Source organism: Pseudomonadota bacterium (assembly GCA_039815145.1).
Classification (GTDB): domain Bacteria; phylum Pseudomonadota; class Gammaproteobacteria; order Steroidobacterales; family JBCBZW01; genus JBCBZW01.
In genome coordinates this window covers 1-57,671 of sequence record JBCBZW010000017.1, presented here as the reverse complement: position 1 = coordinate 57,671, position 57,671 = coordinate 1, and the positions used below count along the sequence as shown (strand labels likewise).

Sequence of the window (57,671 nt, the reverse complement as noted above, 5' to 3'; positions counted from 1 at the left end):
CCAGGCGCACGGCGTAGTCGTAGCCGTCGGCTTGCGCCGTCTTCACGAAGTCCTTCTTGTGCAAGGACTTGTCGCTCGCTGCGAGGCGCCCTTTGAAGAAGAGCTTCTGCCACTGCTTGACCATGCCGTCGCCAAAGTTGTTCAGCACAACCACCTTCACGGGCAGGTTGTAGGTGGTCACCGTCTCCAGATCGCCGAGGTTCATGCGGATGCTGGCATCGCCGTCGATGTCGATGACGAGGCGCTCAGGAGCGGCGAACTGGGCGCCGATCGCCGCCGGTAGGCCGAAGCCCATGGTGCCCATGCTGCCCGAGGTGAGCCACAGGCGCGGCTCGCAGAAATCGAAGTACTGGGCCGCCCACATCTGGTGCTGGCCGACGCCGGTGGCGATGATCGCCTTGCCCTTGGTGTGGCGGTTGATCTCCTCGATCACGTGGTAGGGCTGAATGAGCTGCGCGTCGCGATCGTAGTTCATCGCATGGCGCGACTTCAGGCCCTGCACGTGTTCATGCCAGCGAGCGAAGGACTTGCGGAAGCCCGTGGTGCGGGCATGGGCGATGAGCGCGCGCAGGGCATCGCCGAGCACGCCCACGTGATGCCAATCGACGGCCTTCACCTTGTTGATCTCGGACACGTCGATATCGAAGTGGGCGATGTGCCGGGTCTTCGGCGCGAACTGGGACGGTACGCCTGCCACGCGATCGTCGAAGCGCGAGCCCACCGCGATAAGAAAGTCACAGTCCTCCACGGCGTAGTTGGCGAAGGCGGTGCCGTGCATGCCGAGCATGTGCAGGGAGAGATCGTCCGTGGTGTCGAAGGCGCCGATGCCCATGAGGGTGGTGACCACGGGAATGCCGCACTCGCGGGCCAGGGCGCTCACGGCCTCACTGGCCTCGCCGTTGATGGCGCCACCGCCCACGTAGAGCAGGGGCGCCTCGCACTCGCGCAGCATGTCGAAGAAGCGCTCGATCTGCTCCGGCCGCAGGACGTTGCGCTCCATGCGGGCCATGCGCTGGCGGTAGCCGGGGATGGGCAGGGTGCCGGCGCCGGCAAAGGTCAGCTCCGCGGTCTGCACGTTCTTTGGAATATCCACCACCACGGGCCCGGGCCGCCCGCTGCGCGCCAGCTCGAAGGCCGTGCGCAGGGTGGCTTCCAGCCGATCCGCCTCGGTAACCAGGAACACGTGCTTACAGGCGGCACCCATGATGCTGCTGACGGGCGCCTCTTGGAATGCATCGGTACCGATCGCCGTGGTCGGCACCTGACCACACAGCACGACGATGGGGGTGGAGTCCGCCATACAGTCGCGCACGGAGGTGACCGTATTGGTGGCGCCGGGCCCGGAGGTCACCATGACCACGCCGACCTCACCGCTCGCACGGGCGTAGCCGGAGGCCATGAAGGCCGCGCCCTGCTCGTTCGCGGGCACCACCATCTCGATGCCATCCGCCTGGCCCTCGCCCGCCTCTTCGCACTTGGCGTTGTAGCGAAAGACGGCATCGAAGGTGGGCAGGATCGCTCCGCCGCTGTAGCCAAAGATGTGCCGTACACGCTCCTGCGCCAAGACCTCGACAATGATCTCGGCACCGGTGAGCGTCTCACCCGCACGGGGGTGCGCGGACTGCTCGGCGCTAACATCAGCACTGTGTTCCAGCATTGGGGTAGCCACTACGGATTTAGAAACGGTATCTTCCAGATTAACGCTTTGCAGCAATCGGAAATCAAGGGCTCCGGCCATATGCGCCACATCATCTCCATCATCCTGCAGAACGAGGCCGGTGCCCTGACCCGCGTGGCCGGACTGTTCTCCACCCGCGGCTACAACATCGAGACCCTCAACGTGGCGCCCACGGCGGATCAACGCGTGTCCCGCATCTCATTGGTCACCAAGGGTCCGGACGCGGTGATCGGACAGATCTGCAGCCAGTTGCTCAAGCTGGTGGACGTGGTGGACCTGGTGGATCTCACGGACGGCCCGCACTTCGAACGTGAACTGCTGCTGCTGAAGATGCGGGTGGCGACGGAGCGCCGCGAGACGCTGGAGGAGTTGGTCAACCATCGAGGCGGGCGCGTGCTCGACGAGCGGGCCGAGACCTTCACGCTGGAATACAGCGCCTCGGGTGCGGACGTCGACCGTTTCATCGAGGTGGCCGCGCGCCACGGTGAGGTGCTCACCCTCGCCCGCAGCGGCCCCGTCGCGGCGTCCGTGGGCGAGCCGCGCACCTCCTGGGCACCCTACGGGCTCACCTCGGAGTAGGAAGCGCCTTAGCTAGCGCCGCCCTCCGCCGCCTGGCCGCCCTGGGGGGTGCGGACGCGAATCGACAGTTCTCGCAACTGCCGGTCGGACACCACGCCGGGCGCGTCGGTCAGCGGGTCATGCGCCGTCTGGGTCTTGGGGAAGGCGATGACGTCGCGGATGTTGTCCGTGCCCGCCATGAGCATCACGATCCGGTCCAGGCCGAAGGCGATGCCGCCGTGGGGCGGGCAACCGTACTTGAGGGCATCGAGCAGGAAGCCGAACTTCTCCCGCGCCTCCTCGTCCTCGATGCCGAGGGTGCGGAACACCACCTGCTGAATGTCTTCGCGGTGGATACGCACGGAGCCACCGCCGATCTCGTAGCCGTTCAGCACCATGTCGTAGGCCATGGAGTTGGCGGCGCCGGGATCCGCGGCCAACGCCTCGGGGTCGCTCGTCGCGGGGGCGGTGAAGGGATGGTGAAGCGCCACCCAGCGATTCTCTTTGTTGTCGTGCTCGAACATCGGAAAGTCGACCACCCACAGGGGCGCCCACTCGCCGTTGACCATGCCGAGGTCGCGGCCGATCTTGGCCCGCAACGCGCCCATGGCGTCGCTCACCACCGTCGCCTTGTCCGCACCGAAGAAGACGACGTCGCCATCGACGCAGGCCGTACGTTCCACGATCTTGGCCACCGCCTCGTCATCGAGGAACTTGAGGATCGGCGACTGCAGCCCCTCGCGCCCCTTGGCGACATCGTTGACCTTGATGTAGGCGAGGCCACGCGCGCCGTAGCGGCTGACGAACTCGGTATAGCCGTCGATGTCCTTGCGGCTGATCTTGGCGCCGCCCGGCACGCGAAGCGCCGCCACGCGGCCCTTCGGATCCTTGGCTGGCCCCGAGAAGACTTTGAAGTCGACGCTCGCCATCACGTCGCCCAGCTCGATGAGCTCGAGGGGGATGCGCAGGTCGGGCTTGTCGCTGCCGTAGCGCTCGATGGCCTCGGCGTAGCTCATGCGTGGGAACGGCGAGGGCAACTCCACGTCCATCACCTCGCGGAAAAGCTCGCGGATCATCTGCTCCATCAACCCGGTGATCTCCTCCTGATTCATGAAGGAGGTCTCGATATCGAGCTGGGTGAACTCGGGCTGACGATCGGCGCGCAGATCCTCGTCCCGGAAGCACTTTACGATCTGATAGTAGCGATCGAAGCCGCTCATCATGAGCAGCTGCTTGAACAGCTGGGGCGACTGGGGCAGCGCGAAGAACTTGCCGCCGTGGGTGCGGCTCGGCACCAGGTAGTCGCGAGCGCCCTCGGGCGTGGCCCGCGTGAGCACGGGGGTCTCGACGTCGATGAAACCCTGCGAATCGAGGTGGGCACGCAAGCTCTGCGTGACCCTGTGGCGCAGCTTCAGGCGCTCGAGCATCTCCTCGCGACGCAGGTCGAGGTAGCGGTAGCGCAGGCGCAGCTCTTCGCTCACCGTCTCATCGTGCTGGAAGGGCGGTGTCTGGGCGGTGTTCAACACCTCCAGCTCCTTGGCCAGCAGCTCCACTGCGCCGCTGCGCATGTTCGGGTTCTCACCCCCTTCAGGCCGCGCGCGCAGGCGGCCGCGGATGCGCAAGACGTACTCGGATCGCACGCGCTCCGCCGAGGCGAAGGCTTCCTCCGTATCCGGGTCTACCACCACCTGCAGGATGCCTTGAACGTCGCGCAGGTCGATGAAAATCACGCCGCCGTGGTCACGACGCCGGTGGACCCAACCGGCCACCTCGATCTCCTGCCCGATGAGCGTTTCGTCGACGAGGCCGCAGTAGTGCGTACGCATGGCTTAGGGGTATCCGCTTGGCTTTTGGCCGCGGCAGCCGAGCCCGCGGCGGGTAACTATCAGGATCAGTCGCCTCAGCGGCGGCTGCCGGCGTTTCAGGTTGGGTAACCTGCCGATCCGGAAGGACCGGCGATGTTAAGAGTTGGACTGCGGCGGTGCAAGATCGGTGGTTCCCGGCAGGCTGGCCGGGTCGACGCCCGCTGCCCCCGTGACGGTCACCGGACGCGGTTCGACGAGGCCCTTGGCACGGCCATCGTTCGGAAACGGCGGCACCACGGAGCCCATCGAGATCACCATCTTCATCGCGTCATCCACCTTCATGTCCAGAAGACGAATGTCTGCCCGCGGGGCCAGGATCAGGAAACCGGAGGTGGGGTTGGGGGTGGTCGGCACGAACACGCTGATCAGCTCCGGCTCTTCGGAGCGCACCTGCACCTCGCCCTGGCGCTCGGAGGTCAGGAAGCCGAGGCTCCAGGCCCCGCGGCGCGGGTACTCCACCAGCACCACCTGCTTGAAGGGCTTGCCGCCTTCGTCGAGCAGTTGCTCGGCCACCTGCTTCACGCCCGAGTAGAGGGTGCGGATCAGGGGGATGCGCCCGAGCAGGGACTCCCAGAAGTCGACCATCGCGCGGCCGACGAAGTTGGCGGCGAACATCCCGGTGCCCAACAGGACGATCAACGTCAGGATGATGCCGAGACCGGGGATGGTGAAGCCGAGCCACACCTCGGGCCGGGCGTGCGCGGGCAGGAGCAGAAGCGTGCGGTCGGCCAGATTAACCAAGGCGCGCAGCACGAAGATGGTCACGGCGGCGGGCACCCACACGAGCAGGCCCGCCACCAGGTAGCGCCGAAGGCGCTTCATGCTGGACTCAGTTCGCTGCGGAGGATTTCTTCGGCGAGGCATCGTTTTTCACGGAGGAGGATTTCTTGGGGCTGGCATCGCCGGAGCCACTGCTGCCGCTGGCAGCGGGCTTCGACTCGCTAGATTTGGCGCCGTCGTCGCCCTTCGGCGCGTCAGCGCTGGGCGCATTGTCCGCCTTGCCATCGCCGCCGTCTGCGAGATTGCGCTTATTCTCGGACTTGAAGTCTGTCTCGTACCAACCGCTGCCTTTGAGGCGGAAGCGCGGGGCGGACATGAGCTTCTTCAGGGCGGGCTGGCCGCAGGCGGCGCAATCTACGAGGGGGTCGTCAGACATGCGCTGCAGCGCGTCTTGGCGATGTCCGCACGACTCGCATTGGTACTCGTAGATGGGCATGGTGGAGTCCTCTCAACAACAGACTGGGCCCTGCGGGCGACAGGACACTAGCATGATCGTACGACAGATCTGGACCGCGAACGCCTATCGCAATTTCAACTATCTCGTGGCCTGCGAGGAGACCGGCGAAGCCCTCGCCATCGATCCCCTTGATTACCGACAGTGCCTAAAAGTCGCGCGCGCGGAAGGCTTCGAGATCACCCAGATCCTGAATACCCATGAACATGGGGATCATGTGGGCGGAAACAAGGGCCTCGTGAGCGCCACCCGCGCCCGCGTGCTGGCCCACGCCGGTGCCGCCGATCGGATCCCCGGCGGCATCGACCGCGGACTCAGCGCCGGCGATGTGATTCGCGTCGGCAAGACCGTGGATCTGGAGTGCCTGGATACGCCGGGCCACACCATGAGCCACATCTGCCTCTTGTCCCGCACGGACTCACCGGCCCTGTTCAGCGGCGACACCCTGTTCAACGCCGGCGCCGGCAATTGCCACAACGGCGGACACCCGGTGCAGCTCTACGACACCTTCGCCACCCTCCTCGCGCAGCTCGGCGACGACACCCGCGTCTTCCCAGGTCACGACTACCTGGCCAACAACCTGCGCTTCACCCTGGACCGGGAACCGGACAACGAGGCCGCCCGCGATCTCCTCGCCGCCCAGGGCGAGCACGATCCCCAGCACGCCTACGTCACCACCTTCGGCGAAGAACGACGCGTCAATACTTTCTTCCGGCTGCAGCAACCGACGGTGATCGCGGAGCTGCGCAAGCGCTTTGCAGACCTCGGCGAGCAGCCGAGCGCGCGCGAGGTATTCCTGCGCCTTCGGGAACTGCGCAACGACTGGTAGGGCGAGGGCGGAGGCTTACGCCGGCGGGCTAGTTGGCCGTGGGCTCGAAGGGAAGATCGCGCAGCTGCTCGTCGATGGCGGCGATCACCTCGTCCGCCGTGGCGAAGCGCTCCGCCTTGTCCTTCGCCATCATGCGATCGATCAATCCCTGCATAGAACCGACCTCACCGGGCAGATCCGGCACCGGGGCGCGCACGTGCATGTCGATCACGCGAACCGCGGAATCGGCCAGATAGGGTCGTCTGCCCGCCAACATCTCGAACAGGACGCAACCGAGGCTGTAGATGTCGCTGGCGCCGTCCACCTTGGCACCGGTGCCCTGCTCGGGGCTGAGGTAGGACGGCGTGCCGAGCACGCGTCCGGCCTGGGCAAGGGTCTGGCCTGCGGGCAACTTGGCCAGCCCGAAGTCGATCAACGCGACCGAGCCGTCCTCGCGCAGCATGACGTTGCCGGGCTTGAGGTCGCGGTGGTAGATGCCGTGCGAGTGGATGAGCTTGAGTGCCTGGGCGATGCCGCGGGCGTAGTGCAGGGCCGCGTGGGCGGTCATGGCCCGCCGCATGCGCCGACCGAGATCGCCACCGGCGAAGTACTCGACCACCAGATAGGCGCCGTCTTCGCGCACGCCGCTATCGAAAACCTTCACCACCCGGCGATCGTTGAGGCTCGCAATCACCTCGTACTCGCGCTTGAACACGCGCACGTTGTCGAGATTGCCCAGCTTCTGCACGTAGGGCATGAACTTGATCACCACGTGACGCTGGCGACGTTCGTCGAGCGCCAGGTAGGTGGTGGCCGTGCCGCCCTCGCCGACCAGGCGCACGATCCGGTAGCCGGGGATGTCAGGTGCGTTGGCCAACCCCTCGCGAGTGAAGTCCCGTTCGCTCGGCGAGGCTTTCACGGACTGCAGACGCTTCGGCTCGCTCGCCGGCGCCGACACCTTCGGCGCGGAGGGATCGCGCGGGGCCGACTCCTCGTCGGTACGGTCGTTGCCGCTCGCGGTCGGGTCTGATGCGCCACGACGTTTGGCCTTGTGCTTGGTCGGCAGACGGCCGCCGGCCAGGCACTCCTTGATCGCCCGAATCAGCACGTGATCCTCGAGGCGGGGAAGGGGCAGGTAGTCGCTGGCGCCGTACTTGATGGCCGCCGCGGCGAGCCATTCGTTGCCCTCGAGGGCAAGGTAGAGCAAGGGGACCCGCGGGGCCGTGGCGCGTAGGTTGACCAGCGGCGCCAGCACCGCGTCCCAGTCTTCGTCGGGACTCACGTCGGCGCCGTCCTGGGCCACGATCACGATATCGTAGTGGCGAGACTCCACGGCGGCTAGGATCGCCTCGTCCACCCGCTGGGCCTGCACGATGTCCAGGCCCGGCACCTTGGACTGCAGGCGCGGCAGGAATGCGTCTATCGCCGCCTGACTATCATCGTTGTCGCGCTCGACGATCGGCTGTCGCTGCAAAAGCAGGATGCGCATTCAGGCAGGACTCCTGGCTCGCTCCCTGAGCGGGATGGGGTACGAAGGGGGTCGCTAGGTGTCATTGCTAGCGATGGGCTGGCGGCCGGGCTGGCACACCGGCTCAACGCACGGTAGGGACGACACCTTACCGACCCCTGAGTTTAGCGACATGGTACCGATCTGCCAGTGAACCGGCGCACATGATTCGGTGATTATGCCCCGATCCTAGCCGTTCGGCGCCTGAGCCTCGCGCGAAAACACCAGTGTTTTCGCATCCTGATCCACATCGACGCGCACGTGGTCATTTGGTCCCAAACGCCCGGAGAGGATCTCCTGGGCCAGGGGATTCTCCACCTGACTCTGAATTGCGCGCTTCAGGGGCCTCGCGCCGTACACGGGATCGAAGCCAGCCTCGGCCAGGCGCACCACCGCCTCGTCGCTCAGGCTCAAGGTCATGTCCCGCTCCGCCAGGCGCGCCTGCAGGTACGCCAGCTGGATGGACACGATGCGTCGGATCTCCTCCACTCCCAGGGGATGGAAGACGACGATGTCGTCCACACGGTTCAGAAACTCAGGCCGGAAATGCTGGCCGACCACGCCCATGACCGCGCTCTTCATCTGCTGATAATTGTCTTCGCCGGCCAGTTCCTGGATCAGCTCCGAGCCCAAATTCGAGGTCATCACGATGACCGTGTTGCGGAAGTCCACGGTACGGCCCTGGCCATCGGTCAGGCGGCCGTCGTCCAGCACCTGGAGCAGTACATTGAACACATCCGGGTGTGCCTTCTCCACCTCGTCGAGGAGGATCACCGAGTAGGGGCGCCGTCGCACGGCTTCGGTCAGGTAGCCACCCTCCTCGTAGCCCACGTAGCCCGGTGGCGCGCCGATGAGGCGGGCCACGGAGTGCTTCTCCATGAACTCCGACATGTCGATGCGCACCATCGCTTCCTCGGCGTCGAAGAGGAAGCTCGCGAGGGCCTTGGTCAACTCGGTCTTACCCACGCCCGTCGGCCCTAGGAACAGGAACGAGCCGTTCGGACGACGTGGATCGGACAGGCCGGCTCGCGAGCGGCGAATGGCGTTGCTGACCGCCACCACGGCCTCCTGCTGACCGACCACGCGCTCACCGAGCACCTGCTCCATGCGCAGAAGCTTGTCCCTCTCGCTCTCGAGCATCCGCGAGACCGGAATACCGGTCCATCGAGAGACCACCTCGGCGATCTCCTCCTCGGTTACCTTGTTGCGCAACAGGGTGGTGCTCGCCTCGGTGCTTTCCGCGTCCGCGAGCTGCCTCTCGAGCGCGGGAATGCGCCCGTACTGCAGCTCCGACATGCGGGTCAGGTCACTGGCGCGACGCGCGTTGTCGAGCTCCTGCCGGGCCTGCTCCAGAGCCTCCTTGAGGTGGGTCGAGCCCTGCACGGCCGCCTTCTCGGCAAGCCACACCTCCTCGAGATCGGCGTACTCGCGCTCGCCTTCGGCGATGTTGCCCTCCAGCTCCTCCAGACGACGACGCGAGGCGTCGTCCTTCTCCCGGCGCAGGGCCTCGCGTTCGATCTTCCATTGGATGAGGCGCCGTTCGAGCTTGTCCAGGGACTCGGGCTTGGAGTCGATCTCCATGCGGATGCGCGAGGCGGCCTCGTCGATCAGGTCGATGGCCTTGTCGGGCAGCTGGCGATCGGCGATGTAGCGGTGCGACAGGGTCGCCGCCGCCACCACCGCGGGGTCGGTGATGTCCACGCTGTGGTGGACCTCGTAGCGCTCCTGCAAGCCGCGCAGGATCGCGATCGTGTCCTCCACGGTGGGTTCGCCGACGAGCACCTTCTGGAAGCGACGCTCGAGGGCCGCGTCCTTCTCCACGTACTGGCGATACTCGTCCAGCGTCGTCGCGCCCACGCAGTGCAGCTCGCCGCGCGCCAGGGCGGGCTTGAGCATGTTGCCCGCGTCCATCGCGCCCTCGGCCTTACCGGCGCCGACCATGGTGTGCAGCTCGTCGATGAACAGGATCACCTGCCCTTCCTGCTTACTGAGTTCGTTAAGTACCGCCTTGAGGCGCTCTTCGAACTCGCCACGGAACTTCGCCCCGGCCAGCAGCGAACCCATGTCCAGGGCCAGGATACGCTTGCCCCGCAGGCCCTCGGGCACTTCGCCGTTCACGATGCGCTGGGCAAGACCCTCGACGATCGCCGTCTTGCCCACGCCGGGCTCGCCGATGAGGACGGGGTTGTTCTTGGTGCGCCGCTGCAGCACCTGGATCGTGCGCCGAATCTCCTCGTCGCGACCGATCACCGGATCCAGCTTGCCCTGCTCGGCGCGCTCGGTGAGGTCCTGCGTGAAGCGGCTGAGCGCCTGGCGCGTATCTTCGGCGTTCGGATCATCCACGGACTCGCCACCACGGGCCGCATCGATGGCGCGCTCCAGGGCGCCGCGCACGAGGCCGGCATCGCGCAGGATGGTGCCGAGGTTGCCCTTGTCTTCGCCGGCGGCGAGCACGAACAGCTCGCTGGAGAGGTACTGATCCTTACGCTCCTGCGCCAACTTGTCGGTGACGTTGAGGAGCTTGCCGAGATCATTCGATAGGTGCACCTCGCCGCCCGTGCCCTGCACCTGCGGCAAGCGATCGAGGGCTTCCCCGAGCTTCGAGCGCAGCATGGCCACGTTGGCGCCCGCGCTCACCAGCAGGGGTCGGATCGCGCCACCCTCGCTATCGAGGAGCGCTCCCATCAGGTGGACGGGTTCGATGAACTGGTGATCGCGGCCGACGGCGAGCGATTGGGCGTCGGCCAGGGCCGCCTGGAAACGGGCGGTGAGCTTGTCCATCCGCATGTGTGAGCACCTCCCTCGTAGGAATTCTGATGGCAGGAGGTATCGGGGCGCGAAGGCGCCAATTCAAGTCGCAGCGAAGGGTTTGACGACTTCTCAGTGGCTGTGACCGACCCAGCTTTGCATGAGGAGGACGGCACCGACGCCTATACCGATCATCAGAACTTGCTGCACGCTGGCCGCAAGCCCCAAACGCTGATGCAAGCCCGGGATGAGGTCGGCCACGGCGACGTACAAGAAGCTGGCGGCGGCCACCGTGAGGGCGTAAGGCAACAGGTCAGTCATGGTGGCGAGGAGCACGTAACCGACGATGCCCCCGACCACCGACGCCAACCCCACCAGCACGTTCAACAGCAGCACGCGCGCCCGAGACATCCCCGCGTTGAGCAACACCGCGACATCTCCCAACTCCTGGGGAATCTCGTGGGCGGTCACCGCCAGCGCCGTGACCACGCCCAACTCGACATCGGTGAGGAAGGCGGCCGCGATCAGGACCCCGTCGAGGAAGTTGTGGATCGCATCGCCGACGAGCACGAGGGTGGCGGAGGCGGCGTCACGGTCGTGCTGGGTCGGGGTGTGCGCTTCACAGTGATCGTGATGGCAGTGACGCCAGAGCACAGCCTTTTCGAGGATGAAGAACAGCAGCAAGCCGCCCAGCAACACGAGGGCGACGAGACGTGAATGCTCCGCGCCGGCCGCCTCCAGCGCTTGCGGGAGCTGCGCCACCAACGCCGCGGCGAGCAAGGCGCCGGTGGCGAAGCTGATCATGTGCGGCATCGCCGCCACGCGATAGGCCTCGCGCAAGCACAGGAATGCCCCGGCCACGGCCACGCTCAGTAGACCCGCTGCCAACGTGGCGACGATGATCCACAGCAAGCTCGTCATAGGGGCAGGATGGTAGCAGCGATCCGATCAGGCCGTCGTGCGCCAGATGAGGCTGGCCATGCGCCCGCAGGTGCCGTCCCGTCGATAGGAATAGAACCGTCCATGCTCGCCATAGGTGCACCCCCGCGACCGGTAGATGGCGTGCGGATCCAGTCCGAGACGAAGCAACCGGCGCTCAGCGAGCAAGGGTAGGTCGGCGTACCACCGATCTCCCTCACCGGGGCGAAAGGCATCGGCGGCGCCCTGCGAATCATCGGCAGCGAAGGCGGCACGCACCTCCGGCCCCACCTCGAAGGCGTCTCGGGAGATGCAGGGTCCCAACCAGGCGGTGAGTTGCGAAGGGGACACTCCCATCGCCTCGACCGTCGCCTCCAGCACGCCACTTGCCAGACCGCGCCACCCGGCGTGGGCGGCGCCGACCACCGCACCGGAGGTATCACACAGCAGAACCGGCAGGCAGTCCGCGGTCAGCAGAGCGCAGGCCGTGTGCCGCTCGCGCACCACCGCAGCGTCGGCCACCGGCGGCTGCCCATCCGCCGGCAGATCATCGAGGACGGCCACCGTGGTGCCGTGCACCTGTGACAACCAGCGTGGCTGTGCCTCAGCGAGCATGGCCTGCAGCTCGCGGCGGTTAGCAGCCACGATCGCCGGGTCATCGCCCACGTGGTCGCCGAGGTTGAAGCGGTCCCAGGGCGCGCGGCTGGCGCCGGCGCCGGTGCGGATGCTGGTAACGGCGCGCACGCCAGGGGGCAGGGGCCAGTCCGGCGTGAGCAGCGGGCCCTCACTCATGCGCCGTCCCTCGGCAGACGCAGCGCCTCCAGCAGCCCCACCATGTCCTCGGGAAGGGGGCTCTCCAGGGCGAGCGGCTCGCCCGACATCGGGTGGGCAAAGGCCAAGCGCGCAGCGTGCAGGGCTTGGCGTCGAAAGCCTCGCAGGGCCTCGACGGCGACCGGACGGGCACCGGGCGGCAGGCGCAGACGTCCGCCGTACTCGGGGTCCCCCACCAGGGGGTAGCCGAGGTGGGCCATGTGCACCCGGATCTGATGGGTGCGACCGGTCTCCAGGCGCAGATCCACCACCGTGAACCCCACCAGGCGTTCGGCCACTCGGTAGTGGGTCACGGCCGACCGCGCGGCCGAGTCATCCGCCGGCCGCACCGCCATCCGCGTGCGCCGGGACGGGTGGCGGCCGATCGCCGCGTTCACCGTGCCACCGCCGGTCATCTCGCCGACCGCCACCGCCCGGTACTGGCGGGTGATGTCTCGCGCCTCCAGTGCCGCCACCAGTGCCGTGTGCGCCTCGAGGGTGCGCGCCACCATCAGCAGACCGCTGGTGAGCTTGTCCAGGCGGTGCACGAGCCCGGCGCGCGGCAACACCTCGAGGGAGGGGTCGTGGTGGAGCAGGGCGTTGACCAGCGTGTGGGTCGCGTTGCCCGCGCCTGGGTGCACGACGAGCCCGGCGGGCTTATCGATCACCAGCACCGCCTCGTCCTCGAAGACCACCTGCAGGGGGATGTCCTGGGGCAGGTCGTCGGCCCGCACCGGGGCCTGCGCGTCCAGGGTCACCTGCTCGCCACCCAGCACCTTCTGTCTAGGCTTCGCGGGGGCGCCCTCCAGGCGTGCCTCGCCGCTATCGATCCATTCGCGCAAGCGTGAGCGCGAATGATCAGGAAACATCAGGGCGAGCGCCTGGTCAAAGCGCTTACCGGCCAGGGATTCGGGCACTCGAGCCTGCAGTGAAATCTTGCCCGTCATGCGGCGTGGACACCGGTGTTTGCAGGGGATTGGTGGGGCAGTGTAGCCCCGAAGCGCTACCTCTGCGGTATCATGCGCGTTTGCCCCGAGCACCGCGTGGACTTACAAAAGGGCGATGATGAGAGCGTTTGACTTCTCCGGCGGCTGGCGCCGACAACTCGGTATCGCACTGCTCGCGCTGGTCCTGGCGCTGGGCGCGGTGGGCTGTGGCGGCAATAAGCAGAGCGACCTCGCTAAGCTGGCCGACCCCCAGTTCCTCTACGACGAGGCCCAGCGGGCCCTGAGCCTCGGCGCCTTCCAGGCCGCCGTGGCCATCTACGAGCAGCTGACCGTGCGCCACCCCTTCTCACCGCAGGCGCGCCAGGCCAAGCTCGATCTCATTTATGTGTACTACCGGGCGAGAAGCCCGGAGCAGGCGATCGACGCCGCGGACACCTTCATCATCGAGAACCCGCGCGATCCCAACGTGGACTACGCCTACTACCTGCGCGGGCTGGTGTTCTTCGAAGATGACGTGAACTTCGTGGAGCGCTTGCTCAGCGTCTCCATCGCCGAGCGCCCGCCCAACGATGCGTACCGCTCCTTCTCCTACTTCCAGCTGCTCCTGCAACGGTTCCCGAACAGTGCCTACGCGGAAGATGCGCGCGAACGCATGGTGTACCTGCGTAATCGCCTCTCGGCCTACGAGGTGTACGTGGGCGAGTTCTACATGAAGCGCGGCGCCTACGTGGGGGCCGCCAACCGCGCCCGCTACGTGCTCGAGAACTACCCGGACTCGCCGGCCACGGAAAACGCCCTGGCGCTGCTCACGCGGGCCTACGATCGCTTGGGGCTGGAGAATCTGTCCGACGACACGGAGCGCGTGCTCGCGCAGACCTACGGCCAAGAGGCGGTGAAGCCGAATCGCAAGGGGATCTTCCGCTTCCTGCGCCCGCGCGACGACTCGGAGCCGTCGCTCGAGGCAGCCACCGCGAGCGAGGGCTCGACGGACGCGGCCAACACCACGGCCGCCGCTCAGTCTTCGGCGGCCGGACCGTCTTCCAGGTAGTAGCCCGAGGTGATCGGGTAGCGCCAATCCCGGCCGAAGCCGCGCGGACTCACGCGCACCCCGGGCGGCGCCTGGCGCCGCTTGTACTCGTTCCTGCGCACCATGCTCAACACGCGGATCACCGTGCTGCGATCGTAGCCGCGGGCCACGATGTCGCTCACGGCGAGGTCTTCGATGATCAGGGCATCGAGGATCGGATCCAACACGTCGTAGGGCGGCAGGGAATCGCTGTCTAGCTGCTCCTCGCGCAGCTCCGCCGTCGGCGGCCGTTCGATCACCCGCTCGGGGATCATCTCCTTGCCGCGCGTGTTGCAGTAGCGCGCCAACTCGTAAACCCGCGTCTTGGTGCAATCCTTGATCGGCGCGAAGCCACCGGCCATATCGCCATATAGGGTGGCGTAGCCCACCGCCATCTCGCTCTTGTTGCCCGTGGTGAGGAGCAAGCGGCCCGTCTTGTTCGACAGGGCCATCAGGATCACGCCACGGCAGCGAGACTGGATGTTCTCTTCGGTCGTATCGAAGGGCTTGCCTGCAAAGGCATCCTTGAGGCTCGCCAACACTGTCTCGAACATCGGCTCGATGGAGATCACGTCGTACTCAATGCCGAGGTTGGCGGCCTGGCGCTGCGCATCCTGCAGCGACATCTGCGAGGTAAAGCGCGAGGGCATCATCACCGCGCGCACCTGTTCCGCACCCAGGGCGTCCACCGCGATCGCCAGCGTGAGCCCCGAGTCGATGCCACCGGACAGCCCCACCAGGGCACCGGGGAACCGGTGCTTACCCAGGTAGTCGCGCACGCCGAGAACGAGCGCATCGTAGATCAGCGCATTCACGTCCGGCTCGGGTAGCACTTCGCTAGCCACGGGACTGAGCGCACCGTCATCACCTATGAAATCCGCCAGGTAAAGCCCCGCCTCCATGGCCGGCGCGCGCATCGCGAGCTCGCCCTGCGCGTCCATGACGAAGGAGCGCCCATCGAAGATGAGCTCATCCTGACCGCCCACCATGTGCGCGTACACCACGGGCACGCCCGCTTGGGCGATGCGCTCGCGGACGATGCGCTCGCGCTCGGCCTGCTTCTGAAAATCGAAGGGCGATGCGTTGACGTTGATGACGAGCTGGGCGCCGGCGGCGGCGGTCTCCTCCACCGGCCCCTCACCCCACAGGTCCTCGCAGATGGTCACGCCGACGGGCGTGCCCGCCACCTCGACCACGCACGGCTTGTCTCCGCGACGGAAATAGCGCTTTTCGTCGAAGACGCCGTAGTTGGGGCGAATGCGCTTGCGATAGGTGGCCACCTGCTTGCCCCGGTGGAGCACGGCGACGGCGTTGTAGATCACATCGCCATCGAACTCGGGATAGCCCACCAAGGAGACGACCTCGGCCGAGGCCTGGCGCAGGCGCTCCAGGGAGGTCTCGATCCGGTGCCGGAAGCCGCCGTGGAACAGCAGGTCTTCCGGCGGATAGCCGCACAGGCACAGTTCGGGGAAGGCCACGAGATCAGCGCCGGCGGCCGTGGCCGCCGACATCTGCTCGAGGATCTGGCGTTCGTTGCCGGCGATGTCGCCGACCATCGGGTTGAGCTGAGCGATCGCTACCCGAAGACGACGGGCCTGCCCTCCTCCTTCGTGCTCCCCCATCAGCCGCCCAGGCGTGCCTTGATGGCGCTACCGAGCTCCGCGGGCGAACGCACGGTGGTCACGCCGGCCGCCTCCAGGGCTTCGAACTTGGCCTCGGCGGTGCCTTGACCACCGGAGACGATGGCACCGGCGTGGCCCATGCGCTTGCCCGGGGGCGCCGTGACGCCGGCAATGTAGGCCACCACGGGCTTGCTCACATGCTCCTTGATGTAGGCCGCCGCCGCTTCCTCGTCGGTGCCGCCGATCTCGCCGACCATGATGATGCCGTCGGTCTGCTCGTCCTCGGAAAAGAGCGCGATGGTGTCGATGAAGTCCATGCCGCGCACGGGGTCACCGCCGATGCCGACGCAGGACGACTGGCCCAAGCCCTGTTGGGTGGTCTGATGCACGGCCTCGTAGGTGAGCGTGCCCGACCGAGACACCACCCCGATGCGACCCGGCGTGTGGATCATGCCCGGCATGATGCCTACCTTGGCCTGGCCCGGCGTGATCACGCCCGGACAGTTCGGCCCCACCAGACGGGTGTCCGGGAAATCGGCGAGGGCGGCGCGCACGCGCACCATATCGTTCACCGGAATCCCCTCGGTGATGCAGACGATGAGACCGATGCCCGCATCCGCCGCTTCGAGGATGGCATCCGCGGCGAAGGCCCCCGGCACGTAGATCATGCTCACGTCGGCGCCGGTGGCGGCGACCGCGTCGTGGCAGGTGTTGAAGACGGGCCGGTCGAGGTGGGTCTGGCCAGCGCGCCCCGGGGTGACCCCGCCTACCAATTGCGTGCCATAGGCGATGCACTGCTCGGAGTGGAAGGTGCCCTGCTTACCGGTGAAGCCCTGGCAGATAACGCGACTCTCCGCGGTCAACAAGATGCTCATGCCTTTTCTCCTGCGGCAGCGACCACCTTGGATGCGGCGTCGGTCAGATCATCGGCGGGAATGATGGCGAGGCCACTCGCGGCCAGTAGCTCACGGCCCTTGGCGGCGTTGGTGCCCTCCAGGCGCACCACGACGGGCACCGGCACGCCGACGGACTGCACCGCGTCGATGATGCCCTCGGCGATGAGGTCGCAGCGGACGATGCCGCCGAAGATATTGATCAGGATCGCCGTCACGCGCTCGTTGGAGAGGATCAGGCGGAAGGCGTGGGAGACGCGTTCGCTGGTCGCGTTGCCGCCCACATCCAGGAAGTTGGCCGGCGACCCGCCGTGCAGCTGGATGATATCCATGGTGGCCATGGCGAGGCCGGCGCCGTTCACCATGCAGGCGATGTCGCCGTCGAGGGAGACGTAGTTGAGATCGTGGTCGTGGGCCACGCGCTCCATCTCGTCCTCCTGCGATTCATCGCGCAACAGCGCGATGGCTGGCTGGCGGAAGAGCGCGCTGTCCTCGATGTTGACCTTCGCATCGAGGGCGAGCAGCTCGCCGCCCTCGGTGACGATGAGCGGATTGATCTCCACCAGGCTCGCGTCGTGGCGCAGGTACAGGTCGTAGAGCGCGGTGACGATCTTGGAGAAGGACTTCAGCTGCTCCTTCTCCGTGAGGCCGAGGCCGAAGGCGAGGCGTCGGATCTGGAAGGCCTGCAGGCCAGCGGCGGGGTTCACCACGGCGCGCACGATCTTCTCCGGCGTGGTCGCCGCCACGTGCTCGATGTCCATGCCGCCCGCAGCGGAGGCGAGGAACGTCAGCCGACGCGCACCTCGGTCGAGCAGCAACCCTAGGTAGAACTCCTTGGCGATCGCCGAGCCGGCCTCCACCAGCACGGCACCCACGGGCAAGCCCTCGGCGGTGGTTTGCGGCGTGACCAGTTGGGTGCCCAGCATCGCCGTGGCGGCCTCACCGGCCTCTTCGGGCGAGCGCACCACCTTGACGCCGCCGCCCTTGCCGCGGCCGCCGGCGTGCACCTGCGCCTTTACCACCACCACCTCGGTGCCGATCTCGCGCGCCGCGGCGACCGCGTCGTCTGCGTTGGTCACCGCCTTGCCCGGCGGCACCGGGATCCCGGCGTCGGCGAACAGTTGTTTCGACTGATACTCGTGAAGATTCATGAAAGTGCGACTCGCCCGCGTTGTGAGCTGTTAGGGAGGGCGGCATCATATCATTCGCCGCGTAGCGATTACCCTTCGGATCCACGCAAACTGCGCGGAGTTTTGCGCCCCTTGGAAAAGCCGCTCGCGTTACCGTGACCCGGTGCACACCGGCCGCGAAGGCACCCGCCGACCATCGACGGTTTCCCGATGGCCTCTCGCCACCCACGCCGCTCGGAGCCCGCTTGAATCAAGACCGCGTCCAGTCCAGCCAGAGCGCCGCCGAGGCGACCCCGCCGGTCGGCCTGGACGTGCCCGAGGTACAGCACGGTCCGGCGGACTTTCAATGGCGCGTGCTCTCCCTGCTGAACGGCTTCCGTCTGCTCGTCGTGGTGCTGCTGCTGGCCCTGTTCTACCTGCCGACGGGGCCGCGGGCGGTCGGCAGCGCCGCCCCGCTCCTGTTCCTGATCACGATCCTGCTCTACCTGATCCTCGCCGTAGGTTCGGTCTACCTGATCGCACGGCGTGAGCCAGCGCCGTCCCTGCAGGTCTACGTCCAGGTGCTCGGCGACATCCTGGCCATCGCCACCCTGGTGTACGCCAGCGGCGGGATCGCCTCGGGCCTGGGTAACCTGCTGGTGGTGCCGATCGGCGGTGCCTCGCTCCTGATGCAGCGGCGACAGGTGGGCGTGCTGCCCGCGGTGGCGGCGATCGCGCTGCTCACCGAGTACGGCATCGCCACCCTGAGCGGCCCCTCGGGCGCGGCCAACTCCATGTCGACGGGATTGCTAGGTGCCACCCTGTTCGTGGTGGCTTTGGCGGCCCAACCCCTGGCGACGCGCCTTCGCGAGAGCGAGGACCTCGCCCGTCGCCGCGGCGTGGACCTCGCCAACATGGCGGAGCTCAACGACTACGTGATCCAGCACCTGCGCGAGAGCCTGGTGGTGGTCGACTCCGCGGACCAGATCCGCCTCATCAACGGCGCCGCGATGCAGTCCCTGGAAGTGGAGGGACCGGCCGTCGGCCGCCGCTTGGCCGACTTCTCCCCGCGCCTGCAGACTGTGATCGATGCATGGCGTGAAGACCCAGCCCGACTGCGCTCGCAGCCGCCGATGCTGGCGAGCCCAGACGGCGGGGCGATGTTGTTGCCCCAGATCGCTGAACTCGGTCGCGATCGCCCGTCCGCCCTGCTCATCTTCCTCGAAGACCAGAGCTTGATCGCCGAGCGGGCCCAGCAGTCCAAGCTGGCGGCCCTCGGTCGGCTCAGCGCCAGCATCGCCCATGAGATCCGCAACCCCGTGGGCGCGATGAGCCACGCCGCGCAGTTGCTGGGTGAATCGCCCTCGCTAACCTCGGGCGATCAGCGACTCACGGACATCATTCACCAGAACGCCAAACGCATCAGCTCCATCGTGGACAATGTGCTGCAGTTGTCTCGCCCACGCCATGAGTTGGCGCAGGTGCAGCGCTTCGCCTTGGCGGATTGGGTTGACGGCTTCGCCGCCGAGTACGCCGCGTCACACCAACTGCACGAAGGGGCGGTGTGCACCCTGCACAACGCCGGCGCCATCGACGTGCGCATGGACCCCACCCACCTGCACCAGGTGACCTGGAATCTGTGCGACAACGCCCTCAAGTACGGCGCTCCCAACGCCGATGGGGTCGGCATCCACCTGCGCACGGGACGCGTGTCGAGCAGCCGCCGGCCGTTCCTGGAAGTCATCGACTACGGCCCTGGGGTCGAGCAGAATGCGGTGGAGCGTATGTTTGAACCGTTCTTCACCAGCCACCACGGGGGCACAGGCTTGGGCCTGTTCATCGCTCGCCAGCTCTGCGAGGGCAGCGGCGGCGCGCTCGCCTATACGCCCCTCCAAGGCTGTGGCGCGGTCTTCCGCGTGACCTTCGCGGATCCGGATCGCTGGCTACAGGAAGGTCCCTATGGGCGCACCTAGCCGCAGCCGCAGACCCAGAGCGCTGGTGGTCGACGATGAGCCCGACATCTGCGAGCTCATCGCCCTCACGCTCGAGCGCCTGGATGTGGATACCCGCGTTGCCGGCGACCTCGCGAGCGCCGCCCAGGCCCTGAAGCAGATGAGCTTCGAACTCTGCCTGACCGACCTGCGCCTGCCCGACGGCAGCGGCCTCGAGCTGGTCGAGCGCATCGCCATGCATCACGAAGACCTGCCGGTCGCGGTGATCACCGCTCACGGCGATGTGGAGTCTGCGGTCAACGCCCTCAAGCTCGGCGCCTTCGACTTCGTCTCCAAGCCGGTGGAGTTGGATGAGCTTCGTCGACTGGTCAACACCGCCCTGCGCGTATCCCCAGGCAGTGACCAGCAGCGACCGGCAACCAAGCTCCTCGGCAAGTCCGAACCGATGCTAGACCTGCAGCGGATGATCGCGCGGGTGGCCAAGGTGCAAGCGCCCATACACATCTACGGTGAGGCCGGCGTGGGCAAGGAACTGGTGGCCCGCCTCATTCACGAGAGTGGTCCGCGGGCCGATCAGCCGTTCATTCCGGTCAACTGCGGCGCCATCCCGAGCGAGCTCATGGAGAGTGAGTTCTTCGGTCACAAGAAGGGCAGCTTCACGAGCGCGACCAGCGACAAGCTGGGCCTCTTCCAAACCGCGCAGGGCGGCACCCTGTTCCTCGATGAGATCGCCGACCTCCCGCTGCACATGCAGGTGAAGCTCCTGCGCGTCATCGCCAGCAAGGCGGTGCGGCCGATCGGCGACTCGCGTGAGGAACCCGTTGACGTGCGCATCATCAGTGCGACGAATCGGGAACTATCGGGTTTGGTCGCCGACGGCAAGTTCCGCGAAGATCTCTATTACCGCATCAACGTGATCGAGCTGCGCGTGCCGCCCCTGCGCGACCGCGGCGAAGACGTGCTACTGCTCACCCAGCACGTGCTGTCGCGCCTGGCGCGGGAGAGCGCCATGCGTTCCCCCGACATGACCGTGGACGCGCGCACGGCGCTCCTGAACTATCCCTTCCCGGGCAACGTACGTGAGCTCGAGAACATCCTCGAACGCGCCCTCACCCTGTCCTCGGGCAACGAGATCGATGCCGACGACCTGCAACTGCGGGTGGAAACGCCGAGCGGCGGAGACCTGGAAGCGCGCCTGCGTGAGGTGGCCATCAGCACCATCCAGGAGGCCCTGCAGCGCACGGGCGGCAACAAGACGCGAGCCGCGCAGGCCCTAGGACTCACCCTGCGCCAACTGAGCTATCGCATGAAGACGCTGGGGCTCGGTGACAACAGTTAACGCAGGTGGCGAGGCCATACGACGTCGCCTATCGCTAGCTGTCGTCGGGAAGCGTCCCGTTATTTGACCGAATCAAGTTCCGTTACCATATGAGCCAAGCTTTAGCTGACGATTTTTGTCAGTGGACGACGTAGAGCGTCAGCGAAAGCCTCCTATGGCGGCGCTCTCGGGCGCACCTAGGCACCCAGCAGCCAACCCTAAATCCATACAGAACAAACAGTTACGTATGGACGCCGGTTTTCTGGCATGCCTATTGCTACTTGTTCACCGGGCGGCGATGCCGCTTAAGCGCTAACAACGCACTTTGTGCTGCACACACAAACTGGAGACATCCATGCAGAACGTCCAGAAGGGTTTTACCCTCATCGAGCTGATGATCGTGGTTGCGATCATCGGTATCCTCGCCGCCATCGCTATTCCGGCTTACCAGGATTACACCCAGCGCGCTCAGGTCGGTGAAGCTTTCACCATCGTGACCGGCGCCAAGACCGCGATCGCCGAGTTCCGTCAGACCACCGGTGCTTACCCGTCTTCTGACGACATCACTGCCCTGACCCTCGACCTCACCTCCCCGGCTGGCCAGTACGTTGACACGTTGACCGTGGCCGCTGACACCGGCGTGATCACGGTGACGATGGCCGCCAACAACGTGGGGGCCGACGTCCGCGGGGGCGTGATTGAGTTCACCCCTCCCGCGCCGGAGGTTCTCGCTGCAGGTCAGGCCTTCACCTGGACGTGCGCAACTGGGACGCCGGAAATCGCCAACAAGTACCTGCCGCGTAGCTGCCAGGCTGTGGCCGGCGGCTCCTAAGCCTCCTGTCCGTCTCGCGGCGGCCCGAGCCCACGCGGCTCGGGCACGCCCCTCAAAATGCCCCTCTCCGGAGGGGCATTTTGTTTCCCGAACTGTAAAGACGCTGGCCTACCCGCCGAAACTCAGTAGACTTTGGACTGACCAAAGCGGCCCCAGGTGCACTCCGCGACGATGCGGATCTGACCTGGAGTGACCGTCACCGCCCAGCGGTGAGCAAGAAGAATAAGAATCGGTTGGGGATGGATCCCATGGGTACCCAGGTGTTTGCGCCCAAAATGAGCCGCATACGCGGCTTCACGCTCATCGAGCTGATGATCGTGGTCGCCGTGATCGGCCTGCTGGCGAGTATCGCCATCACCCAGTATGCGAACTTCGTGACCCGCGCCAAGCTGGCGGACGTGGTGCAGCTGGCGCGCCGCGACGTCGATCTGCTCAGGGAGTGGTTTCACATTAATGGCGAGATCCCCGCAAATCCTGCGGATGCCGGTATCAACCTGTCTGCCTCCAAAAGCCAGTACCTCGGCGCCGACACCACCCTGGAGTGGACCGGAACCGAGGCCATCATGGTCTTCACCGTCGACCTTGGCGGGAAGGCGGAAGGCGACCTCACCTTCACCGGTGAACCCCTGGGCAGCGATCTCGCCTTCAGCTGCTCGAGCAGCGCCCTGCCGCCCGCAGTGCTCCCCGCCCACTGCCGCTGAGCCGCATTCGCCCCGGTTCGAGGGTCGGCGTCACTTGACATAGGTCGCTCTCCCTTACTAAGTAGCGCGAGTTGCCGATAAAGGTCACAGGATGCCCTCGCACGCTGCGCTAAACTGCTCGTCGCGTGTGTCGTGGGCGTTCGGCCCACGGCCCTTTGGTCTTCAGGAGCGATAGAGCTTGGCAGTCTCCAGTGCAAACACCGCCGGTATGGGCGGCCTTCCGCGACGTCTCCTGCAGGATGGGATCGTCGAGGAGGCGACGCTCGCCGAAGCCGTGCAGACGGCCAAGGAGAAGGGCAAGACGCTGGTCGGCTACCTCGTCGAGCACCAGCTCGCCGACCCCCGGGACCTGGCCATCGCCGCCTCCAGCGAGTTCGGTGTGCCCCTGCTGGATCTGGACGCCATGGAGGTGGATATCCAGACGGTACAGCAGGTTCCGGAAAATCTGCTGACCAAGCACCGGGTGTTGCCGCTGCTCAAGCGGGGCGCCAAGCGGCTGTTCGTCGGCATCTCCGACCCCACCAACCTCACGGCGATTGACGAAATCAAGTTCGCTGCCGCGTGCAGCGTCGAAGCCGTCGTGGTGGAGGACGACAAGCTCCAGGAGCACCTCAGCCGCGCCCTGGAAGCCGCCGACTCCAGCAGCATCCTGCCCTCGGGCGACGATGACCTGGACCTCGACAACCTCGAGGTCGACAGCGTCGATGAGGAGCCGAACGACGATGTCGGGCGCGACGACATCGAAGATGCCCCCATCGTCCGCTTCGTTAACAAAATTTTGCTCGACGCCATCCAGAAGGGCGCGTCGGACGTGCACTTCGAGCCCTACGAGAAGATCTTCCGTGTGCGCACGCGCCTGGACGGCGTTCTCAAGCAGGTGGCCACACCGCCGGTGCAGCTCGCCGGCAAGGTCTCCGCGCGCCTGAAAGTCATGTCCCGCCTGGATATCGCCGAGCGTCGCGTGCCGCAGGACGGCCGCATCAAGATGCGCCTGTCCAAGACGCGTGCCATCGACTTCCGCGTCAACACCTGCCCGACCCTCTTCGGCGAGAAGATCGTGCTTCGTATCCTCGATCCCTCGAGCGCCAAGCTCGGGATCGAGATGCTGGGCTATGAGGATTACCAGCGCGAGCTGTACGAGGACGCCCTGTCCAAACCCTACGGCATGATCCTGGTCACGGGCCCGACCGGTAGCGGTAAGACCGTTTCGCTCTACACGGGTCTCAACATCCTAAACACGGAAGATCGCAACATCTCCACCGCCGAGGATCCGGCGGAAATCAACCTCCCCGGCATCAATCAGGTCAACGTCAACCCGAAGGTTGGCCTGACCTTCGCCTCAGCGCTCAAGGCCTTCCTGCGTCAGGATCCCGACATCATCATGGTGGGTGAGATTCGTGACCTGGAAACGGCGGAGATCGCCATCAAGGCCGCCCAAACGGGCCACTTGGTGCTGTCGACGTTGCACACCAACGACGCACCGAAGACACTGACCCGCATGGTGGACATGGGAGTAAAACCCTACGCCATTGCGAGCTCCGTCACGCTGATCATCGCCCAGCGCCTCGCTCGACGCCTGTGCGAGCACTGCAAGGCGCAGATCGACATCCCCCGCGAGGCGCTCCTCAAGGAAGGCTTCACGGAGGCCGATCTGGACTCCCCGAACTTCACCATTTACAAGCCCGTCGGCTGCAAGAAATGCTCGGACGGCTACAAAGGGCGCGTGGGCATCTACCAGGTGATGCCAGTTAGCGAAACTATTGGGCGAATCATCATGGAAGGCGGTAACGCCATGCAGATCGCCGATCAGGCTGCCACGGAAGGCGTGGCTGACCTGCGCCGCGCCGGCCTTAACAAAGCGATGGCGGGCATTACCAGCCTCGAAGAGATCAACCGCGTCACCGTCGACTGACCGAACGGGCCCCGGAGCCCTTAAGCCAACTCACTCGCGAGAGCAACGTACACATGGCTGAGACCGCTACCGTCAAGCAGATCCCCTTCCTGTGGGAGGGCAAGGATCGCCGTGGCAACCGCGTCAAGGGCAAGACCATTGCCGCCAGCGAGACCGCTGTGCGCTCGGAACTGCGCCGCCAAGGCGTACTGCCGTCGAGAATCCGCAAGCAGCGCAAGCCCATGTCCGAGGGCAGCATCACGACCACGGACATCGCACTATTCTCACGCCAGCTGGCCACGATGATGACCTCGGGCGTACCGCTGGTGCAGGCCTTCGAGATCATCGGCAACGGCCACGAAAAGCCGGCGATGCAGAAGCTCGTGCTCGCGATCAAGGCCAGCGTCGAGGGTGGCACGAGCCTGGCCGAATCCCTGGCCAAGCACCCCCTGTACTTCGACGATCTGTTCGTGAACCTCGTAGAGGCTGGCGAACAAGCCGGCGCCCTCGAGACCCTGCTCGACAAGATCGCCACGTACAAGGAAAAGACCGAGGCGATCAAAAAGAAGATTCAGAAGGCGCTCTTCTACCCGATGGCGGTGATGGTCGTCGCCCTCGTGGTGACCGCGATCCTGCTGATCTTCGTCATTCCTCAGTTCGAGAACATGTTCAAGGGCTTTGGCGCCGACCTACCCACCTTCACGAAGTTCGTGATCAGCGCCTCGGAGTTCGTCCGTGGTCCGGGTGGCTTCGGCATGGCGGTCGGCGGTGCCGCCGGCATTTGGGGATTTCTGTTCGCGAAGAAGCGCTCCAAGCGCCTTCGCGTGGCGCTGGACGTGATCGCCCTGCGCATGCCGATCTTCGGCTCCATCCTGCGCAAGGCCTCCATCGCGCGTTTCGCTCGCACCCTGTCGACCATGTTCAGCGCCGGTGTGCCCCTGGTCGAAGCGCTCGAGTCGGTGGCCGGGGCCTCGGGTAACCACGTCTACGAAACCGCGATCCTGCGCATGCGGGACGAGGTCGCGACCGGCCAGCGCCTGTACCGCTCCATGGAGTCGACGGAACTGTTCCCGAACATGGTGGTACAAATGATCGCGATCGGTGAGGAGTCCGGCTCCATCGATCAGATGTCGGCCAAGGTCGCAGACTTCTACGAGGAAGATGTGGACAACGCAGTCGATAGCCTCTCGAGCCTCCTCGAACCCCTGATCATGGCGGTCCTGGGCGTGCTGGTCGGCGGCCTGGTGGTGGCCATGTACCTGCCGATCTTCAAGATGGCATCGGTGGTCAGCTAATGCGCACCATCGCTGACCGCTCGATCACCCGATCCCGGCGGTGAGCGCACTGATCGACGCGCTCGCTGCCCACCCAGCCCTGCTCGTCAGCACGATCGCCCTGCTCGGCCTGTTGGTCGGCAGCTTCCTGAACGTGGTGATCCACCGCCTGCCGCGCATGATGGAGGCTGACTGGCGCCAGCAATGCGCTGAGCTCACCGGCCAAGAGGCAAGCACGGAGCCTACCGCGCCCTACAACCTGGTGGTGCCGCGCTCCGCCTGCCCGGCCTGCGGCCATCAGATCACCGCCCTCGAGAACATCCCGATCATCTCCTGGCTGATGCTTCGAGGGCGCTGCTCGGCGTGCAACACACCCATCTCGGCGCGCTATCCACTGGTGGAGCTGGCGACGGCGGTGCTCAGTGCCCTGGTGGCGGTACGTTTCGGCGCCTCCGCCGAAATGCTGCTCGCCCTCGCGATCACCTGGGCGCTACTGGCGTTGGCGCTGATCGACTTCGATACGACCTACCTGCCGGACAGTATCACCCAGCCCCTCCTGTGGGCGGCGCTGCTCACCAGCCTCTGGGGCGGCGGGGAGCTGACCCGAGAAGCCCTCGCCCTCAGCCCCTCCTCCGCCATCACGGGGGCGATCGCAGGCTACCTCAGCCTCTGGTCCGTCTACATGGGGTTCAAGCTGCTCACCGGAAAGGAGGGCATGGGCTTTGGTGACTTCAAGCTATTAGCAGCCTTGGGTGCCTGGCTCGGCTGGCTCGCCCTGCCGCTGATCGTCCTGCTCTCCGCCGTGGTGGGTGCAACCGTCGGCATCGCCCTCATCGCGAGTGGCAAGCTCTCACGAGACAAGCCGATGCCCTTCGGGCCATTCCTGGCTGCCGCTGGCTGGCTCGCCATGCTCTACGGCGAGCAGCTGACCGCCTTCTACCTGCGCTGAGTCTGCACGAGGCGCACGGATGACGCCGCAAGACGACACTGCCGCCCCCGCGCTGAAGGTAGGTATCACTGGCGGCATCGCCAGCGGCAAGACGGCGGTCAGCGATCGCTTCGCCAAGCTCGGCGTGCCCGTGATCGACACGGACCTGCTCGCACGGGAAGTGGTGGAGCCGAACACCGAGGGCCTACGCCAGGTCGTCGAGGCCTTCGGCGAGGCGATCCTGCGCGCTGACGGCGCCCTCGATCGACCGGCCCTGCGCGACCTCGTGTTCGCTGACGAAGCTGCTCGGCGCCGCCTGGAGGGAATCCTGCACCCGCTGATCTGGCAGGCGGCAGCCGCGCGCATCCAAGCCGTGCGAACACCCTACTGCGTGGTGGTCATTCCCCTGCTCGCCGAGGGCGGGGCGCGCAAGCGCGTCGATCGGGTACTGTTGGTGGACTGCGATCCCGCCACCCAGCTCGAGCGCCTCATGCGCCGCGATGGTGCGACGGAGGCCGCGGCACGGCGCATCCTGGCCGCCCAAGCGACCCGAGAGGCGCGCTTAGCCATCGCCGACGACGTCATTGTGAACGACGGCGACCTGCCGTATCTGGATATGGAAGTCGCGCGCCTGCACGAGCGCTACTCGGCGCTCGCCCGAGCGCACGGACGGTGAACCACGCACGACGCTTTATTGCCGTGCCGCACGACGTGGAGTACAAATAGCCCATGTCACACGCTGCAACGCATCTTTCCGGTCTCGACGAGGCCAGTGAGAGCGTGACCTACGAGCTACCGCTCACCGAGCGCATGCGGACGTTCCTGCGCCTTGACTACCTGTTCCGCCAGACCCGCTTTTTTGCGCGAGGCGAGGACGCGTGGCACAGCCGCAGTGCGATCGGGGCGCTGCTAGAAACGCTCGCCATCCTGAACCGAGGCGACAGCCGCAGCGACGTGCTCAAGGAACTCGATCGGCAAGCCCAGAAGCTCGAGAGCTTCCGCGCCTTTCCCGGGGTGGACGATGCGCGCCTGCGCACGCTCCTGGAGCGCGTCCAGCGCTGCGCCACATTGCTCGGCGAGGCGGGCGATCGCTTCCTGAGTGAATTGCGGGCCAACGAATTTCTGAGTGCGATCAACATGCGCAGCGCCATCCCTGGCGGTACCTGCGAGTTCGACCTGCCGGACTTCAAACACTGGTCCTCGCGCCCCTACGATGAGCGCAGCGGCGACCTCAACCACTGGCTGACCCACTTGAGACCCCTGGAAGAGGCGATCAAGGAGGTGGTCTGGCTCACCCGCGAAGGCGCCGACGCCAGCCCGCGCACGGCGAACGGTGGCCTGTACGAGCAACCCCTGGAGAAGGGAACCACGGTGCAGCTGGTGCGCGTCGGCTTACCTCCCGATAGCGTGCGCTACCCCGAGATCAGCGGCAGCCAGCACCGCTTCACCGTGCGCTTCCGCGAATGGCGGGGCATGACCCATCGAGCGGAGATGGTGACGGACGACGTCGACTTCCTGCTCGCCTGTTGCTGAGCCGGCACGCCATGGCACCCACCCTGGTCAGCTGCCCGACCTGCGAGAACCAAGTGGAGTGGAGCGACGGCTCTCCCTATCGCCCCTTTTGCAGCCGTCGCTGCAAGCTCATCGACCTCGGCGAGTGGTTCGAGGAGAACCATCGCATCGCCGGCGATCCGGCCCTGGATGAGGACGGGGTGCCGCTCCCGCCCACCCAAGGTCCCCACGGCGACTGAGCAGCGCCCTTAGGCGGTCGTCTCCGCCAAGCCGCGTATCCCCGCCACCCCTTGCGCACCGGCCTCCCAGGCGGTGCTGAGCAGCGCCTCGTGCATCCCGCCGATGGCGAAAACGGGCAGCGGCAGGTCGATCAACCACTCGGCGAAGCGCGCCCATCCCAGCGGCTCGGCCTCCGGGTGACTGGGTGTGGGCAAAACGGGGCCGAGCACCGCGGCGTCCGCCCCGTGGGCGGCGGCGGTGGCGAGCTCGTCAGGGTCGTGGCAGGAGCACATCAGCCGCCATCCGCGCTCGTCCGCGAGCCCACGCAGCCGGGGCAGCTGGCCCAGGAAACGGGCGGGCAGGTGAAGGCCGGCCAGGGCGCCATGAGCCTCAGCTAACGGAACCGTTTGTGCCGGGTCACCGCCGAGCAGCCACGATGGGGTCACCTCACCCGCTCGCGCGCGTTCGCCGAGCGCCTGCTCGAAGGCGGCGCACAGACTACCCAGCGCGGCCGAGTCGGCGTGGGGCTGTCGCAGTTGCACCAGGCGAATACCGGCGTCGGCAGCCCGGTGCAGAAAGGTACCCACCTCCTGCGCAGACAGTTGCGGCGGCGTGATCAGGTACCGGGCCGGAAGCCCCATAGCGGTGACGATCGGGCCGTCCGCCTCCAGCAGATCGAGGGTGGCGAAGGCGGCCTCATCGGCCAAGTCCACCCAACGCAACGATTGACCTTCCCGCGATTGGGGCTGGCCCGCATGGAGCGCTTCGCGCGCGTGCAGGATGACGCGGCGTTCGGGGTAGTCGTGGGCCAGTTGCAGCAGGGGGCGGCTGGATAAGGTGCGCACGCCCAACTCTTCGTCGAGCTCACGGGCCAGCGCCCCGTGGAGCGACTCGCCGGCCTGCACCTTGCCGCCGGGGAGCTCCCACTTTCCCGCCATTTCCTTGCCGGCGGGACGCTCGGCCAGCAGCACCCTGCCCTCACCGTCGCGTAGGACGGCGGCGACCACCGTAATGGTACTGCGCGCCGCGCTCACCGCCCGAGCGAGCGCAGCGTGGAGGGACGTCGCCTGCCCTTAGGAGAGCTTGCCATGGCACTGCTTGAACTTCTTGCCCGACCCGCACGGGCAGGGCTCGTTGCGTCCCACCTTGCGCTCGGACCGCATCACGGGCGAAGCCGCAGCCGCCGCAGGCGCGGGGCCGCCGCCGCCACCGGCAGCGCGCGCGGGCGACGGTGCCTGACCGGGGGCCGCAGGGCCGGTGCCGGGCGCCGCCTCCTGGGCGGCACGGGCCTGGGCGAGTTGGGCCTTCGCGGCCGCCTCGCGCTGGCGCTCGAGAGTCTGGGGATCGGCCTCGGTGCGCAGCTCGAACATGCACAAGCGCTTGGTGACCTCGGTCTTCACCCGCTCGAGCATGTCCGAGAACATCTCGAAGGCCTCGCGCTTGTACTCCTGCTTCGGGTTCTTCTGCGCGTAGCTGCGAAGGCCGATACCCTGGCGCAGGTAGTCCATCGCCGCGAGGTGTTCCTTCCAGTACTGATCGAGGATGCCGAGCATCACGGTCGCCTCGACCCGGCGCACGATCTCCGCCCCGTAGCGTTCCACCTTCTCGGCGTAACGATCGTCGAGGGACTGGAGGATCTTCGCGCGCAGGCCGTCCTCGTTGAGGTCGTCGTCCGTATCGAGCCATTGCTGGAGCTCGAGCTTGGCGCCGAAATCGCTTTCGAGCATGTGCGCGAGACCGCTGATGTCCCACTGCTCTTCCACACTGCCTCGCGGAATGAAGTTGTCGATCTCCCGATTGACGACCTCCTCGCGAATGCCGTGAACCGCGTCCTCGATCTCCTCGGCACTCATCAACTCGCCGCGCTGGCTGTACACGACCTTACGCTGCTCGTTGGCAACGTCGTCGTACTCGAGCAGCGCCTTACGCATGTCGAAGTTGTGCGCTTCCACCTTGCGCTGGGCTCGCTCGATCTGCCCGCTCAGCATCTTCGATTCGATCGCCTCGCCCGGCTTCATGCCGACGGTCTTCAGCAAGCCCTGCGTACGCTCAGGGTTACCGAATATTCTCATCAGGCTATCTTCCATAGACAGGAAGAAGCGGCTCGAGCCCGGGTCGCCCTGACGCCCCGAACGGCCACGTAGCTGATTGTCGATACGGCGAGACTCGTGGCGCTCCGTCCCGATGATGTGCAGGCCGCCCGCCTCGAGCACCTTGCTGTGGCGCCCTTCCCAGTCCTTCTTCGCCGCCTCGCGTGCCTGGGCGTCGTCCTCGGCGATCTCGCTGAGTTCCGAATCGAGATTGCCACCCAACACGATGTCGGTACCGCGACCGGCCATGTTGGTGGCGATGGTGATCGCGCCAGGGCGACCGGCCTGAGCCACGATCGTCGCCTCGCGCTCGTGCTGCTTGGCGTTCAGCACTTCGTGGGGAATCTTCTCCTTGCGCAGTACTGCAGCAAGACGCTCGGAGTTGTCGATAGACGTGGTACCGACCAACACCGGTTGACCGCGCTCATGGCAGTCCTTGATGTCCTCAACGATCGAGATGAACTTATCTTCCTCGTTGAGGAAGACGAGATCCGCCTCGTCCTTGCGTACCATGTCGCGGTTGGTCGGGATCACGGCCACTTCCAGGCCGTAGATCTGCTGGAACTCGAAGGCTTCCGTGTCCGCCGTCCCGGTCATGCCCGAGAGCTTGTCGTACATGCGGAAGTAGTTCTGGAAGGTGATGGACGCGAGGGTCTGGTTTTCCTGGTTGACCCGCAGGCCTTCCTTCGCCTCGATCGCCTGGTGCAAGCCATCGCCCCAGCGACGACCCGGCATCGTGCGTCCGGTGAACTCGTCGACGATCACCACCTGACCGTCCTTGACGATGTACTCCACGTCGCGCTGGTAGATGGAGTGGGCGCGCAGGCCCGCGGTGAGGTGGTGGAGCAGCCCGATGTTCGCCGGCGCGTACAGGCTCTCCCCCGCATCGAGCAGCTTGGCCTGGACCAGCAGCTCCTCCACCTTGACCAAGCCGTCCTCGGAGAGGTGCACCTGCTTGGCCTTCTCGTCGACCCAGAAGTCGCCTTCGCCTTCCTCGTCCGCCTGACGCTTCAGGCGCGGCACGAGACCGTTGACGCGTGCGTACAGCTCCGTGCCGCCATCGGCAGGGCCGGAGATGATCAGAGGCGTACGCGCCTCATCGATAAGGATCGAGTCCACCTCGTCGACGATCGAGAAGGCCAGGTCGCGCTGCACCTTGTCCTCGATGCGGAAGGCCAGATTGTCGCGCAGGTAGTCGAAACCGAATTCGTTGTTGGTGCCGTAGGTGATGTCGGCCGAGTAGGCCTCACGCTTGGCGACGGGGTCCTGGCCTGAACGGATGGCGGACACTTCCAACCCCAGGAAGCGATAGATCGGGCCCATCCACTCGGCGTCACGGCCGGCCAGGTATTCGTTGACGGTGACGACGTGCACGCCCTTGCCCGGCAAGGCGTTGAGGTAGGCGGCCAAGGTGGCGACCAGGGTCTTACCCTCACCGGTGCGCATCTCGGCGATCTTGCCCTCGTGCAAGGTCATGCCGCCGATCAGCTGCACATCGTAGTGGCGCAGGCCGAGCGTGCGCCGAGCCGCCTCGCGCACGGCAGCGAAGGCCTCGGGAATCAGCGAGTCGAGCTCCGCACCGCCCTCCAGGCGCTCGCGGAACTCCTCCGTCTTGGCGCGCAGGCGCTCATCTGTCATCTGCTCGAATTCGGACTCGAGCGCGTTGGTCTTCTTGACCACTTTGCCATAGCGCTTGAGCAGGCGTTGGTTGGCGCTACCGAAGACGCTGGTGAGAATATTTGCCATGATTCCAGAGACTTAACAGTTGACGCGACGCGTCCACGGCCACCGCCGCAGGCATCGCGTGCGTGTACATATCGGAGTGTTCAACGGCGGCGTGCCGGTGCGCGGGCGCCGTGATCGGCTGGCGAGTGTAGCGCAGTCCCGAGGACACCGCCGCTCGCCAGTACCGGCTACAGCGGGTCTGGGGGCGAACGGGGGCTATTTCAAGGTTGGCGGGAAGGCGCTGGCCTAGCGGGCGCCGGCCTTCACGAAGGAGATGGGGTTGACCGTGCGACCGTTGCGCAGGACCTCGAAATGCAGGTTGGGGCCGGTGGCCCGTCCCGTCGAGCCCATCTTCGCGATCACCTGGCCCTTGGTTACCCGGTCACCGACGGCCACCAGGTTGTCGCTGTTGTGCGCGTAGCGCGTGACCAGGCCGTTGCCGTGGGTGAGCTCCACCAGGTAGCCGTAGCCGTAGCGGCGGGCGGACCAGGTGACGACGCCGTCGGCGACCGCCTTGATCGGCATACCCTCGGTGCCGGCGAAGTCGAGCCCTGCGTGCCAGGCGCGGGTGTTGTTGATCGGGTCCGTGCGGCGACCGTAAGCGGAGCTGATCCAGCCGCCCTCCACGGGCCAACCAGCGGGCTCGACACGCTGCGCCACCGTGCGCGTCAGCAGCATGCTCTCCAGGGCCTGCAACTGGCGACGGCGATCGTCGAGTTGGCGCTCCAGAGTGAGGACTTCCGAGAACACCTCATCGCTGGTCACGATGGAGGTGAGGTAGTCGCCGTCGACGGCTTCCGGGCCACCCATGGCGGGGGCGGCGGCGAAGTTGAACTCACCGTCTTCGAGTTCTGCCATGGTGGTCAGGCGCTGCCCGAGGGCATCCAAACGGGTGACGTGTGCGGAGAGGGATCCGACCCGCGCCACCAGCGCTTCCATGTTGTTATCGAGGGACTGCTCGAGGGCGTCCAGGGCCACTGTCTGGTAGGCGACCTGCGCCTCCAGCACGTCCACCTGGCGCTCCGCACGTACCTTAAGACCCCAGCCGACGCCGGCGCCGGCGGCGAACCCGGCGAGCCCGACGGCGACGGCGAAAATAGCGACGGCCGCGTACACCTGGGACGCGCTGATGCGCAGGCTGCGCACGCCATTGTTGCGATTGGCAAGGACAAGCAGGTTCATCTAGGCTCGCCTTTCATGTGTGTCATGCGATCTACCCTGACCGTTCGTGCGCGCGGAGCCGACCGTCCGTGAGCGCACCTCGTAAGCCGCGAATCCTCGGCAACCTACGCCCCCATTCCCCCTCCACGAAGGCCCCCCGAGCCCTCGGCGAAGTGTTCGCTGCTGCCCCCGAAACCTCGGCGCTGGCATCGCTCAAGGCGAAGGCCAAGCAGCAGGGACAGCTTCTGCACAGCGTTCGCGAATGCCTCGGTTCCCCGGTGGCCAGCGCCGTGCAAGCCGTTAGTTATAGCGAGGAAACGCTCACACTGGTACTGCAATCTTCAGCATGGGCCTCACAGCTGCGCTTATCCGCCCCCACGCTCGCCCCCAAATTGGGCATCGCCTGCGGAAAAACCGTCAAGCGTCTCCAGATACGTGTCAGGCCGGGCGCGACGCCTCCCGAGGCGCCAGCTTGAAGCCGCCAGAACCTTAAACCGCCGCGGCGCGCGCGAAGGCCGGCGGTGCTGCCGCCTCATCCTCGAAGCTGACCTCCTCCCAGGCGTCCGGCTGCTCCAACAGCGCTTGCATGAGGCAGCTGTTCAAGAAATGGCCGGACTTGTGGCCTCGGAAGGCGCCGATGGGGCTGCGACCCAAGAGGTAGAGATCGCCGATGGCGTCGAGGATCTTATGTTTGACGAACTCGTCTTCGTATCGCAGGCCGTCTTCATTCAGCACCCGATGCTCGTCGAGCACGATGGCGTTATCCATCGTCCCGCCCAGGGTGAGGTTGCGCTTGCGCAGCATCTCGATGTCGCGCATGAACCCGAAGGTGCGCGCGCGACTGATCTCACGCAGGTAGGAGCTGGTGGAGAAATCGATCGATGCTTTCTGTGAGCGGCGCTTGAAGGAGGGATGTTCGAAGCCGATCTCGAAGTCGACCCGGAAACCGTCGTAGGGCTCGAACTGCGCCCAACGATCCCCGTCCTCCACGCGCACCGTGCGCAGGATGCGAATGAATCGCTTCACCACCGACTGCTCGGTCACCCCCGCGGACTGCAGCAGGAAGACGAAGGGGCCTGCACTGCCGTCCATGATGGGGACTTCTTCATCGGTCAGGTCGACGTAGGCGTTGTCGATGCCGAGGCCGGCGAAGGCGGAGAGCAGATGTTCGACCGTGTAGACACTGGCATCGCCCAGGGTGAGCGTGGTGTTCAGGTCCGTTCGCGTGACGAACTCGGCGCGGGCCGGAATCTCCACCACCGGATCCAGATCGACGCGGCGAAACAGGATCCCCGTGTTCTCCGGCGCGGGACGCAAGGTCATGAGTACCTGCTTGCCGGAGTGTAAGCCTACACCGGTCGCGCGAATCGAGTTGTTGAGCGTACGTTGCCTGAGCATGAGACTCCCAGCCTTCGTCGTAAGGGCAGGTCGGGGCAGACGGGTCCGGTCACCATTGAACTAGACTCGCCAGCGCACGGAATGCTCCACCGCTCGGGGGCGGGAGCTCGACATCCGCGGGCGCTCGAGCGAGGCGCCTCAGCCAGCCTGAAAATTGTCGCGGAGCCTAGCACACGCCAACGCGGCGTCACAAGCTATTGATTCACCGTTAAATACCCTCTCATTCGGTGCCTTAACGGGGACTGAATGGTCCCCTCGCAACACCCTACGAACCGACAACTCGGGCACCCTCAATCGGCCTGTCGCCGCAGGAACGCCGGCACGTTGAGGGTATCTGGAAGTTCGCCACCGGCGCCGCCGCTTGCGCCACGTCGCGGTGACGCAACACCCGGAGCAGCGGCCGTCGAGACCTCTTCTTCATCGCGACCGCGATCGCGTCCGCGGTGTGCGGTCGGCTGGTCGTAGCGACCGTAGTCGATCTCGCCGCTCACCCGACGATGCACGGTGGTCAGCTTGGGCTGCTTGACCAGCTCGGGCGCTTGCGCGCGGCCGATGCCCGTGGCCACCACGGTGACACGGATCTTGTCCTCGAGATCCGGGTCGAAGGCCGTACCCACCACCACGGTGGCCTCGTCGGCAGCAATGTCCTTGACCGCATCACCCACCTCCTGGAATTCACCCAGGGCGAGGGAGTCGCTGGCCGTGGTGTTCACCAGGATGCCGTTGGCGCCAGCCAGATCGACATCCTCCAGCAGCGGGCTGGAGATGGCGGTCTCCGCGGCCTCGCGTGCGCGATGCTCGCCCGTGGCCTCACCGGTACCCATCATCGCCTGGCCAGTCTCGTGCATGACCGTGCGCACGTCGGCGAAGTCGACGTTAATCACGCCGGGCCGGGTGATCAGCTCGGCGATCCCCTGCACAGCGCCTTGCAGCACCTGATTCGCCGCAGCGAAGGCATCCTTTAGGCTGGTCTGAGCGCCGAGGACGGCGAGCAGCTTCTCGTTGGGCACCGTGATCAGCGAGTCGCAGTACTTACCGAGCTCCAGGATGCCCTGCTCGGCGATCCGCGTGCGCTTGGAACCCTCGAGGCCGAAGGGCTTGGTCACCACGGCCACGGTCAGCACGCCGAGTTCGCGCGCCACCTGCGCCACCACCGGTGCAGCCCCCGTGCCTGTTCCACCACCCATGCCGGCCGTGATGAACAGCATGTCACTGCCCTCGATCACGTCCTGCAGACGATCGCGATCCTCGAGGGCGGCCTCCTTGCCAGCGTCGGGGTTAGCCCCGGCACCCAGCCCCTTGGTGATGCTGGAGCCCACCTGGATCGTGGTCCGCGCGCTGTTGCCCTTGAGCGCCTGCGCATCGGTGTTGATGGAGATGAAGTCGACACCCTCGATGCCGCGCTCCACCATGTGATCGACCGCATTGCCGCCGCAGCCGCCCACGCCGATCACCTTGATTACTGCGCCATGGTTGACGCCATCTACTAACTCGAACATCGCTAGACCTCCTGGTCCTCTCTACCTGAGCGATCGCACCCTGCCCCAAGGGGCGTGTCGCTCGAATTCAAAGGTTGCCCTGAAACCACGCTTTCATGCGCTCCCAGATTTCCCCAAGTCCCCCGTTCATGGGCGGTCGCTCCGCCGCCCGTGAACGATTTTCATAGCCGTACAGCAGTAGCCCCACGCCCGTGGCGTGGATGGGGTTGCGTACCACGTCGGCGAGTCCTTCAACGTTTTGCGGCACACCGAGGCGCACGGGCATGTGGAATACCTCCTCGGCCAACTCCACCGCGCCCTCCATCTTCGAGGTGCCGCCGGTAACGACGATGCCCGCGGCGATCAGCTCCTCGAAACCGCTGCGCCGAAGCTCGTCGCGAATCAACAGGTAGAGCTCCTCGTAGCGGGGCTCCACGATTTCCGCCAGGGTCTGGCGCGCCAGGCGCCGCGGCGGCCGCTCGCCCACGCTCGGCACCTCGATGGTCTCGTCCGGATTGGCGAGCTGGGACAGGGCGCAGGCGTAGCGGATCTTGATCTCTTCCGCCGAGTGGGTCGGCGTACGCATGGACACAGCGATATCGTTGGTCACCTGATCGCCGGCGATGGGAATCACCGCCGTATGCTGGATGGCACCGCCGGCAAAGACCGCGATGTCCGTGGTGCCGCCGCCGATGTCGATCATGCAGACGCCGAGGTCCTTCTCATCTTCCGTGAGCACGGAGTAGCTGGAGGCCAGTTGCTCGAGCACGATGTCGTCGACGGCCAGGCCGCAACGCTGCACGCACTTGATGATGTTCTGGGCCGCGCTCTCGGCGCCGCTCACGATGTGCACCTTCGACTCGAGGCGCACCCCGGACATGCCGATGGGCTCGCGGATACCCTCCTGCTGATCGATCACGAACTCCTGCGGCAGGATGTGCAGGATCCGTTGATCCGCGGGGATGGCGACGGCGCGCGCGGCGTCGATCACCCGATCCACATCCCCGGCCGTGACCTCCTTGTCGCGTATGGCCACGATGCCGTGGGAGTTGAGGCTGCGCACATGGCTGCCGGCGATGCCGGCGTACACGGAGGTGATCTCACAGCCCGCCATGAGCTCCGCCTCCTCCACCGCGCGCTGAATCGACTGCACCGTCGACTCGATGTTCACCACCACGCCCTTCTTCAAGCCCCGCGAGGGGTGCGAGCCGATACCGATCACCTCGATACCGGCGCCGTCGGGCAGGCACTCGGCGACGATCGCCACCACCTTGGAGGTGCCGATATCCAGCCCGACGATGGTGTTCTGATCAGCTTTCCGTCCCATGGTTACCTCTCTGGCCACCATCGCTCTCCGCTACGTTGGATGCGTGCCAGCCAACGGCAAATCCGTTGCCGTAGCGCATGTCTACATATTCGATCTGCTCGCCCCGCCGTCGCACCAGGCCACTGGCGGACTCGACGAAACGACGCAGGCGTGTATCCGGGTCGCTGTTGCCCAGGCGAACCTCCACCGGGGTGCCGCCGGTGCCACTCACGCGCACAGTCCACGCGCCCCGCGCGTCCACCGACAGCGCCGACACGTGAAGCCCCAGGGCGCCGAGCTGCCGGCTGTAGTCGAGGTGATGCTGAGACACCTCGCCCTCGCTACCCGGCGGCCCGCTCAGACGCGGCAGCTCCGCCGGCACGTGCCACGAGTCGTCGATGAACACCTCACCGCGGGCGTTCAGCAGCCCGTCCTCTCCCCACCGAGCCACCGCGACATGCTCCGTCACGGTCACGAGAATTCCCTCCGGCCAAAGGCGTCGCACCCGCGCCACGTCGACCCAATCGACGGTCTCGATGCGCTCGCGCAGGGCGCCGAGGTCGGCGCTCAAGAACCCCGCCGGCAGTTCGTCGCGCAAGACCGCTTCGATCTGCCCGTAGGACACGCGGCGGAACACCCCTTCCATGGTCACCTGCGTCACCGGCACGTCGAGCAGGCGATAGGCGGCGATGGCGAGGGCGACGAACACGGCGGTCGCAAACGCGCCGCGAAGAAATGCCAGCGGCCGCAAGTCCGACAACCATCGGCCGAACAGCACGCGCTGCTGCACGGGCTGCGCCTTGGCGCGCCGCGAGCGGCGCTGGGTTTTGGCGGGCGCCTTAGCCATCGCGGGCGTCCTCCTCGTGTTGCATGCTGGTCTCCAGGACTCGCCACACCAGCTCCGGAAAATCGATCCCGGCATGGGCCGCCGCCATAGGCACCAGGCTGTGGTGGGTCATGCCCGGCACGGTGTTCACCTCGAGCACCAGCGGTTGCCCCTGGCCATCGAGCAACAGATCGACACGCCCCCAACCCGCGCACCCGAGCGCCCCGAAGGCCTTCAGGGCAACCTCGCTCAGCGAGGCCTCCTGCGCGAGCGTGAGTCCGCTGGGGAGCAGGTAGCGCGTGTCATCACTGAAGTACTTCGCTTGGTAGTCGTAGAACCCAGAGGCCGCTTCGATCCGGATGATCGGCAGCACCTCGCCCTGGAGTACGCCCGCCGTGAACTCGCCGCCAGCATCGATCCACTGCTCGGCCAGCACCACCGAATCAAAGCGTCGCGCGGCGCGAAAGGCTGTCAGCAGATCTTCCGCGCGGGTCACCTTGGCCACGCCGACACTCGACCCCTCCGCATTGGGCTTCACGGCCATCGGCAAGCCCAAGCGCGCGAGGGCGGACTCGAGATCCGCCTCGCTGCGCAGGATCGCACTCGAGGGAGTGGCAATGCCTAGCGCTTCGAATAGCTGCTTCGAGCGCACCTTATCCAGACCGACCGCGGACGCCAGCACGCCACTTCCCGTGTAGGGAATCCCGGCGCACTCGAGCAGCCCCTGCAACGCGCCGTTCTCACCGACACCCCCGTGCAAGGCGTTCCACACGCGGTCGAAGCCGCCTTCTCGCAGGCGATCGATGAGCTCGCGATTGGGCACATCGAGCGCCGTGGCGTCGACGCCGCGCGCCCGCAAGCCTTCATGCACCGCCTTCCCCGTAATCAGGGAAATCTCGCGCTCGGAGGACTCGCCGCCGAGCAGCACGGCCACCTTGCCGAAGTCCTGCGCATTGTCCACGGGTCGACGAGCGCTCATGACGATGAAGCCTCCCCCACGATGCGCACCTCGGCGATCAACGACACGCCCATTCGATCCGCGACGGTGCTGCGCACCTCCTCGACCAGGGCTTCGATGTCTGCCGCCAGCGCGCCACCTGCATTGATGATGAAGTTGGCGTGCTTGGTCGACACCTCCGCTCCGCCCAGGCGCTTGCCCTTCAGTCCGCACGCCTCGATCAAGCGCGCCGCGTGATCGCCGGGCGGGTTACGGAAGACAGAGCCGCAGCTGGGCTGCCCCAGCGGCTGGGTTTGCTTGCGGCGAACGAGTAGCGAACGAATATCTTCGCTTTCATTATCCCGCGGAAAGGCCAGGACGGCAGCGGTAAACCACTCGGCGGTGATGTCATGGGTCCGACCGGCCACATGGCGGTAGGCAACCTCGTAGCCCGACGCTGGGCGACGGTGACAGACACCCTGACGATCGACGGTTTCCACCTCGACAACCACGTCCCAGGTCTCACCACCCCAGGCGCCAGCATTCATCGCCAGGGCGCCACCGAGGGTGCCGGGGATGCCGGCAAAGAACGCTGCCGGTGCCTGCCCCGCGCGAGCCGCATGGCGGGCGATGCGCGCGCAGGCGATGCCGGCGCCCACCCGCAGGCTGCCGTCCGCTCGCTCCTCGAAGGCGGTCAAGGCGGGTCGCGGCGAGATGACCACGCCGCGCAAGCCCCCATCGCGCACCAACAGGTTGCTGCCGAGACCCACCCAGGTCACGGGTACGTCCACCGGTAGCCGAGCCAACAGATCGCTGAGGTCCTGCAGATCGCTCGGACGGAAGAACCAGTCGGCTGGACCACCCACGCGCCAACTGGTGTGGCGCGCCATCGGTTCATCGCGAGCGAGGTCACCGCGCACGCCTTCGGCCCAGGCGGGGAACGAGGAATCAGGGGGCGTACGCCGCAAGGCCATCATGCGCCCTCCCCGCTCGCGAGCTGTTGCACCAGGTCCTCGGCCACCGCACCAACGGTGCCCGCGCCCAAGGTCAACACCACGTCGCCGTCCTGTACCACGCCCAGCAGCGTCGAGGGCAGGTCCTCCACGCGCTCCACGAATACCGGCTCCACGCGACCGCGCTGGCGCACGGCGCGGGCGATCGCCCGACCATCGGCACCGGGGATCGGCGATTCGCCCGCGGCGTACACCTCGAGCACCAGCAGGACGTCGGTCGAGGACAGCACACGAGCGAAGTCATCCATCAGATCGCGGGTGCGCGTGTAACGGTGGGGCTGGAAGCACGCGACGAGGCGGCGATCGGGGAACACCGAGCGCGCGGCCTGCAGCGTGGCTTCCACCTCCGTGGGGTGATGGCCGTAATCGTCCACCAGCTCCACGCGACCGGCCTGCGTGCGCACCTCGCCGCGGCGCTGAAAGCGGCGCCCGATACCGGCAAAGCTGCCGAGGGCGCGACGGATCGCCTCGTCGTCGCAGCCCAACTCGCGGCCGACGGCGATCGCGGCCAGGGCGTTGCGCACGTTGTGAAGGCCGGGAAGGGCCACCTCGAAGGCGGCGGAGCCCGCCGCGCTATGCACCTGGAAGCGACTGACCATGCCGTCGGCCTCCAGGTCACTGGCGCGCAGGTCCACGTCCTCACCGAGGCCGTAGGTGAGCAAGGGTCGGTTGAGTTCACCGAGCACCGCGCGCACGCCGGGATCATCCGCGCACGCCACCACCAGGCCGTAGAAGGGCAGGTTATGGGCAAAGTCGCGGAAGGCGCCGTGGACGCGCGACATGTCGCCGCCGTAGGTGTCCAGGTGATCGTTGTCGATGTTCGTGATGACGCTGATCATCGGCTGCAGCATGAGAAACGACCCGTCGCTCTCGTCGGCCTCCGCCACCAGGTAGCGACCGCCGCCGAGGCGCGCGTGGGTGCCGGAGCTGTTGAGCCGCCCACCGATGACGAAGGTGGGGTCGAGCTGCCCCTCGGCGAGCACGCTTGCGATCAGGCTGGTGGTGGTGGTCTTGCCGTGCGTGCCGGCGACGGCGATGCCGTGGCGAAAACGCATCAGCTCGGCCAGCATCTCGGCGCGGGGCACCACCGGCACCCGTGCCGCTTGCGCCGCCAGTACCTCGACGTTGTCGTCACTCACCGCGCTCGAGACGACCACCACGTTCGCGCCGCCGATGTGCTCGGCCTGATGCCCGCCGATCTGCACCGTCGCCCCGAGCGAGCGCAGGCGAGCGGTGTTCGCGCTCTCGCGCAGATCGCTGCCCTGCACCTGATAGCCGAGGTTCAGGAGCACCTCGGCGATGCCGCTCATGCCGGCGCCGCCAAGGCCTACGAAGTGAATTCGCTCGATGCGGCGCATGCGATCGAGGGTCATGCGGCAACCCCCCGTCGTTCGGCGGCGTCAACGCAGGCCATGGCCAGGGCGCGCGTCGCGCCGCGATAGGCCAGGGCGCGTGAGCGTTCAGCCATCTGCTCGAGGCGCTGTGGATCGGCGAACAACTCCCCTAGGAGCTTGGCCAGGGACGGCCCGTCCACCGCATCGTCGCGCACCATCAGGGCCGCACCGGCATCCACCATGGCGCGACCGTTGTGCGCCTGGTGATCGTCCACGGCGAAGGGGTAGGGCACCAGAATGGCGGCCACACCGGTGGCGGTGACCTCGGCGATGGTCAACGCGCCGGCGCGACACAGCACCAGATCTGCCCAGCCGTAAGCCTCGGCCATGTCCTCGATGAAGGGCGTGACCTCCCCGTCGACGGCGTGCTCCGCGTACGCCGCTTGCGCCTGCTCGAGCCCACGGGCGCCGCTCTGATGTCGCACGAGGGGTCGCCGCTCGGGCGGCAGCAGCGCCAGGGCGGCGGGCACCATCAGGTTGAGGGTGCGGGCGCCGAGGCTCCCGCCCAGTACGAGCATGCGTCGCGGGTTCGCACGACCAGCGAGGCGCTCGCCCGGGGGCGCCAGGGCCTCGATGTCATCACGCACCGGGTTGCCGAGCAGTTGGGCCGCACGGGCAGGCTTGAAACTCCCGGGAAAGGCCTCGAAGGCCTGCATCGCCACGTGTGCCAGCAGGCGGTTGCTGAGCCCGGCGATCGCGTTTTGCTCGTGCACCAACAGGGGGATGCGCAAGAGCCAGGCCGCCACACCACCGGGTCCGGTGACGAATCCGCCCATGCCGAGCACCACGTGGGGCCGGCGTCGACGTACCGCCGACCAGGCCTCGAGCAACGCGCGCACCAGGCGCACCGGGGCGGTGAGCCAGGTGGACAGCGATTTCCCGCGCAACCCGCTCACGTGCACCCATTCGATGGGGAATCCCGCTGCAGGCACGACGCGCGCCTCGATGCCGGCGCGCGTGCCCAGCCACACCACTTCATGGCGATGCTCACGCAACCAGTTGGCGACGGCGAGCGCCGGGTAGACATGCCCGCCCGTGCCACCGGCCATGATCATCACGCGCCGCCCGCCCTGCTCGCTGCTGCCGTCGTTGTGAGCGACATCATTCACGCGCGCGCACCGCCCTTTTTCGTCGGCGCCTTCGCAAGGCTCGTCTCATGGTGCACGCGCTGCAGAATTCCCAGCGCGATCATGGTCATCAGCAGGCTGCTGCCGCCGTAGCTCAACAGCGGCAGGGTGAGGCCCTTGGTGGGCAGCACGCCGAGGGTGACCCCCACGTTGATCACGCACTGCAGGCCGAGCCAGATGGTGATACCGCTCGCCAGCATCGCCTGGTAGTCGAGGTTTTTCTGCGCGGCGCGGCGGCCGATCTCGAGGCCGCGCACGATCAACGCCCCGTACAGCGCCAGGGTCACCGCCACCCCCAGCAGGCCCAGCTCTTCGGCGAGCACGGCGAACACGAAGTCCGTGTGTGCCTCGGGCAGGTAGAACAGCTTCTGCACGCCGTTGCCGAGGCCGACGCCGAACCACTCGCCACGCCCCACCGCGATCAGCGATTGGATCAGCTGGAAGTCCGAGTCGTAGGGATCATCCCAGGGGTTCAAGTACGAGATGATCCGGCGTAAACGATAGGGCGAGGACACGGCGAGCGCGGCCAACACCCCCGTGGCCACCACCGCCACCACGGAGAAATTGCGCAGGCACACGCCGCTCACGAACAGCAGCCCGAGGCTGCTCGCCAACAACACGCTGGCGGCACCGAAATCCGGCTCCATCAATAGCAGCGCGCACGCCACGCACACCACCAGCAGCGGTCGAATGAAGGCCGCCATGTTGGCTTCCAGGGCATCGCGATGGCGTACGGCGTAGCCGGCGAGGTACATCAGCAGGGCCAGCCGCGCAGGCTCGGACACCTGCATACGCGCGGGGCCGAAGTCGATCCAGCGCGAGCTGCCGTTGACCGACGTGCCGACGCCCTCCAGCAACACAGCCACCAGCAGGCCGAGCGCGGCGAGCGCCAACAGGAACCCGAAGCGCTCCCAGAGCTGCGTTGGAACGCGAAAGGCGACCGCCGCCAGCACCAGGCCCATCACGGCATAGGCCGATTGGCGCATCAGAAAGTAGGCCGGCCAGCCGCGAGTCTCTTCCGACAGCGCCACCGACGCGCTCGCCACCACCGTGAGCCCGATCAGCAACAGCGCCGCACAGGCGGCGAGCAAGGTGGGATCGAGCACGAACAGCTGCGCGCGAGATGTCGACTGGGTGGCGGCGCGGCTCATTCGAGGGCCTCCACACAGCGGGTGAACACCTCACCTCGATGCTGATAGTTGCGGAACATGTCCTGGCTGGCGCACGCCGGCGACAGCAATACGATGTCGCCGGCCTCGGCCAACGCGTCGGCCTGCTGCACGGCGTGCTCGAGGTCGCGCGCCTCGTGTACGGCGATTTCGCTTGGCAACGCTGCCATTAGGCGAGGGGCATCCTGGCCGATGACCACCACAGCCCGCGCGCGGTCCGCTAAGGCGCTGGCGAGGGGCGCGAAGTCCGCGCCTTTGCCTAAGCCGCCGGCGATCAGCACGAGCGGGGCATCGAGGCCGGCGACGGCGGCGATGGTGGCGCCGGGATTGGTCGCCTTGGAATCGTCTATCCACCGCACGCCCGCGCGGTCGCGCACGTGTTGCATGCGATGGGGCAATCCGGCGTAGCCCGCCAGCGCCTCCAAGGCACCCGCGGGAATCTCACCGAGCATCGCCTCCACGCAGGCCAGCGCAGCGAGGGCGTTGGCGAGGTTGTGGCGGCCGACCAGGCGCATGTCGTCGACCTGCAGCAAGGGCGTACCGCCGCGGGCGAGCCAGCGCCGACCGGCGCAGTCGATCACGCCGAAGTCAGCCGTCGGCACGTCGACGCTGAAGGTGAGGCGGGTGAGGTCCGGCGGCGGCAACACGCCCCCGAGCTGGGCGGCGTCCGCGTTGATGACCGCCACGTCGGCTCCTCGAAACACCCGCGCCTTGGCCGCCGCGTAGTCTTCGAAGCTCAGGTGCTGATCGAGGTGGTCCTCGCTCACGTTCAGGAGTGCCGCCACGCGGGGGGTGAGGGAATTCGTGCGTTCCAGCTGGAAGCTCGACAGCTCCAGTACCACGGTCTGGCCGTCAGGCGCTTCCAGCACCTCCAGGGCGGGCAGGCCGATGTTGCCGGCGGCCACGCTGGCGCGCCCACTACCGCGCAGCATCTCGTCCACCAGCATGGTGGTGGTGCTCTTACCGTTGGTGCCGGTGATCGCGACCATCTCGCGGTCGCCGACGGCGCGGGCGAACAGCTCGATGTCGCCCAGCACCTCCACCCCCTGGGCGACCGCGCCCTGCACGATCGCCTCCGTGAGGGCGATGCCCGGCGAGACCACCAACTGGTCCGCAGCGTGGAGGTATCGCTCATCGAACTGGCCAAGGACCACGGTCAGGTCACCGCCCGGCACTTCGCGCGCCAAGGCCTGCACCGATGCACGCCCCGGCGGGTCCCGACGACTGTCCATCGCCGTCACACGGTGACCTGCCTGCAGCAGATGACGCACGCAGGAGACACCGGTCACGCCGAGGCCTAGCACCAAAGCGTGGGCGCGATCTGCTTGTTCACCAGGCGGCTGCACCATGTGCTCCTCTGCTACTCCCATCATCAACGAATCTTCAGGCTCGCGAGCCCAACCAACACTAGCACGACGTTGATGATCCAAAACCGAACGATCACCTTAGGCTCCGCCCACCCCTTCAGCTCGAAGTGGTGGTGCAACGGCGCCATGCGAAAGATCCGCTTACCCGTGAGCCGGAAGGAGCTCACCTGCAGGATCACCGACACCGCCTCCATCACGAACACGCCGCCCATGACCACCAGGATGAGTTCCTGACGCACCATCACGGCCACTGCACCGAGGGCAGCGCCGATCGCCAACGCGCCGACATCTCCCATGAATACCTGCGCGGGGTAGGTGTTGAACCACAGAAATCCCAGGCCAGCTCCGCTCAGGGCAGCGCAGAAGACGAAGAGCTCGCCAACGCCGCGGACGAAGGGGATGCCGAGGTATTCGGAGAAGTTGAAGTTGCCGGTGACGTACGCGAACACGCCGAGGGCGCCGGCCACCATCACGGCGGGCATGATCGCCAGGCCGTCGAGGCCATCCGTCAAGTTCACCGCGTTGCTGGTACCGACGATGACGAAGTACGCGAGCACCACGTACAGCCCGCCCAAGGGCAGGTAGATGTCCTTGAGGTAAGGGATCAGCAGCGCGTGCTCGACCGCAGGATCCTGCGCGGAGAAGAACAGCGCGAAGGCTGCGATCAAACCGGCGACGGACTGCCAGAGGTACTTCCAGCGCGCGGCCAGGCCCGCGCTGTCGCGCAACACCAACTTACGGTAGTCATCGACGAAGCCGATCACGCCGAAGGCGACGGTCACGCCAACGGCCACCCACACGAAGCGGTTGCGCGGATCCGCCCAGAGCAAGGTGGTGAGCAAGGTCGCGACCAGGATGAGCGTGCCGCCCATGGTCGGCGTGCCCGCCTTGTCAAAATGCGAGCTCGGCCCACTCTCCCGAATCGGCTGACCGATCTGATGGAAGGACAGGCGACGAATCATCGCCGGCCCCACCAGCAAGGAGATGGCGAGCGCGGTGATCGCGGCCAGAATCGCGCGCAGGGTGAGGTAGCTGAAGACGTTAAAACCCGAGTACAGCTCTCGGAGTTGTTCGGTAAGCAACAACAGCACCTAGCTACCCTCCCGCTGCAGATGGGCCATCACACCCTTGGCCACGCGCTCCATGGCGGCGCTCCGCGAGCCCTTCACGAGTAAGGTGACGCCCGGCTCGAGCCCCTCGATCAGCGCGGCCAGGGCCTGGACGTGCTGGCCGAAGTGATGGGCGGCGTCGAGGCCCGCCGCGCGCGCGCCCTCGACCAAGGGCAACGACAACTCCCCGACGGCGAAAATGCGTTCTACGCCCGCCGATACGGCGTACTTGCCGGCGTCGTGGTGCGCCTGCTCAGACCCCTCACCGAGTTCGCCCATGCCACCGACAGCCAGCCAGGTACTCCCCGGTTGGGTGGCCGCGTAGTCGATGGCGGCAGCCAGGGACGCTGGGTTGGCGTTGTAGGAGTCGTCGATCACACGGATGTCGCGGGCGAAGGTGCGCAGCTGCTGGCGCCCCGCTTCGGGCACCACCGTAGCCAGTCCAGGCGCCAGAGCCTCCGCCGTGGAGCCGCAGATCAAGGCGGCTGCCGCAGCCGCAGCCGCGTTCATCGCGTTGTGCCGCCCGCCCAGGGGGAGCTCGATATCGATCTGTCCGTGGGCGCTGGCCAGTTGGAAGGCGCCACCGCCGCCGTGCGCCGACTCGCGGTAGTTCTCGACGCGCACGTCGGCTTGCTCGCTGAAGCCAAAGCTCACCACGCGGCGCTCACGGATGATGCTGCGCCAGTAGTCGGCCTGCCCATCGTCCACGTTGAGCACGGCCCAGCCGCGATCGGAGAGCCCCTCGTAGAGGGCGCCCTTCTCGCGGGCCACACCGGCGACATCCCCGAGACCCTCAAGGTGCGCCGATGCGGCATTGGTGACCACCGCGACATCGGGGCGCACCAAGCTTGCAAGATAGGCGATATCTCCCCGGCGACTGCACCCCACCTCGACCACCGCCTGTTGATGATCCGACGAGAGGCGCGCCAGTGTCAGAGGGACGCCCACCTCGTTGTTGTAGTTGCCGTCGGTGGCGAGCACCTCGTAGTCCTGGCGCAGGATGGCCGCCAGCATGTTCTTGACCGTGGTCTTACCGTTACTGCCCGTGACGGCCACCAGTGGCGTCCCCAGCTTCTGCCGCCAGAAGCGGGTGAAGGTGCCGAGGGCCTGGTAGGCATCGCTGACGATCAACTGGGGCACACCGAGATCGGCGATCGGCTGCTCCACCACCACCGCGGCCGCGCCGGCGGCGACGGCGGCGCCGACGAACTGATGACCGTCGAAGCGAGGGCCGCGCAGGGCGACGAAGAGCTGCCCGGCCGCCACCTTGCGCGTATCCGTCGACAAGCCCTGAAAGCGCGTATCGCCGCCGTAGACCTCGGCGGCCATGGCTGCTGCGAATTCGCTGAGAGCGCCATTGATCACAGGCAGCACTCCTTTAGCGCAGCCAGGGCTTCGTCGGCATCGCTGAAGGGACTGCGTTGCACTCCCCGAATCTGGTAGTCCTCGTGCCCCTTGCCCGCGACCAGCACCACGTCGCCGGCGGCCGCGGCCCCGACTGCGAGGCGAATCGCCTCGCGCCGATCGTGCGCCACCCGCGCATCGTGCGGGCGCTGCAGGCCAGCGAGGATATCGGCGACGATCTGCGCAGGATCCTCCGTGCGCGGATTGTCGTCGGTCACGATGAGTCGATCCGCCCCGGCCTCGGCCGCCTGCGCCATCAACGGCCGCTTGCCACGATCGCGATCGCCGCCGCAACCGAAGACGCAGATCAGCTGGCCGGCCGTGACCTCGCGCAAGGTCGCCAGGGACTCGCGAAGAGAGTCGGGGGTGTGCGCGTAGTCGATCACCACCAGAGGCTGGGACGCCCCACCCACCTGCTGCATCCGCCCCGGCGGTGGCGGACACTGCGCGAGCACGGAGGCGGCGGCGTCGAAATCGACACCCCGATCGAGCAGCACGGCGAGCACTTCCAGCGCGTTGTAGGCGTTGAAGCGACCGATCGCCGACAAGGTCAACTCAGCGCCAGCGAACTCGCCGCCCAGGCGGATCCGCACGCCCTCGCCACTCTGCTCGATGGCGTCGATCTGCAGGTGACGGCCGACGACGGCCGATTGCGGCGGCGCCTGGGTGCCCACCGTGTAGAGCGTCTCGGCTGCGGCGCCGGGGCCCGCCGCGAAACGACGCCCCACCGCGTCATCCACGTTGACCACGGCCAGGCGAGGACGATGCTCGGCGAACAGTCGCGCCTTAGCGGCAGCGTAGGCCTCCATGTCCGCGTGATAGTCCAGATGGTCGCGGGAGAGGTTGGTGAAGATCGCGCCGTCGAAGCGCACCGCGTCCACCCGGCCCTGATCGAGGGCGTGCGAGGACACCTCCATCGCCACCCCATCGAGGGTCGGCTCCTGCTCTCGCGCCGCTGCCAGGAACTCGTGCACCGCGAGCACGTCGGGCGTCGTCAACGCACCGGCCTCGAGGCCCGGCGGACGACCCGACCCCAAGGTGCCGAGGAATGCCGTCGGCATAGCGAGGCGCTCGGCGGCGTTCGCCAGCCACCAGGCGACCGTGGATTTGCCATTGGTACCCGTCACCCCCACCACGCGCAGGGCCGCCGACGGTTCGCCGTAGAAGCGATCGGCGATCTGCCCGAGCCGCGATCGCAGCTTTGGCACGGCGATCATCGGCACGGACACGGAGGAGGTCGCGGGCGACGCCCCATCGGGCTCGAAGGCCACCGCGACCGCACCGTTCTCGAGCGCTTGCGCGAGGTAGTCGAGGCCGTGCACACCGGAGACGCCTCGGCAGGCCAGAAACAGCCCCCCTGGTCGCACCTGGCGGCTATCGAGAGCAATCGCGCTAACGCGCACGTTCGCCTTCTCTGCCACGGGCATCGCGAGCAGTTCGCTCAGTCGCGGATGGGCCCGCGAAGGGGTGTGCGTGCTACTCACGGCACCACCTCGACACGTTGCTCGCCAGCCGTGTCCGGGCGGGTCGCGGCGCGCGCCATCATCGTGGGATCGTCCGGCGTCACCGCGAGCAAGCGCATCGCATCGGAGACGATCTCGGAGAAGACCGGCGCCGCCACCTCGCCGCCGTAGTACTGACCGGCGCGCGGATCGTCCACCATCACCACCACCGCCAACTGGGGCGCGGACACGGGCGCGACGCCAGCGAAGACGGAGACGTATCGATCGGTGGCGTAACCGCCCGTGGCGGTCTTGCGCGCGGTGCCCGTCTTGCCGGCAATCCGGTAGCCGGGCACCGCTGCGCGCCAACCGGTGCCCGTCGGCTGGACCACCTCCTCCAACATGCCGAGCAGCGCCTGCGCGGTGGCGGGCGAGAGCACCTGCTGCCCCTCCGGCGGCGTGTCCTGGCGCAGGAGACTGATGGGCGTCATCACCCCGTTGTTGCCGATCACCGCGTAGGCACGCGCCAACTGCAGGGGCGTCACGGACAAGCCGTAGCCGTAGCTCAAGGTGGCCTGTTCCAGGTCGCGCCAGTTGCGGTGATCGCGCAGCAGGCCGGCAGACTCACCGGGAAAGCCGCTGAGCGTCAGTTCGCCGAAGCCGAGGCGGTTCAGCACTCGCCACAGCTCGTGCTTCTCCAGCGATTGGGCGATGCGCACGATGCCGACGTTGCTCGAACGCACGAGCACCGTGGTGGCCGAGATCGGCCCGAGGTTGCGGCTGTCCTTGATGACCTTGCCGCCCACTTCGAGCTGGCCGGGTGAGGTATCGACGATCGAGTCAGGCCCCCAGCGCCCGCCCTCGAGCGCCGCGGCCATGATCATGGTCTTGTAGACCGAACCGGGCTCGAAGATGTCCGTCACCGCACGGTTACGGTAGGAGGCTCCCGGCGACTTCTTGCGCGCGTTCGGGTTGTAGCTCGGCTGATTGACCATCGCGAGCACCTCGCCGCTGGCCACGTCGAGGATGACCACGGACCCGGAGGCCGCGCGATGCTCCAACACCGCCGCCTTGAGCGCCCGATAGGCCACGTACTGCAGGCGTAGATCCAAGCTCGTCACCAAGGTGCGCCCGGGCTGCGCGGGTGCCACGCTCTCCACGTCTTCGACGCTGCGCCCATGGCTGTCGCGCAGCACGCGCTTCTCGCCCGGCGCGCCGGCGAGCCAGTGATCGAAGGCAAGCTCCAGGCCCTCCAGCCCCTCGTCGTCGAGGTTGGTGAAGCCGAGCATGTGGCTGGTGACCTCACCCGCCGGATAGAAGCGTCGATACTCTCGCCGTGAGTGCAGCCCCGGCGCGTCGACCCCAAGCACCACCGCCGCCTCGGAGGGCGATTGGTGACGCCGCACCCACAGGAACTGGCGCTGGGCGTTGCGCGAAACCTGGCGCAGGAGCCGCTCGGGGTCCATTTGCAGCTTCTCGGCCACCTCGACGATCGCCTCGGGATGACCCTTGAGCGTGGAAGGGTCGACCCAGATCGAGTCCACGGGAGTGCTCATGGCGAGCAACTCACCGTTGCGGTCGGTGACGGCACCACGATGCGCGGACAGCGTCTCCGTGCGCACGTGGCGCACCTCGCCCTGATTGACCAGGAAGTCGCGATCCAACAGCTGCAGCTGAACGGCACGCCCCAGCAAGCCGACAAGCGAAGCGACGAACAATCCCATCAGCCAGCGAACGCGTACATTCGCTCGCTCACGGCGCAGCCTCTCCTGTTTCTTACTAGTCTTCATCCTGATCCACCCAGCGCATCTCGTCCGCCTCAGGCTCGCGCATCGACAATTGTTCGCGCGCCAGGCGCTCCACGCGCCAGTGCGCCGCCAGGGCGCCGAGCTCCAGGCGCAGCTGGTTCCACTCGATGTTCAATTCGTCGCGGTCGTGCTTCAGCGCCTGCAACTCCTGAAACTGCTGGCGCGCCTCGTGACGGGCCCAGACCATGGCGAAGGCGGACGCCAGAACGGCCGCCCAGGCGACGGCCATAGCGATACGCCACAAGCGCTGCCCCGCCAGCGGCACGCTTAGGCGCGGCGCCGCGACGTCCTTGCCCTTGCCCCGATCACTCATGAGGACAGACCCTCCTGGCGCCGCGGCAGGCGTCGCGCACAACGCAGCACCGCGCTGCGCGCGCGGGGATTCCCCGCCACCTCGGCGGCATCGGCACGTACCGCTGCACCGAGTCGCTCAAAGCGCGGCTGCGCGTGCTCGGGCACGAGCGGCAGGCGCGCCAGCTTCGGGTCCACCCGCGAGGAATCGCGAATAAACTGTTTGACCATGCGATCTTCGAGGGAATGGAAGCTGATGACCGCCATCACCGCACCGTCGCCCAGCAGTGCCTCGAGTTGATCGAGGGCACTGCGAAGCTGGTCGAGCTCCCCGTTCACCTGGATGCGCAGGGCCTGGAAGGCGCGCGTGGCCGGGTGACGCTTCGGATCGCGGCGACCGAGGGTGGCCGAGATCAGCGCCGCGAGCTGCGCGGTGGTCTCGATCGGTGCCCGTTCGCGGGCCTCGCACAGGGTGCGCGCCAGACGCCGCGCTTGCGGCTCCTCGCCGTAGTCGCGCAACACCCGCGCCAGGTCCTGCTCCGAGCACTCGGCGAGCCACTGCGCGGCGGTCGCCCCGCGACTCGTGTCCATGCGCATGTCGAGGGGGCCGTCGTGCATGAAGCTGAACCCGCGAGCGGCCTGGTCGAGCTGCGGCGAGGACACCCCCAGATCCATCAGCACTCCGTCCACTTGCGCGTAGCCCACATCGTTCACCACCTGCGTCATCTGACTGAAGCTGGCGTGCACCAGCGTCAGCCGCTCATCGTTCCCGTAGCGCTCCCTGCCTGCCGCGATCGCCTGCTCGTCGCGATCGAGGGCGATCAACCTACCCTTCGGCGAGAGGCGCGCCAGCAGCTCGCCCGCGTGCCCGCCCCGCCCGAAGGTCCCATCCAGATACACACCGTCCACGCCTGCTGTGGCTCGCAGCACGGCAGCGCACGCCGGCTCGAGGAGCACCGGTCGATGAGCGCCGTAGGCCTGCGCCATCGCCGTCAGAAAGACAGCGTGCTGAGCTCGGCGGGCATCGCCGCCTGCTCGCGCTCTTCATCCAGCCAGCTCTCGCGCCGGTCGACCCACCGATCGGCGTCCCACAGCTCGAACTTGTTGCCCTGGCCGATCAGCATCACCGCCCGGTCGAGGCCCGCGAACTCGCGCAGCTCCGCCGGCAGGCGTATCCGGCCGTGACCGTCCAATTCCATCTCCGTCGCGTGACCGATCATCAAGCGCTGCAGGCGCCGGGCCTGGCGGTCCAGGCTCGGCAGCGAGGCCAGGCGCTGCTCGATCACTTCCCAGGTGGGCATGGGGTACATCAGCAGGCAGTTGTCGCGATCCACGGTGAGCACCAACTGCCCCTCGCACTGCTCATGAAGACGCTCGCGGTACTTCGACGGCACCGCGATCCGCCCCTTCGCATCGAGGGTCAGTCGGTTGGATCCCCTGAACAATCTGCCTCACGTTGGGGCATTCAGCCCACTTCAGCCCACAAATCTCCACGCGCGCACTATGTGGCCCACCCTGCGAGGTGTCAAGAAAGAGGGCGGAATATCCCTGTCAGGACAGGGACTTATCGTCACTATCGGAGAGTGATTCAGGGGTTAACGCAACACTAAATCAGGCAGTTGCGCGCGGTAGCTTCGAAACCACGTGAGCAGCTGTTGCCCGACGAATGGCGACGACCGTTGCGCAAAGCGATGAGTGGTAGGAGGGGGAGTCGGCCGATAAGCCGGGTTCTGTCGGGGACAGTCATTCATCTTGGGCTGACGTCACCGCCAGCCTCGAGCGACCTACCCGGGAGTCACGTGCGGGCCGCACGCCGCCGATCGCTCGGCACGCTCCCCTACATGGTCTTGCTCCGGGTGGGGTTTACCTTGCCACGCGTGTTGCCACCCGCGCGGTGCGCTCTTACCGCACCATTTCACCCTTACCGCGGGCCGAAAGGCCCGTGGCGGTATCTTTTCTGTGGCACTTTCCGTGGGCTCGCGCCCCCCAGGCGTTACCTGGCACCCTGCCCTGCGGAGCCCGGACTTTCCTCCATCCGCCGAAGCGGACAGCGACTGCCTGGCCGACTCCCGGGGTAATTATGGCGCAACGGGCGGCTCGTCGCCGTCCCGATCCCCCTGATGCAGTTCGAGCGCGAGGCGGTAGAGGCTATTGCGAGAGCCCCGGGTGATCTTGGCGGCCAGGGCCGCCGACTGTTTTGGCGAGATGCCGTCATCGAGGAGCAAGCTGAGCACGCGCCGGGCCTCGTGCCCTGCCCCATCGTCCGCCGCGGCGGCGGGCGCGCCTGCCACCACGAGCACAAATTCGCCGAGACGCCAGCGCTCGTCTGCCACGGCCTGGGCGTGAAGCGCCGCCAGCGTGCCGTGGGCCACCGTCTCGTGCAGCTTGGTCAGCTCGCGGGCACAGGTGGCCTCCCGTCCGGCACCGAGCACGGCCACCATGTCCTCCAGGGTGGCCGCTACGCGACGCGGCGACTCGTAAAAGAGCATCGCACGCGGTTCCTCCGCCAACGCCTCCAGACGGCGCCGTCGTGCGGCCTGCTTGGGTGGCAAAAACCCCTCGAAGGTAAAGCGATCGCTCGGTAGCCCAGCGACGCTCATTGCCGCAATCGCTGCACAGGGCCCCGGGACGGGAGAGACGCTGATACCCGCCTCGCGTGCCAGGCGCAGGAGCCGGTATCCCGGATCGGAGACAAGCGGGGTACCCGCATCGCTCACCAGCGCGCCCCGCTCACCCTCCTGCAAGCGCGCCACCAGCTGCGGCGCGCGCTGGGCCTCGTTGTGCTCGTGCAGGGACACGAGCGGGGTTGCGATGCCAAAGCGCTTGAGCAGTCGCCCGCTGTGGCGCGTGTCTTCGGCGGCGACGAAGTCCGCTGCAGCGAGAAGTTCGCGAGCGCGCGGGGCGAAGTCCTCCAGGTTGCCGATGGGCGTGGCGATCACATGGAGCACGCCGCCGCCGTTTCTCTCCGCTTGGCTGTAATCCGTCATCCACCTACTGTCGCAGGCGCGTCGTCCTGTTGCCAATGCCGCAGGTCATTGCAAGTCGCGTATCTGGGGCCGTTGCGCCGGAACGTCGGTTGCATGCACGGAGCGCAGCCTTCAACCTCGCTCCCATGAGCAACGCAACACTCTGTCCGGCCGTCAACTCGGCCCCGTCAACCGCCTGCGCAGGCGCCTGGCGAGCGTTGGTGTGGGCAACCGCGCTCGTCGCTTTGGTGCTGCTCGCGGGCTGCCAGAGCACGGGTGGTGGGGCCAACATCGCCGACGCGCGCCAGCGAGCCCTCGCCTTGGCTGCCGATGGCAACCACGCGGCGGCCGCCCAGACCCTGGAAGCCGCCCTCACCGGCACCGGCGGCGAGTTACGCGACGCCCTGCTGCTCGATGCGGCCAGGGAGTGGATCTTCGCGGGCAACACCGCACGCGCGGTCGGCCTCGCGGGCCAACGCGAGAGTGCCCTGACCGACGTAGGCGACCCCGCCACGCGCCTCATCGGCGCATCGAACGCCCTCACCCAACGCCAGTACGCCATCGCACTGCAGTGGTTGGACGGAATCGCTCGCCCCTACCCGCAGGCGCTCACTCCGCTGATCCTGGAGCAGACGGCGCGGGCGCAGTTCTCCATCGGCAACGCGCAGGCAGCGGTGGGCGCACTTACCGAACGCGAGCTTTGGTTGACCTCGGACACGCAGATCCTCGACAACCACCGCCTGCTGTGGCGCTCCCTGGTCGAGAGCGATGGCCCGCTACCTAACGCCAGCAGTGGCGATCCCGTGGTGGACGGCTGGTTGGCCCTCGCCCGCCTCGCCGAGCGCCTGGACACGAGCCCAGGCCGCCTGCGTGGAGATGTCATCGAGTGGCGCAGTCGTTTCCCGGGGCATCCGGCGAACGCCCAGATCGTGCCTTCCCTGCTCGCCCAATACCGCTCCGCCACGGCGTTCCCGGAGCGCGTCGCCCTGCTACTGCCCTTGTCCGGCAACCTCGCCCGCCCGGCGCAGGCGATCCGCGACGGCTTCATCGGCGCGGTGCTGGAAGGTGATGAGCGAGCCCAAGCGGTTCAGGTGTCCGTCTACGACACGACCGCGGCCGGTGCCGTGGAAGCCTATTCTCGCGCACTCGCGGAGGGCGCCGAGTTCGTCGTCGGCCCCCTGCGCAAGGACGAAGTCCTGGCGCTCAGCCAGGTGCAACGGCGCGTTCCCACGATCACCCTGAACGACCCTGGCGAACTCACGATGCTGCCGGGCAGCGACTTCTACCGCTACGCCTTGGCGCCCGAAGACGAGGCGCGCCAAGCCGCCCTCCGCGCGACGCGGGAGGGCCACCGCAACCTCATCGCCCTGATCCCCAACAGCACCTGGGGCGAGCGCCTGCTGGCGAGCGTGCGCGCTGCGCTCACCGTGGCGCCACTGGACGCGCCAGTAGAATCCCCAAGTACCGCACCTCAGGCCGTCTTCGAGGATCCGCAGGGCGCGATCGGAACCGCCACGTTCATGCCTGGCGCACCGGCGCTCGTCGACTACGGCTACTACCCCAATTCGGCGGTGGACTTCTCCGCCCCCATCCGCCGCGCCCTGCGCCTGGACAGTAGCGAGCGCCGCTACGATGACCTAAGGAAAATCCTCGGCGAGCGGGTGGAGTTCGAACCGCGCCGGCGCGACGACGTCGATGCGCTGTTCGTGGCGGCGTCGGCCTCCAAGGCCAAGCTCATCCGCCCCCAGCTGCGCTTTCACTACGCGGCAGACCTGCCCGTGTACATGACCTCCGCCGCCCTCAATCCAGACCCGGAGGAGAACCAGGAGCTCAACGAGGTCTACTTCGCCGACATCCCCTGGCTCGCCTCGGCCAAGCACGCCGACGACCCACGCTGGGACGCCTTGGAACGGTACGCACCGGACGGCGTGAGTCGCGCTCGCCTGTACGCCTTCGGTGTCGACGCCTTCGGCCTGATCCCGGCGATTTGGAGCGGCGTGATCGGCAACGAAGTGCTGCTCGAGGGCCTCACCGGCAACCTGCGCGCCGACCCGGACGGACGTATCGCCCGCGAGCTCGCTATCCTGCAGCTGCAAGACGACGAACTCGTCGAAGTGGTGGCACCCACCGGGCTGGGCCCAGCTCCCCTGTCGGCCGTCTACGACCGCTAGGCGCTCGCACGGCCGGCGGACGTGGGGCGCGACACCACCACCGAGGTGGGCGCGCTCGGCGAAGCCTGGGCGGAGCAATACCTCGAACGACGCGGCCTGCGCACGCTGGCCCGCAACTACCGTTGGCGCGGTGGAGAGATCGATCTGATCATGTGCGAGGGCGAGCAAACCGTCGCCTTCATCGAAGTGCGCTACCGCGCGCGGCAGCACCTCACAACGCCCGAAGCCACCGTCGATGCGCGCAAGCAGCGCAAGCTGGTGCTCACCGCCGAGCACTACCTCGCACGGCATCCGATGCTCTCGTTCGAGAGTGTTCGCTTCGACGTGATCGGCTTGTCGGGGAACTTGGAGCGCCCGCAGGTGACTTGGCTGCGCGACGCCTTTCGGGCAAACACCTGGTGATGGTGTTCCGTCCCTACTTCACTACCTTGAGATGGCTGCCACGACGCTCCCCGCTACCGGGGTCCGTGCCATCCGGCGGATCGTCGTCCGGTAGACCCGTGCCCTCGCCGGCAAGGTCCGGCTCAGCGCTGAACACCATGCCCTGCTCGGTCTCGCGGGCGTAGATGCCCAGCACCGCGGCGACGGGAATTGAGACTTGGCGAGGCGTGCCCGAGAAGCGGGCCGAGAACTCCACGCGATCGTTGCCGAGGTACAGGCCCTCGGTCGCGCTGTCGGAGACGTTGAGGATGATGCGCCCGTCGCGAACGAACCCGTCGGGAACCTGTACGCCGCCGAGGCGTGCATCCACCACGATGTGTGGCGTGAGACCGTTATCGAGCATCCACTCGCGCATGGCGCGCAAGAGGTAGGGCCGTCGGGAGGTCAGCGCCCCTTCCGACGAACCGGTCACATCCGCATTTCCTGCTCGTGCTCAGACAAGGAGCGGCGGAAGGACGGGCGGGCGAACACGCGCTCGGCGTACTTCTCGATGATCTCCGCAGCGTCGTCCGGCAGCTCCACTTCGTAGTGGCTGAGGCGCCAGAGGATGGGCGCGATGCTGCAATCGACCAGGGAGAACTCCTCGCTCAGAAAGAACGGCCGGGCACCGAAGACCTCGGCGCTGGAGACGAGGCTCTCACGCAGCATCTTGCGCGCG

Annotated in this window: 50 protein-coding genes and 1 other RNA gene (1 of these 51 running past the window's edge); 15 read left to right on the top strand and 36 right to left on the bottom strand. The window is 66.9% G+C overall.

Annotated features, from left to right (window positions below):
• A protein-coding gene (gene ilvB, locus AAF184_07160) for a biosynthetic-type acetolactate synthase large subunit (protein MEO0422096.1) crosses the window boundary here: on the bottom strand, nt 1–1,657 show its 5' portion. The gene continues 206 nt to the left of window position 1, outside the view; the window shows 1,657 of its 1,863 coding nt (coding positions 1–1,657); it begins with the start codon at nt 1,655–1,657; its stop codon lies off the left edge, out of view.
• Between ilvB and ilvN the strand changes: the two genes are divergently transcribed.
• Nucleotides 1,541–2,257: an acetolactate synthase small subunit gene (ilvN, locus tag AAF184_07155; GenBank protein ID MEO0422095.1), complete on the top strand. Its 717-nt coding sequence runs from the start codon at nt 1,541–1,543 to the stop codon at nt 2,255–2,257. The two genes, ilvB and ilvN, sit on opposite strands and share 117 nt — an antisense overlap.
• Nucleotides 2,258–2,265: 8 nt before the next feature.
• On the opposite strand, the gene aspS is transcribed toward ilvN, so the two are convergent.
• From aspS to AAF184_07140, 3 genes are all read right to left on the bottom strand, one after another.
• Entirely contained in the window at nt 2,266–4,062 is a 1,797-nt protein-coding gene (gene aspS, locus AAF184_07150) for an aspartate--tRNA ligase (GenBank protein MEO0422094.1), read from the bottom strand.
• A 135-nt stretch (nt 4,063–4,197) separates the two neighbouring features.
• Nucleotides 4,198–4,923, bottom strand: coding sequence for a DUF502 domain-containing protein (locus AAF184_07145; protein MEO0422093.1), 726 nt, complete (start codon nt 4,921–4,923; stop codon nt 4,198–4,200).
• Between the two features lie 7 nt (nt 4,924–4,930).
• Nucleotides 4,931–5,317 carry a zinc ribbon domain-containing protein gene (locus AAF184_07140; GenBank protein MEO0422092.1) on the bottom strand — a complete coding sequence of 129 codons (387 nt, stop codon included), beginning with the start codon at nt 5,315–5,317 and terminating at the stop codon, nt 4,931–4,933.
• A 52-nt stretch (nt 5,318–5,369) separates the two neighbouring features.
• Between AAF184_07140 and AAF184_07135 the strand changes: the two genes are divergently transcribed.
• Complete coding sequence (locus AAF184_07135) at nt 5,370–6,164, top strand: hydroxyacylglutathione hydrolase (GenBank protein MEO0422091.1); 795 nt, start codon at nt 5,370–5,372, stop codon at nt 6,162–6,164.
• 28 nt (nt 6,165–6,192) lie between these two features.
• Here the strand turns inward: AAF184_07135 and AAF184_07130 are convergent, their stop codons facing one another.
• The 5 genes from AAF184_07130 to rluD all read right to left on the bottom strand — a co-directional run bounded on the left by AAF184_07130 (nt 6,193) and on the right by rluD (nt 13,073).
• Nucleotides 6,193–7,632, bottom strand: coding sequence for a protein kinase (locus AAF184_07130; GenBank protein ID MEO0422090.1), 1,440 nt, complete (start codon nt 7,630–7,632; stop codon nt 6,193–6,195).
• 207 nt (nt 7,633–7,839) lie between these two features.
• On the bottom strand, nt 7,840–10,437 hold the full coding sequence (clpB, locus tag AAF184_07125) for an ATP-dependent chaperone ClpB (GenBank protein ID MEO0422089.1): 2,598 nt from the start codon (nt 10,435–10,437) through the stop codon (nt 7,840–7,842).
• Between the two features lie 93 nt (nt 10,438–10,530).
• The gene (locus tag AAF184_07120; protein ID MEO0422088.1) at nt 10,531–11,319 is read right to left on the bottom strand and encodes a ZIP family metal transporter; all 789 of its coding nucleotides are present in this window, start codon (nt 11,317–11,319) and stop codon (nt 10,531–10,533) included.
• 27 nt (nt 11,320–11,346) lie between these two features.
• On the bottom strand, nt 11,347–12,108 hold the full coding sequence (pgeF, locus tag AAF184_07115; protein MEO0422087.1) for a peptidoglycan editing factor PgeF: 762 nt from the start codon (nt 12,106–12,108) through the stop codon (nt 11,347–11,349).
• Nucleotides 12,105–13,073: a 23S rRNA pseudouridine(1911/1915/1917) synthase RluD gene (gene rluD, locus AAF184_07110; protein MEO0422086.1), complete on the bottom strand. Its 969-nt coding sequence runs from the start codon at nt 13,071–13,073 to the stop codon at nt 12,105–12,107. Before rluD ends, pgeF begins: the two co-directional genes overlap by 4 nt.
• A gap of 115 nt (nt 13,074–13,188) precedes the next feature.
• Here rluD and AAF184_07105 point away from each other — a divergent pair, with 115 nt between their 5' ends.
• Nucleotides 13,189–14,121: an outer membrane protein assembly factor BamD gene (locus tag AAF184_07105; protein MEO0422085.1), complete on the top strand. Its 933-nt coding sequence runs from the start codon at nt 13,189–13,191 to the stop codon at nt 14,119–14,121.
• Here AAF184_07105 and AAF184_07100 read toward each other — a convergent pair.
• Genes AAF184_07100 through sucC form a run of 3 tightly spaced genes read right to left on the bottom strand, consistent with a single transcriptional unit; the run spans nt 14,088 to nt 17,805 of the window.
• Nucleotides 14,088–15,761, bottom strand: coding sequence for an NAD+ synthase (locus tag AAF184_07100; protein MEO0422084.1), 1,674 nt, complete (start codon nt 15,759–15,761; stop codon nt 14,088–14,090). The genes AAF184_07105 and AAF184_07100 overlap by 34 nt on opposite strands.
• Nucleotides 15,761–16,636 (bottom strand): succinate--CoA ligase subunit alpha, encoded by an 876-nt coding sequence (gene sucD / locus AAF184_07095; GenBank protein ID MEO0422083.1) that lies wholly within the window; start codon nt 16,634–16,636, stop codon nt 15,761–15,763. The genes AAF184_07100 and sucD overlap by 1 nt, the downstream gene beginning before the upstream one ends.
• Nucleotides 16,633–17,805, bottom strand: a complete 1,173-nt coding sequence (gene sucC, locus AAF184_07090; GenBank protein ID MEO0422082.1) for an ADP-forming succinate--CoA ligase subunit beta — start codon at nt 17,803–17,805, stop codon at nt 16,633–16,635. The genes sucD and sucC overlap by 4 nt, the downstream gene beginning before the upstream one ends.
• 224 nt (nt 17,806–18,029) lie before the next feature.
• On the opposite strand from sucC, the gene AAF184_07085 reads away from it, so the two are divergent.
• The 10 genes from AAF184_07085 (at nt 18,030) to yacG (ending at nt 28,410) form a co-directional block, all read left to right on the top strand.
• Nucleotides 18,030–19,736, top strand: coding sequence for a HAMP domain-containing sensor histidine kinase (locus tag AAF184_07085; protein MEO0422081.1), 1,707 nt, complete (start codon nt 18,030–18,032; stop codon nt 19,734–19,736).
• On the top strand, nt 19,723–21,054 hold the full coding sequence (locus AAF184_07080) for a sigma-54 dependent transcriptional regulator (GenBank protein ID MEO0422080.1): 1,332 nt from the start codon (nt 19,723–19,725) through the stop codon (nt 21,052–21,054). The genes AAF184_07085 and AAF184_07080 overlap by 14 nt, the downstream gene beginning before the upstream one ends.
• Before the next feature lie 334 nt (nt 21,055–21,388).
• Nucleotides 21,389–21,865 carry a pilin gene (locus tag AAF184_07075; GenBank protein ID MEO0422079.1) on the top strand — a complete coding sequence of 159 codons (477 nt, stop codon included), beginning with the start codon at nt 21,389–21,391 and terminating at the stop codon, nt 21,863–21,865.
• A gap of 275 nt (nt 21,866–22,140) precedes the next feature.
• A complete protein-coding gene (locus AAF184_07070) occupies nt 22,141–22,566 on the top strand; it encodes a prepilin-type N-terminal cleavage/methylation domain-containing protein (GenBank protein ID MEO0422078.1) in 426 nt (141 codons plus the stop codon).
• 208 nt (nt 22,567–22,774) lie between these two features.
• Entirely contained in the window at nt 22,775–24,478 is a 1,704-nt protein-coding gene (pilB, locus tag AAF184_07065; GenBank protein MEO0422077.1) for a type IV-A pilus assembly ATPase PilB, read from the top strand.
• A gap of 53 nt (nt 24,479–24,531) precedes the next feature.
• Complete coding sequence (locus tag AAF184_07060) at nt 24,532–25,752, top strand: type II secretion system F family protein (GenBank protein MEO0422076.1); 1,221 nt, start codon at nt 24,532–24,534, stop codon at nt 25,750–25,752.
• 40 nt (nt 25,753–25,792) lie between these two features.
• On the top strand, nt 25,793–26,680 hold the full coding sequence (locus AAF184_07055; GenBank protein ID MEO0422075.1) for an A24 family peptidase: 888 nt from the start codon (nt 25,793–25,795) through the stop codon (nt 26,678–26,680).
• Nucleotides 26,681–26,699: 19 nt separating this feature from the next.
• On the top strand, nt 26,700–27,335 hold the full coding sequence (gene coaE, locus AAF184_07050) for a dephospho-CoA kinase (GenBank protein MEO0422074.1): 636 nt from the start codon (nt 26,700–26,702) through the stop codon (nt 27,333–27,335).
• 53 nt (nt 27,336–27,388) lie between these two features.
• On the top strand, nt 27,389–28,192 hold the full coding sequence (zapD, locus tag AAF184_07045) for a cell division protein ZapD (GenBank protein MEO0422073.1): 804 nt from the start codon (nt 27,389–27,391) through the stop codon (nt 28,190–28,192).
• Between the two features lie 11 nt (nt 28,193–28,203).
• Nucleotides 28,204–28,410, top strand: a complete 207-nt coding sequence (gene yacG / locus AAF184_07040) for a DNA gyrase inhibitor YacG (GenBank protein MEO0422072.1) — start codon at nt 28,204–28,206, stop codon at nt 28,408–28,410.
• Nucleotides 28,411–28,419: 9 nt separating this feature from the next.
• On the opposite strand, the gene AAF184_07035 is transcribed toward yacG, so the two are convergent.
• The 22 genes from AAF184_07035 to rsmI form a co-directional block, all read right to left on the bottom strand.
• Nucleotides 28,420–29,424, bottom strand: coding sequence for a Nudix family hydrolase (locus tag AAF184_07035; GenBank protein ID MEO0422071.1), 1,005 nt, complete (start codon nt 29,422–29,424; stop codon nt 28,420–28,422).
• A 39-nt stretch (nt 29,425–29,463) separates the two neighbouring features.
• Nucleotides 29,464–32,229 (bottom strand): preprotein translocase subunit SecA, encoded by a 2,766-nt coding sequence (secA, locus tag AAF184_07030; GenBank protein ID MEO0422070.1) that lies wholly within the window; start codon nt 32,227–32,229, stop codon nt 29,464–29,466.
• Between the two features lie 222 nt (nt 32,230–32,451).
• Nucleotides 32,452–33,387, bottom strand: coding sequence for a M23 family metallopeptidase (locus tag AAF184_07025; GenBank protein ID MEO0422069.1), 936 nt, complete (start codon nt 33,385–33,387; stop codon nt 32,452–32,454).
• Nucleotides 33,388–33,855: 468 nt separating this feature from the next.
• Nucleotides 33,856–34,764, bottom strand: coding sequence for a UDP-3-O-acyl-N-acetylglucosamine deacetylase (gene lpxC, locus AAF184_07020; GenBank protein ID MEO0422068.1), 909 nt, complete (start codon nt 34,762–34,764; stop codon nt 33,856–33,858).
• Between the two features lie 290 nt (nt 34,765–35,054).
• A complete protein-coding gene (gene ftsZ / locus AAF184_07015) occupies nt 35,055–36,263 on the bottom strand; it encodes a cell division protein FtsZ (GenBank protein ID MEO0422067.1) in 1,209 nt (402 codons plus the stop codon).
• A 67-nt stretch (nt 36,264–36,330) separates the two neighbouring features.
• Nucleotides 36,331–37,569 carry a cell division protein FtsA gene (gene ftsA, locus AAF184_07010; protein ID MEO0422066.1) on the bottom strand — a complete coding sequence of 413 codons (1,239 nt, stop codon included), beginning with the start codon at nt 37,567–37,569 and terminating at the stop codon, nt 36,331–36,333.
• On the bottom strand, nt 37,553–38,395 hold the full coding sequence (locus tag AAF184_07005) for a cell division protein FtsQ/DivIB (protein ID MEO0422065.1): 843 nt from the start codon (nt 38,393–38,395) through the stop codon (nt 37,553–37,555). Before AAF184_07005 ends, ftsA begins: the two co-directional genes overlap by 17 nt.
• A complete protein-coding gene (locus AAF184_07000) occupies nt 38,388–39,353 on the bottom strand; it encodes a D-alanine--D-alanine ligase (protein MEO0422064.1) in 966 nt (321 codons plus the stop codon). Before AAF184_07000 ends, AAF184_07005 begins: the two co-directional genes overlap by 8 nt.
• On the bottom strand, nt 39,350–40,285 hold the full coding sequence (murB, locus tag AAF184_06995) for a UDP-N-acetylmuramate dehydrogenase (protein MEO0422063.1): 936 nt from the start codon (nt 40,283–40,285) through the stop codon (nt 39,350–39,352). The genes AAF184_07000 and murB overlap by 4 nt, the downstream gene beginning before the upstream one ends.
• A complete protein-coding gene (gene murC, locus AAF184_06990) occupies nt 40,285–41,697 on the bottom strand; it encodes a UDP-N-acetylmuramate--L-alanine ligase (GenBank protein MEO0422062.1) in 1,413 nt (470 codons plus the stop codon). Before murC ends, murB begins: the two co-directional genes overlap by 1 nt.
• The gene (gene murG, locus AAF184_06985) at nt 41,694–42,827 is read right to left on the bottom strand and encodes an undecaprenyldiphospho-muramoylpentapeptide beta-N-acetylglucosaminyltransferase (protein ID MEO0422061.1); all 1,134 of its coding nucleotides are present in this window, start codon (nt 42,825–42,827) and stop codon (nt 41,694–41,696) included. The genes murC and murG overlap by 4 nt, the downstream gene beginning before the upstream one ends.
• Nucleotides 42,824–43,996 carry a putative lipid II flippase FtsW gene (gene ftsW / locus AAF184_06980; protein ID MEO0422060.1) on the bottom strand — a complete coding sequence of 391 codons (1,173 nt, stop codon included), beginning with the start codon at nt 43,994–43,996 and terminating at the stop codon, nt 42,824–42,826. Before ftsW ends, murG begins: the two co-directional genes overlap by 4 nt.
• On the bottom strand, nt 43,993–45,387 hold the full coding sequence (murD, locus tag AAF184_06975) for a UDP-N-acetylmuramoyl-L-alanine--D-glutamate ligase (protein MEO0422059.1): 1,395 nt from the start codon (nt 45,385–45,387) through the stop codon (nt 43,993–43,995). The genes ftsW and murD overlap by 4 nt, the downstream gene beginning before the upstream one ends.
• Nucleotides 45,387–46,472, bottom strand: a complete 1,086-nt coding sequence (gene mraY, locus AAF184_06970; protein ID MEO0422058.1) for a phospho-N-acetylmuramoyl-pentapeptide-transferase — start codon at nt 46,470–46,472, stop codon at nt 45,387–45,389. Before mraY ends, murD begins: the two co-directional genes overlap by 1 nt.
• Nucleotides 46,473–47,855 carry a UDP-N-acetylmuramoyl-tripeptide--D-alanyl-D-alanine ligase gene (murF, locus tag AAF184_06965; GenBank protein MEO0422057.1) on the bottom strand — a complete coding sequence of 461 codons (1,383 nt, stop codon included), beginning with the start codon at nt 47,853–47,855 and terminating at the stop codon, nt 46,473–46,475.
• Nucleotides 47,852–49,321, bottom strand: coding sequence for a UDP-N-acetylmuramoyl-L-alanyl-D-glutamate--2,6-diaminopimelate ligase (locus AAF184_06960; protein ID MEO0422056.1), 1,470 nt, complete (start codon nt 49,319–49,321; stop codon nt 47,852–47,854). The genes murF and AAF184_06960 overlap by 4 nt, the downstream gene beginning before the upstream one ends.
• 53 nt (nt 49,322–49,374) lie before the next feature.
• Entirely contained in the window at nt 49,375–51,126 is a 1,752-nt protein-coding gene (locus tag AAF184_06955; protein ID MEO0422055.1) for a penicillin-binding transpeptidase domain-containing protein, read from the bottom strand.
• Nucleotides 51,116–51,457 carry a cell division protein FtsL gene (gene ftsL, locus AAF184_06950; GenBank protein ID MEO0422054.1) on the bottom strand — a complete coding sequence of 114 codons (342 nt, stop codon included), beginning with the start codon at nt 51,455–51,457 and terminating at the stop codon, nt 51,116–51,118. Before ftsL ends, AAF184_06955 begins: the two co-directional genes overlap by 11 nt.
• A complete protein-coding gene (gene rsmH, locus AAF184_06945) occupies nt 51,454–52,422 on the bottom strand; it encodes a 16S rRNA (cytosine(1402)-N(4))-methyltransferase RsmH (protein ID MEO0422053.1) in 969 nt (322 codons plus the stop codon). The genes ftsL and rsmH overlap by 4 nt, the downstream gene beginning before the upstream one ends.
• Nucleotides 52,423–52,427: 5 nt before the next feature.
• Nucleotides 52,428–52,880, bottom strand: a complete 453-nt coding sequence (gene mraZ, locus AAF184_06940) for a division/cell wall cluster transcriptional repressor MraZ (GenBank protein ID MEO0422052.1) — start codon at nt 52,878–52,880, stop codon at nt 52,428–52,430.
• Nucleotides 52,881–53,138: 258 nt separating this feature from the next.
• Nucleotides 53,139–53,505: RNase P RNA component class A (gene rnpB / locus AAF184_06935), an RNA gene on the bottom strand.
• A gap of 8 nt (nt 53,506–53,513) precedes the next feature.
• The gene (rsmI, locus tag AAF184_06930; protein ID MEO0422051.1) at nt 53,514–54,422 is read right to left on the bottom strand and encodes a 16S rRNA (cytidine(1402)-2'-O)-methyltransferase; all 909 of its coding nucleotides are present in this window, start codon (nt 54,420–54,422) and stop codon (nt 53,514–53,516) included.
• A 200-nt stretch (nt 54,423–54,622) separates the two neighbouring features.
• On the opposite strand from rsmI, the gene AAF184_06925 reads away from it, so the two are divergent.
• The gene (locus tag AAF184_06925; protein MEO0422050.1) at nt 54,623–56,572 is read left to right on the top strand and encodes a penicillin-binding protein activator; all 1,950 of its coding nucleotides are present in this window, start codon (nt 54,623–54,625) and stop codon (nt 56,570–56,572) included.
• Nucleotides 56,573–56,593: 21 nt separating this feature from the next.
• Nucleotides 56,594–56,974 (top strand): YraN family protein, encoded by a 381-nt coding sequence (locus AAF184_06920; protein MEO0422049.1) that lies wholly within the window; start codon nt 56,594–56,596, stop codon nt 56,972–56,974.
• A 13-nt stretch (nt 56,975–56,987) separates the two neighbouring features.
• On the opposite strand, the gene AAF184_06915 is transcribed toward AAF184_06920, so the two are convergent.
• Complete coding sequence (locus tag AAF184_06915; protein MEO0422048.1) at nt 56,988–57,401, bottom strand: ClpXP protease specificity-enhancing factor; 414 nt, start codon at nt 57,399–57,401, stop codon at nt 56,988–56,990.
• Between the two features lie 20 nt (nt 57,402–57,421).
• Nucleotides 57,422–57,671 (bottom strand): glutathione S-transferase C-terminal domain-containing protein (locus AAF184_06910; GenBank protein ID MEO0422047.1); only part of this gene is annotated, 250 nt, incomplete at its 5' end.

What these genes read in the sequence shown, in the direction of transcription:
- murB (MEO0422063.1), bottom strand. Translation starts at nt 40,285, where the DNA reads ATGGCCTTGCGGCGTACGCCCCCTGATTCCTCGTTCCCCGCCTGGGCC.
- AAF184_07120 (MEO0422088.1), bottom strand. Translation starts at nt 11,319, where the DNA reads ATGACGAGCTTGCTGTGGATCATCGTCGCCACGTTGGCAGCGGGTCTA.
- AAF184_07130 (MEO0422090.1), bottom strand. Translation starts at nt 7,632, where the DNA reads ATGCGCATCCTGCTTTTGCAGCGACAGCCGATCGTCGAGCGCGACAAC.
- AAF184_07140 (MEO0422092.1), bottom strand. Translation starts at nt 5,317, where the DNA reads ATGCCCATCTACGAGTACCAATGCGAGTCGTGCGGACATCGCCAAGAC.
- ftsW (MEO0422060.1), bottom strand. Translation starts at nt 43,996, where the DNA reads ATGAGCCGCGCCGCCACCCAGTCGACATCTCGCGCGCAGCTGTTCGTG.
- AAF184_07000 (MEO0422064.1), bottom strand. Translation starts at nt 39,353, where the DNA reads ATGAGCGCTCGTCGACCCGTGGACAATGCGCAGGACTTCGGCAAGGTG.
- murC (MEO0422062.1), bottom strand. Translation starts at nt 41,697, where the DNA reads ATGACCCTCGATCGCATGCGCCGCATCGAGCGAATTCACTTCGTAGGC.
- ftsA (MEO0422066.1), bottom strand. Translation starts at nt 37,569, where the DNA reads ATGGGACGGAAAGCTGATCAGAACACCATCGTCGGGCTGGATATCGGC.
- pgeF (MEO0422087.1), bottom strand. Translation starts at nt 12,108, where the DNA reads ATGAGTGAGGGCCCGCTGCTCACGCCGGACTGGCCCCTGCCCCCTGGC.
- AAF184_07145 (MEO0422093.1), bottom strand. Translation starts at nt 4,923, where the DNA reads ATGAAGCGCCTTCGGCGCTACCTGGTGGCGGGCCTGCTCGTGTGGGTG.
- aspS (MEO0422094.1), bottom strand. Translation starts at nt 4,062, where the DNA reads ATGCGTACGCACTACTGCGGCCTCGTCGACGAAACGCTCATCGGGCAG.
- sucC (MEO0422082.1), bottom strand. Translation starts at nt 17,805, where the DNA reads ATGAATCTTCACGAGTATCAGTCGAAACAACTGTTCGCCGACGCCGGG.
- AAF184_07075 (MEO0422079.1), top strand. Translation starts at nt 21,389, where the DNA reads ATGCAGAACGTCCAGAAGGGTTTTACCCTCATCGAGCTGATGATCGTG.
- lpxC (MEO0422068.1), bottom strand. Translation starts at nt 34,764, where the DNA reads ATGCTCAGGCAACGTACGCTCAACAACTCGATTCGCGCGACCGGTGTA.
- pilB (MEO0422077.1), top strand. Translation starts at nt 22,775, where the DNA reads ATGGGCGGCCTTCCGCGACGTCTCCTGCAGGATGGGATCGTCGAGGAG.
- yacG (MEO0422072.1), top strand. Translation starts at nt 28,204, where the DNA reads ATGGCACCCACCCTGGTCAGCTGCCCGACCTGCGAGAACCAAGTGGAG.
- AAF184_07025 (MEO0422069.1), bottom strand. Translation starts at nt 33,387, where the DNA reads ATGAACCTGCTTGTCCTTGCCAATCGCAACAATGGCGTGCGCAGCCTG.
- AAF184_06955 (MEO0422055.1), bottom strand. Translation starts at nt 51,126, where the DNA reads ATGAAGACTAGTAAGAAACAGGAGAGGCTGCGCCGTGAGCGAGCGAAT.
- AAF184_07080 (MEO0422080.1), top strand. Translation starts at nt 19,723, where the DNA reads ATGGGCGCACCTAGCCGCAGCCGCAGACCCAGAGCGCTGGTGGTCGAC.
- AAF184_07060 (MEO0422076.1), top strand. Translation starts at nt 24,532, where the DNA reads ATGGCTGAGACCGCTACCGTCAAGCAGATCCCCTTCCTGTGGGAGGGC.
- AAF184_07070 (MEO0422078.1), top strand. Translation starts at nt 22,141, where the DNA reads ATGAGCCGCATACGCGGCTTCACGCTCATCGAGCTGATGATCGTGGTC.
- AAF184_06960 (MEO0422056.1), bottom strand. Translation starts at nt 49,321, where the DNA reads ATGCCCGTGGCAGAGAAGGCGAACGTGCGCGTTAGCGCGATTGCTCTC.
- rsmI (MEO0422051.1), bottom strand. Translation starts at nt 54,422, where the DNA reads ATGACGGATTACAGCCAAGCGGAGAGAAACGGCGGCGGCGTGCTCCAT.
- ftsL (MEO0422054.1), bottom strand. Translation starts at nt 51,457, where the DNA reads ATGAGTGATCGGGGCAAGGGCAAGGACGTCGCGGCGCCGCGCCTAAGC.
- AAF184_07005 (MEO0422065.1), bottom strand. Translation starts at nt 38,395, where the DNA reads ATGGCTAAGGCGCCCGCCAAAACCCAGCGCCGCTCGCGGCGCGCCAAG.
- AAF184_07100 (MEO0422084.1), bottom strand. Translation starts at nt 15,761, where the DNA reads ATGGGGGAGCACGAAGGAGGAGGGCAGGCCCGTCGTCTTCGGGTAGCG.
- ftsZ (MEO0422067.1), bottom strand. Translation starts at nt 36,263, where the DNA reads ATGTTCGAGTTAGTAGATGGCGTCAACCATGGCGCAGTAATCAAGGTG.
- rsmH (MEO0422053.1), bottom strand. Translation starts at nt 52,422, where the DNA reads ATGGCGCAGGCCTACGGCGCTCATCGACCGGTGCTCCTCGAGCCGGCG.
- sucD (MEO0422083.1), bottom strand. Translation starts at nt 16,636, where the DNA reads ATGAGCATCTTGTTGACCGCGGAGAGTCGCGTTATCTGCCAGGGCTTC.
- clpB (MEO0422089.1), bottom strand. Translation starts at nt 10,437, where the DNA reads ATGCGGATGGACAAGCTCACCGCCCGTTTCCAGGCGGCCCTGGCCGAC.
- AAF184_07105 (MEO0422085.1), top strand. Translation starts at nt 13,189, where the DNA reads ATGATGAGAGCGTTTGACTTCTCCGGCGGCTGGCGCCGACAACTCGGT.
- AAF184_07135 (MEO0422091.1), top strand. Translation starts at nt 5,370, where the DNA reads ATGATCGTACGACAGATCTGGACCGCGAACGCCTATCGCAATTTCAAC.
- coaE (MEO0422074.1), top strand. Translation starts at nt 26,700, where the DNA reads ATGACGCCGCAAGACGACACTGCCGCCCCCGCGCTGAAGGTAGGTATC.
- rluD (MEO0422086.1), bottom strand. Translation starts at nt 13,073, where the DNA reads ATGACGGGCAAGATTTCACTGCAGGCTCGAGTGCCCGAATCCCTGGCC.
- murD (MEO0422059.1), bottom strand. Translation starts at nt 45,387, where the DNA reads ATGATGGGAGTAGCAGAGGAGCACATGGTGCAGCCGCCTGGTGAACAA.
- zapD (MEO0422073.1), top strand. Translation starts at nt 27,389, where the DNA reads ATGTCACACGCTGCAACGCATCTTTCCGGTCTCGACGAGGCCAGTGAG.